The organism is Deltaproteobacteria bacterium, assembly GCA_016177765.1.
Taxonomy (GTDB): Bacteria; UBA10199; UBA10199; order JACPAL01; family JACOUP01; genus JACOUP01.
Genome location: JACOUP010000008.1, coordinates 860,649 through 916,611, shown reverse-complemented (window position 1 = coordinate 916,611; position 55,963 = coordinate 860,649). Strand labels below are relative to the sequence as shown.

Sequence of the window (55,963 nt, the reverse complement as noted above, 5' to 3'; positions counted from 1 at the left end):
TTTTTCTTCCGGCAGGCGTTCCAGCTGATCTGTCACATTCCGGGTCAGGGCGACCTCCCCCGCCACAAATTCACGCAGGAGTTGTTCCGGTGTATTGAATCCCGCTTTTTCACGGATGGTTTTTTCCGCCCCGCGCCAATTGCGATAACTCTCGCCGGCCAGGTCCTTCAGCCAGCCCCGTGTCGGGTGCGGCGCCAGCGAACCCAGGAGAAGGCCTCCCGCCTTGTTGCCCAGGTGGATCGGGATAAAACCGAAGGTCCCCGACCAGAGGGAATCGGCAATACCCCCTTCCAGGTCCGGTCCGCCCACCAGATCAAGAGAGGCCCGAACGCCGGTGTGCAGGCCGGTGCCGACCATCGCATCCACGGTCCACTGTTCCGCCTTGACCGCCTGACGATTGACCGCCGTTCTTATCCTGCCGCCGGTAGCCGGCTCCTCCCACCGGGGCAAAATCCGGCGAGAGAGCTTGAGATCCTGCCCCATCCCGAAGAAGCGGATAAAGATCCATGTCTCAAAGGCCCCCTGCCAAAACGAGGCGTCATCTCCCCCTTGGGCGAAGCGCCCTTGAATCCCTGAAACGACACCATGGACTGTAGTCGCATTGAGCGGACGGGCGAGCATTTCACGCAGGGCCAATTCTCCCCATGTCATTTGGCCGTTCGCCCCGAGCGCCGTCCCAACCCATGACGTTTGAGGCACGAGGCGTGTCAGACCGACAAAATAGCGGGCCGCCCCGACCGGAAGGGTTTTTGCGGCGGCACGAACCGCCTGCGAGCCGAGCCAGATCATATTTTGCTCCACCACCATCCCGGCGGTCCCCCCTAAAAAGAGGGAGCCTACTTCGACACCGGTGACGACAAACTCGTGATAAACCCGGTCCATCGAGGCGGGTGACAACCCCGCCCTCCACCCCTGGCTTGTCTGGTCCCAGTGCCGGCCTACAGAGATCCCCTTGTCGACAGCCAGCCCCCCGATCCCTCCCAGTATCACGTACACCGGCGCCGCCGTCCCCCCCGATCCCCAAAGGACGAGCCCTGAACCGGCGGTCACCAACCCCATCGTAAGCCACCGGCTGTTTTGTCCCGAATGAACCACGATATTTTTGGCCAATTCCCGGACAGACCCGGCATTAAAGTCCTCTTTGATCTGGCCGTTGGGTCCGATCAGGAGCGGCTGGCCTTCGGCATCAGACACCCTCCAGGCCCAAAAGGAAGGGGCCCTCGTGGTGAGGGCGGTGCGGGTCTCCCCATACCGCTTCTGGACCTGATCCCGGATATGGACAAGCCCTTCCTCCGGTTTTCCCGATTCAAAGAGGGATTCCCCAAAGACCAGATGCGCCTGGGCGACAATCTCGGCGAGGTCAGCAAACTCCCCTTGAGTAAACCACCCTTCCAGGGTATCCAGAAAACGGCGCGCCTTTTGCGAGGCCTTTTGCCAGGCTTGTTTGTCGTCATGATCCCGCAGGGCGATCACCATCTCCTGACCGGCCAATTCCGTCAGGGTCAGAAGCCCCATCGCCATCTCCTTTTTGAGGGCCAACGACTCCTCTCCTTTTTTGTTCCCCTCGTAGAAATGGAGAAGGGCCGTTATCTTGGCCTCCGCTGAATCGGGCTGATGACGTCGCATATCGAGCGCCGCCGCCACCACCCGGTTCTGGGCCAGGAGGATCTTTTTCTGAACGGGGTCCTCTAATCCCTGGATCATCTGGAAGGCGGCCTCCAGCTCGCGGCCCGCCTCCTGTTCCTCTCCCTTGGGTGAAGCACCCTTGGGTGAATCACCCTTGTTGAGCACAATTTCATGGGTGAGGAGGATCGCCTGTCCCCGTGCCTCCTCCGAATCGCGGCTCCAGAGGGACTCCCGGACACGGCGGAGAATAGCGTTCGCCTCGGCATTCTCTTCCATGACCTCATAGGTTCGGGCGAGCATCAGTTCCCTGGCCAGATCCCCCTCGGACCCTTCCACAGGGCTCTCCCCCCAGGCCAGGGCAACCAGTTCCCTTACCTCGTGACGCAGTTCTTTCCCCTTTTTCTCCAAACGGTTGAACCGATCGAGCAGTTCCCGTCTCTGCCCATAGAGCCGTTTCAATTCTGTTTCAAGTTGCCATCGCCGAATTTCTTGCGCCACCTGGGTCCCCGGAACCAGGTCCGCAGTAAAAATCACCGGAGAGAGGCTTTGCAGTTCCCGACTGTCCCTCGCAATTTTGCGATCGACTTCCCCTTGTTCCCGTTGAACGGACGCCAGTTCCTGACGATAATTCAGGCGCCCGGAGAGAAAAGAGACCTGCAGTAACTGACCGGCCCGTTCCGGCGTCGGGTTGATCTCTTGCCACATTCTGAGGTAGAGAACGGCCGTTTCGAACCGTCCCTCCGCCAACGGCCGGTTCACGAGGAAACGAAGTTTGGCCTCCAATTCGTGTGAAATAGCGCGCCGGGATTCCGGCAGTATCTCTTCCTGGCTTCTCACGAGATCGGCAACATGGAGATAATCCTCAAAGGCCTTGGCCTCCTCGTCCCTGGCAGGGACGATATTCCCCTTTCGTTCTTCGGAGAGGGCACGGAAAAAGGCCGCCTCGGCGCGGGCGTAGTGATAATGCAGTTCCTGTCCCGGAACCCCCTCAAGCACCCGGACCGCCTTGTCGAAATAAAAGAGGGCCTTTTCCGGATCCCCCTCAAGACCGAAGAGCTCGGCCGCCTGTCCATAGTAAACCGAGGCCTGGGGGAGATCTCCGGAACCGATGGCCAGACGGGCCAGCATTAAAAAAGGTTGGGCCGGGGCCGGTTCTGGCGAGGCTAGTCCAACCGGCCCGGTCTCCTGAAAATCGTCCCCGACGGGGGCGAGATAACGGTCTTGTACCGGCGCAGGATCCGGCAGACCGGTTAAAGACGGTTCACAGAGCTCCGGTGAGACCAGTTCTGGCGAGGCCAGTTCTGGTGCCTCACAAACGGAGATCTGACGGAGGGAATCGGTGTGGCAAACGGGCCAAGGGCTGTTGAAAGTCCCCATCGTGGCGGCTTATCGCGGACTAGGGGGTGAAGTTGCTTGATTTCCTGCCTCTCCTGCGTTAGAGGTTTTTTTATGGGATTCCGGATGGAAACGGACTCGATGGGGCCGGTCAAGGTCCCGGAGGAGAAACTCTACGGCGCCTCCACCCAGCGGGCGGTAGAGAATTTTCAGGTGAGCCATAAACGCTTTCCCCGCCGCTTCATCCAAGCGCTGGGTCTCATCAAGTGGGCCGCCGCCGAGGCCAATAAAGAACTTGAAAAACTGGAGGCCAAACTGGCCGATGCGATCGCCACAGAGGCGCTCTCTGTCGCCTCCGGGAAATATGACGATCATTTTATCCTGGACGTTTATCAAACCGGTTCCGGCACCTCCACCAACATGAATGCGAACGAGGTGATTGCGAATCTGGCGATTAAAAATCTTGGCGGGAAAATAGGGACAAAGTCTCCGGTCCACCCGAACGATCATGTCAATATGGGGCAGTCCTCCAACGATGTGATCCCGACCGCGATTCATGTCGCGGCGGCTGTCGGTCTCCAGGAGGAACTGTTGCCGGCGCTGGCCCTCCTCGCAAAGGAACTGGATAAGAAGGCCAAGGAATTTAAGGATATTATCAAGATCGGCCGGACCCACCTGCAAGACGCGACGCCGATTACGCTCGGCCAGGAATTTTCCGGTTATGCGGCGCAGATCAAATCAAACAGCCATAGGGTGGAGCAGGCGATCGAGGGGTTGCTGGAGCTGGCGATCGGTGGGACTGCGGTCGGCACCGGGATCAACACCCACCCGGAATTTGCCGGCAAGGTCGCCGGACGTCTGAAACAAAAAACGGGGCTTGGCTTTAAAGAAGCGGCCAATCACTTCGAGGCCCAGGCGGCCAAAGATGCCTGCGTCTTTGCGAGCGGCGCCCTGAAAACCGTTGCGGTCTCTCTCTTAAAGATTGCCAATGACCTCCGGTGGCTCGCCTCCGGTCCCCGTTGCGGGATCCACGAGATCCATCTCCCGGAGTTGCAACCCGGTTCCTCCATCATGCCGGGCAAGATCAATCCGGTGATCCCGGAGATGACGATGCAGGTCGCCGCCCAGGTAATGGGCAACGACACTGTCGTGACCCTCGGCGCCCAGCACGGCAATTTTGAATTGAACGTGATGATGCCGGTCGTCGCCGTGAATCTGCTGGAATCGATCTCACTGCTCGCCAACGGTTCCAAACTTTTGGCCGAAAAATGCATCGCCGGGTTGACTGCCAACAAGGAGCGTTGTGAAGAGTTGGTGGAAAAAAGTCTTGCGCTGGTCACCTCACTCGTCCCAGTTATCGGCTATGACAAGGCGGCGGCCATTTCCAAAGAAGCGTACAAATCCGGCCGGACGATTCGTGAACTTCTTCTGGAAAATAAAATGCTGTCCAGGGCGGAGATTGAGAAACTTCTTGATCCCAAAGGGATGTTGACCCCCCAGAAATGAAGAAATTACTTTTTATCGTGATCGTTGCCGGTTTTCCGGCCTGTGGTTCCTCTTCTTCGGGGGATACCTTAAGCGAGGCCGAAATCCTGGAAACAAAGGCGCTGGCCGGAGGGACCGTAGCCACCGCAACCTTTGTGCTGGAATCAGAGTTTTTCCTGGGAGACACGGAGATCAGCATTACTGATGCCACAGGGTCCGGGGTGAAGGTGGCAGTCCTCCAAACGGCGGAGGAGGTGCAAAATCACGGGCTTCCCGATTTGACCGGTAGCGTCGATTTTTCAAAAGAGTGGGTGATCCTGGTACAGACCGTCCAGACCGGCGGCTGTTTTACCGGTTATACCCTCTCCCGCGTAGCGGAAAGAGGGGCGATTGATGTGGAAACAGGGTCTGCCCTCAAGGTCTTTCTCAGAGGGGCCGATTCCTCTGTGGGGGAGGAAGAGACTCCTTGTACCGCGGACCTTCGGTCCGGGTACAACCGGTTTTACAAAATCACCCCGACCCAAATCGACACGGACGGTTTCACCACTGTCGCGGTGGATTACCGCTGTTCTTCGGATACCGTCTGCAAGATCCTGCCTTAACCTGACCATCGGTGGGAGGGGTTAAGGTTTGACAAAAGTACTATTATCTGGCACGGCAGGGCAGTCTGTTGCCAAGATCGGTCCATGCCCTTGCCGCGGCCCTGGAGGTGAGCCCCTCTCAAATTCTTGAAGAGGATGGTGTGAGGAGAAAAGATTCCAGGAGATTGATGCGTCAGCTTCAACAGGTCTTGAACCAGAATCCGGACCTGGAACCTGATAATGTCCGACATACCCTTCTTCTGTTACAGGAACCACCAATTGATCGTTTACGAAGGAGTCTGACACGTGCCCAAAAATTTAATTTTTACCGATAAAGAAACAGTCTTCCTCAAGGAGCTCATCAAACATAAAGAATTATTAAAAGCAAAGAGGCCGCTGACCGGGAAAAGGACCGTCTTGTTCTTCCCGTTCTCCGGCAAGTTCTGAAAACGGTAAAGGCCGTAAAATAATATTTTCGAGCCTCCTCGGTCGGGTCAGTAATGGTGGAGGCGGCGGGAATCAACAGTATAGCTGGTGCTACGCCCGCGCGCGGGGTCTTTGACCAGGATATGCCGCGTGACGAGATCGTCAATGTCACGCAATGCCGTGTCCTGTGAGCATTTGGCCAGCTTCGCCCATTTCGACGAAGTGAGTTTGCCTTCAAGCCCATCGAGTAGGCGGTTGATGACAAGGCGCTGCCGGTCGTTCAAGGATTGGCCCTCCTGTTCTTCCCAAAAGCGCGCTTTTCTCATCACACCCGCCAGGATGGTCTCCGCGCCGTCAAAGGCGCGATCAAGACAGCTTAAGAACCAATCAAGCCAGGGCGTGATGTCGAGATTGCCCTTCTGTGTCGCTTCGAGAATGTCATAATAGGCCTTTCGCTCCTCCCGGATCTCAGCCGACATGCTGTAGAAGCGTTGTACACTGTTCTCTGAGCGTGCGAGTGTAAGGTCAGCAATGGCACGTGCTATACGACCATTGCCGTCGTCGAAAGGGTGGATAGTGACAAACCACAGGTGAGCCACACCGGCCTTGAGAACCAAATCGTCGGGTTCATCTTTTTTATTAAACCAGTTTAGAAATGTCTTCATCTCCGTGCACAAGCGGCCCGTAGCGGGTGCCTCATAATGGACCCGTTCGCGGCCCACCGGACCGGAAACAACCTGCATCGGGCCGGTCTTGTCTTTACGCCATGCCCCAACCGTGATCTTGGTCATGCCGCTACGCCCGGTGGGAAACAGGGAGGCGTGCCATGCGAGCAATCGGTCGGTGGTCAGCGGGTCGGCGAATTTCTGAGTGGCATCGAGTATCATTTCGACGACCCCTTCCACGTTGCGGTCGGCGGGCGTCAGTGCCCCGATATCCAGTCCCAACCGGCGTGCTATTGAGGAGCGGACCTGGTCCTTCTTGAGGATCTCGCCTTCTATCTCGCCTGACTTGATGACCTCCTCAGTCAGGGTCTCCAAGGCGGCCTCCGCGCGTAGCTTGAAGCCAAGCGCTTCCATTCGGCCAATGAACCGTCCCTGCCGGTGTCGTACGGCGGCCAGCTTGGAGGCTAACCGTTCGTGGTTCCAACGAAACTTCGGCCACGCCTTCAGCTCATGGATATAGGTCGCCATAATCTCCGCACTTTCTGCGGTTATTATGGACCTTATTCACCGCAAAAGGCAATAACAATCTCCGCATAATTTGCGTTGATTATTCTTCCTCATCACCGCACTTCAGGAGGGTTTCATCTGTGGTCTATCTGCCACTGGCAGCGCTCACCGCCGTTCAATTCCCATCCTTCCAATAAAAAAACGACTCCCCAAAAGGGGAATCGTTTTTTTGTGGAGGCGGCGGGAATCGACCTAGCCACCTAAGTTCTTGTGATTACTTGATTTCATCTTAAGTCGTCAAGTCAGTTGCCCCCAAACTTGCCCCCATGCTTGTCTGTTAAGCCGCCTTTTTCGTGATATTGAACTCCACCGCCTTTCCCAACCGGGCAAGATAGACGACCAAGAGATCCAGACTAAACTTACCTAGCTTCCCCTTCATCAATTCTGAGATCCTTGGTGGTTTGACACCAAGCCGCTTTGCGACCTCTGCTTGAGAGAGGTTGAGTTTTTTAATCTCCCTTTCCAGAAGAATCATCAGCGCACTACGAGCCTCTAGATTGGCCGATTCCGCATCGGAAAATCCCAAGTCCTTAAAAACATTTTTGGAGCCTTTTTCAGCCTTCATCGCTATTTCCCTCTTCTAAGATTCAAAATCTCCCGATACGCCTTCCTTGCAACCTCCACGTCCCGTTTATCCGTCTTCCGGGTCTTCTTTGCAAAGGCATGGAGGACGTAAACAGTCCCCTCAAACTTGACCACAGTGACCACCCGGTGTTCATGTGGCTCATGGAGCCTGATTTCCATTGCACCGGGGCCAATGCCAGCCATCGGCTTCCAATCGCTCGGCAACAACCCCTGCTGAACCCGGCGCAACTGATACCCTGCCTGTTGCCGCGCCAGAACGTGGAAATTCCTAATCTTGCTCCTCGAACCTCCCATCCATGTAATCGACTTGTCCATTAAGTATGTTACGTTATTACGTAACTCATGTAAAGACTAAAATTGCAACGATGAAGTAAACACCTATGTTCATTGTATTATCTGCCAGTTATCGCCTCGTCAATCTTTCATCCAATGAACTTTCGAGCGGCCTCCAGATTGGCAACAAGCTGACGGACCTCATCGTTGGATTTTCCTGCAATGCGGGCGGCATTGACCGCCGCGACTTCGCTTGAGGGCCAACCAACGGCTCGCGCTCCTAAACTCACAGGCTTGGGCCACAGGCCGTCTGTAATTCGAGCGTAGAGTGAAGATCGGGAGAGCCCACTAGCGGACTTGACCACGGGGAGTCTTAAAATGGTTTGAGGTAAGAAGGCGGGCAACGGATTTTCTGGGAGATTTTTCATGATCAGTTTATTGGATTTATCTTGAGTTCAAGAAATTTATCCCCATAAAGACGCGCCATGACTTTATTATCAGCGTGATAGGCCAAGGTAGCGGTATATATTTTTCCCCAAAGTCGATTTCGCGCTCTTGAATCAAGGCGTGGCAGTTGTTGAAGATACTCGATGAGTCTACGGATCGATCGCTCAAGGTCGTGATTCTCGATTGTTGAGACAGAAATCCCTAACGTTGCGAGGAGATCAATTTTGGCCGAGTCCTTCCGCATCTTCAATTCGTAATTGTGGATCGACCCGTCGACCTCAATCACCCATCCTCTCATAATCGGCTTTCTCACAATCTTCTCTCCCTTTACGATAGGGGAATGAAGCTGGCCAACAGCTGGACAAAACAGGTCGACGTTCCGGTTCACGATCCAGAGTGATTTGAAGAATTGGAGATTTGTTACTCTCCCGATTGCGTTGGAGATGACCTGTTCCGCAGGAGTCCTCACAGCGCACTCGGGAAACCTACGATTCAACGCTCGTTGTAATGCCCCATACTCTTGTCTCAACAATTCCAGAGATGGCTTGATCAGCACACGTTTTCGCCTTTCCAACCCATCCAGGATGGCTTTCCTGCACCGGTATCGCCTAACCAGTCCCACTTCTGAGTCGAGTTCATTCCTCAATAAATTCTGAAGCATCATATTTTCTCCACACACAAATCCTCCTGATCTTATGATGTAGGAGGGAAAATCATTGTCCTTTCAGACAATTGCTTATAGATCCACTTCATCAACGCATATGCTTTTACCATGCGTGGGAAGAACCAGTCGAACCAGAAGTTAAGCCAATCTTTTTTTATTTTTTTATGGGTAATTTGCGAGAGGGCCTATGAACGAGCTAGAATTTGAAGAGTGGAAAGTAGTTTTTTATCGCTTGGCTGAAAGTGAGTTAAAATTGCTCCTTTCTCCCAAAAAGGAGCAATTGAAAGGATTGAAAAAACAAGCGAAATTGATCAGAGAGTTTGTCCGGAAAGTTGCGAAAGTTGTCCTCGATCCTCGCTACAACCCAATTGAGAAGATCACAAGGCACCTTGAACTAAACCGCCTTCTGGACATCCAAGACGAGGCAAAAAGAATTGAAACAATGATCAACAAACACCAAAAAAAAGGCCCAAAAACTTGGCCCAAAGGAATAAAGAGAATGCTGATTAACGCCTTGGAACAATCCAAAGGAGATCAAAATCCTTTGGAAAGGATCAGGCTGTTTCTGTCAGCACGTGGGGAGCTAAGAAAGTGGCTTAAGTCCTTGGATTATGAAAACTTGTTGGCTGTGACTGCAATTAATTTTGACCCAACCCTCCCCACAAAGTGGGCCAACGATCTGAAGAGAAATATGATACGTAGCTATGTTCTCGAAAACTACCCTGATGCAATGAAACACAAAAGAAAATTCAAGAAATACAAGGGTGAGCTACTGAACGAAATAAGGGTTGATATTGAAAGGCGTCGCAATTCGGCAACAACCTGACATTACAGGATGCTTCTACCGAACAAAGCCAAATTCGTCACGTTTGGGCCTCTGGAATGCCGTTTTCAGGGGATAGGAGAGAGATCGAGCACCTTCGCTGTCTTAGGGTCTGGACCTGTCGGAGTTCGTAGAGAGTATGATAAAAAGCCCGGTCCAAGGCGGACTCATAGCGACCCAAACGTGAGAAAGCATCCGAATCTTTAGCCGCTCCAATAAACGCCATTCCAAGGCCATTGCCAACCGTTGGGCTAAGATTGAACAACTCACTCTCGCCCCCTCCTTGCTGAAATATCTCTGATTCTACCTGGACCAAACGTCTCCTCCGCCAAGCCAGAGAAATGAGGCCCTCTACCAGAAGGTTCTCCAATGCCCCAACAGGCTGAAATTCTGCGAAAAGGTCCTCGCTCAGAACCTGCCATTCGTTCTTTTTTTCATGGGGAAGCAGGATAGACCGCGCACAAAGTCCATGTTTCAGGGCATTGTGGGCAACAACCGCCTTGCCCTCCGTGGTCCTGGGGCCTGTTGATTTTTGGGCATTCCGCCGGTTCGATTCTATTTTGGTTTGGGTAGCCACCCTCATTTTTTAACACGGATGGCCTGGTCGGTACAGGAGAAAAAGTTTTACCGCTAAGGATTGCCGGAAATTGCACCACCGTCCACACTTTGTCCGGTGGAACCGGCATCTGCACTATCAAAACAGCTAAGGCCGGTGATCTGAACATCGTCCACATACCAGCCAGGGTAGGTAACCGAACCGTCTGACCTAAAATGCCATCGGATAGTTACATCATTTCCGGCGAGCGATGAGAGATCAATCGAGACGGGGGTCCAAGCGAGCGCAGCGTTCCCCCGAAACTCTTGAAGCGCGATCCACGTGCGACCAGCATCGATTGATGCTTCAACAACGCCTGCGTCACAGCACGATTCAGTCTGCAACCACTGCTGGAACTGGAGCACCGGAGTCGTGCCCGCAGAGAGATGCAGTATGGGCATCGTCAGGGTGGCGTTGGCGTCATCGGGGTAATTCTGGGAGAGATTTGTGCCCCAGCATTTACTACCGTTTGCCGCACCACCAGGGCCTTGGCCACGATGGGGCGTACCCCACTGCCAAAGTGTGGGCGGATTACCTCCAGTAAGGAATCCGCCGTCGTCTGTTTCGAAATCGTAGCGGATTCTATCACACCTATTTATAACGCCGCCATCAGTTCCAGGTTGATGTGATGAGCCAGCATCGGAGACCAAACCGGCATCTAAGCCGCCGTCGGACTCTGACTGATGAACTCCACCGGCATCAGATAAAAACCCCGCATCTACATCAGGGGTAGCTGTATCTTCAAATAGGGTAGGGCCTGCACGGAGTAGGTAATCGGCGGTCGCACTATCAAGAACCACCACTTCTTGTGGGCAAATGGTAATTTGACCACAATCATTGAAAGTGGCGATAGTAATCGAGACATTGCCTATATTCTGGATGGTTTTTGTATTTACGGCATCACAGACGTGACTGTCATCATAGGTAAGGATGCATTCATCTCTGTTTCCATTGGGATGTTCATCTTGAGTAGGTCCAGCATCAGGAGAAACAGACATCCCCCCATCTGTCGTAGTGCGACCTGCATCACGTCTCATTGTAGTTGTTCCGGCATCATGCCTCATTACAGACATTCCGCCATCTGCATATCGTGGAGAAAACAAACCACCATCTCCTCCGTCAGCAGGAGACCACAGAATCCCTCCATCTGTAGGTATGGCAACCCCAGGCGTTCCACCATTATTGTCTACTGGGGAAGTATCAACTTTAGGCGGTGGACCTGCATGTAAATCCGCACAATCCTTAGCCCACAAAGCCACTGCTCCTACACCTGCTACAAGCCAAAACATAAAACCCCCTAAATTTCTCTGGCCAACTGGGTTAATGCTCTCATGCGATGTTGTGTTGTCTTCGGCACTCCTCCAAAAAAATTGCTTGTTTCATCACAGACCCCTCTATCGACACTTCTCGTGATCGTGAACGTATGGACACACGCTTGGAGAATAAGCAGAAAAAAAAGGAGGCACCTTTTGAATGGTGATTTAACGTACCTCAAGGATTGCCCCCTGATCGACCCTGTGATCCGTCAGATTCCCCCATCCTGTAAGCCTTCCCGTATAGGTGATCGTCTGGCCCTTCCTCAATTGTGAAGCCCTTGATTCCTCTTCCGGCTTGAGATCGAGATACACATCGGAAACGAGTGAATGACCACTATGCTTGACCAAGACATGAAGTCCGCCAAAGGTACCTTTATCGACCTCCACAACCCGCCCTCTCCACTTTACGAAACCGTTTTTGAATTTTGAGTCGAAAAGCTGGTCTTTCTGCATCTCGGTGAGATCGCTGTTGATGTCAAGGTAGCGATTATACTCGGCGAAGTCCGTGCTCACAAAATTGTTATTGTTCTGTGGTAACGACGGTGTAGACGAGCCCTGCATCATCGTGTACAACTTGCTGGGGCTACCATTTTTTGAAGATTCTGGGTCCGGCGGGCTAATCCATGCCCAACCAACCCAGGCTAAAAGAAAATATCCAAAAAATCTCAGACGGGGGTAACTGATGCCCCGCCTCATAAATCTATACGGGTTTATTAACCCTATCACCAGAACGACAATTAAAATCAAAGGCACGAGTTTATCCATTCGTTTATCTCCTTATGAAAACCCACTGACACTTTTTGCCTTGGCACATACAAACTCTCTCGCTGTGGATCACCTTGACCGGCCTAGGAGGCGGTATGCCACACGCAGACCAGTCAGACCCAAAGGCTTTTCGAGACGATCCGAGGGTCAATGAACTGAAGATGATGATAACCGACAAGGTTTTCAGTGTTTTCATTTAATACGCCAGTATAGTTCGTAATAAATTGTATCTAGTTGATATTTAAAGGGCTGTCAACCGACTTACGAACAGTCTGTTCGTTACCATTTCTCTTAATTTCGGCCATTGTTAGTTCATGCGATGGCAAACATTGGCACAACGAATCGGGGTGAAGGTGCGCGACCGCAGAAAGAACAAAGGACTTTCGCAGGATAAGGCATCCGAAATGGCAAAGAATTTATCCCTCCGTTATTGGCAATACATCGAAAAAGGAGAGCGGAATCTTACCCTTGATACTTTGGTCAAAATCGCGAAGTCTCTGGAGGTAGACCCTGAAGATTTGCTGAGACGCTAATTTTCGCTAGTACGCACTGACAGTTCGTTTTTAGCTCGCCCCTTCAATGAACATGTTGTAGAGGGGGCTGATGCGATTCGACAAACGTTTTGGCCCCACCGCCCTCATTCTTGTCGTTCTTCTTCCATTCTATTTTGGGTGTACCCACAACGCTACTTTCGAGAAACGAGGTTGTTTCCCGACCGTTTGCTTTACCCCCGGTGGCGACTGTACCAGCATCATTGTGGGGGAGATCGAGAAGGCCAAGAAAAGAATCCTCGTTCAGGCATACTCTTTTACTTCTGTCCCCATTGCCGATGCCCTCGTAGACGCCTTCCATCGAGGAGTGAAGGTAGAGGTCATCCTCGATAAGAGCCAAAAGGGGCAAAGGGCCTCTATGATCGACCTGCTAGTCGATACTGGTATTCCGACGTATATTGACACCCAGCACTCAATTGCTCATAACAAGATCATGGTGATCGATAGAACTACCGTTATTACAGGATCATTCAATTTCACGAAGGCGGCTCAGGAAAAGAACGCGGAAAATCTCATCTTCCTTCATGCCCCGGCCTTGATTTCACGGTACACGAAGAATTGGATGGGCCATCGGGAGCATTCACAACAAATTGCCGTGAGTGGCAGGCTCTAGTTATTGGGGAAGATCAAAAGTGAGATTGAAGGAGGTGGGTATGAGGGATTTTAAGTATGACGTGGCATTTTCATTCTTGGGTCAAGATGAAGGACTGGCCCAAAGGCTGGCCGATATAATTAATGAGCAGTATTCTGTTTTTTTGTATAACCAGAAACAGAAGGACCTAGCGGGTAAGGATGGTGAGCAAGAATTTGCCGATGTTTTTTCAAATCAAGCTCGTGTCGTTGTTGTTCTTTATCGTCAAGATTGGGGACAAACCACTTGGACTAGAATTGAGGAGACGGCCATTCGTGGCAGAGCTTATGACCATGGCTACGATTTTGTTCTTTTTATCCCTCTTGATGATCTAAAAAAGGTTCCTGTTTGGCTTCCAAAAAACAGATTATGGTGTGACCTTCAAAGATTTGGAGAAGAAAGTGCCGCTGCAATAATTATCAGCCGAATAAACGATCAATGTGGAGAACCACGACCATCATCGCCAGTTGAAGAAGCGAAAAAATTTGAAAATGATCTACGGTTCAAAGTAGAACTCGAACGCTGGAGATCCTCGTCAGAGGGTGTCCAGCAAGTTATCAAAGCCGTTGAAAGTCTTTACGAAGATTTAGAAAGCCAAATCAAACTTATTGCATCAGAACACCCAACAATTAAGTTCCAGATCGATAAAGGGAGACAACGCGATCTCGTTGTCTATTATCCACCCGTCTCAATGACATTTGACCTTAACATCACATACGGGAACAGTTTAAAGGATGTTGCATTATCCGTTATCTGCTGGAAAGGGCCGATTGTGCGAAGTCAACCGGCAATGTATTTTCATGAACCTGAGCAAATATCTGAGGAAAGATTTGTTCCTCAGCTTGGGCGTGACAAAGTGATCCGATGGCAAAACTCAAATCGGTTATTTAATCAACAAACAATAGCAGAGTATTCCCTTAAAAAGCTGATGAATAAAATCAGGGAACATTAGCGATAATGAAAGGGTCTCGGTGCCCACCAGTGAGTTGGTGAGGAATGAATAAAGTATCAAGCCACCCGACCATTCAGAGGTATCACCTTTGCCCCAGCCTTCAAATCGTCCAGATAATCCGCCCATTGTTGCATCATCTTTCGTCGTTCAGGTAAGTGACTTGTCCGATTATAAGCCCGGCCAAGTGGGCCGTGAACAGCATGGGCTAACTGGTGTTCGATGAAGTCAGGGCGGACCCCTAACACTTCATCAAGAATTGTTCGGGCCATTGCCCGGAAGCCGTGGCCAGTCATTTCATCGGTGGTGTATCCCATACGTCGTAGAGCGGCCAAAATCGCATTGTTGCTCATCGGTCTGATGTTTGTGCGTGCACTAGGGAAAAGAAAGCGACTGTTATTGGTAAGGGCGTGAAGCTCCCGCAGGATTTCTATGGCCTGACGTGATAGTGGAACAAGGTGTGGCTCTCTCATCTTCATCCGTCCGGCAGGGATATTCCACTCTGCTTTTTCAAAGTCTATTTCTGACCATTCACCCCCCCGCAGTTCTCCAGGGCGCAAAAATACTAAAGGAGCTAAACGCAAGGAACACTTGGTGACAAAGTATCCCTCGTACCCATCAATCGCCCTCAGCAGTTGACCTACCGCTTTCGGATCAGTAATCGCCGCAAGGTGACTCTTCTTTACTGGTGACAATGCGCCGTGCAGGTCGCGGGAGGGATCATGATCAGCGCGTGCGGTCTGGATTGCATAACGAAAAACCTGCCCACAGTATTGTAGTGTCCGATGTGCCGTCTCCATCGCTCCACGTTCCTCAATTCGACGCAGGACAGAAAGGAGTTGGGGGGCAGTAACTTCGGTAACAGGGCGTTCACCAATCCACGGAAAGACATCCTTCTCAAGACCCCGGATGATACGTTTGCGGTGCTCATCGGATAACGTTAGCGAGAGCTTGGCAAATCGTTCTCGTGCAATCACTTCAAAGCTATTGCCAAACCGTTCAACCCTTGCCGCCCTAACTGCCTTGCGGTTTTCGCTTGGGTCAGTATCGGCGGCCAACAACCTCCGGGCTTGGTCCCGTTTTTCTCTGGCATCCTTTAAGGTCACGTCGGGGTAAACACCGAAGGAGAGCCGCTTTTCTTTGCCGTTGAAGCGATACTTCAGCCGCCACCACTTGTTTCCAGTGGGTGAGATCTCAAGATTCAGACCACCACCGTCCCAAAGGCGGTAAGATTCTTTTTTTGGTTTGGCGTTGCGGATGGCTATGTCGGTTAGTGGCATATATCTCCAATCTGGGGGCATCTCACTAATTACAATCCAGAGTTGCCCCCAAAAATGCCCCCATTTGGGGGCATCTGTTGGTGGACAACATAATTTCTTGTTGGACGAATGTAAAGCACAAAAGCCCGTTTTTACACGGGCTTTTGTACATTACTGGACTTTACTGGACTACCTTCTGGTGGAGGCGGCGGGAATTGAACCCGCGTCCGAAAGGGATCAACCTCCCCGAACTACATGCTTAGTTCCGCGTTTTAGGACTCCCAGAAACTCCCACGGGCCGGATTTTCTGGGACATGCCCCTTTATTGTTTAACGAGTCTCAAAAGAGGCGACCAAGACTCGCGATCCCGCTGTTGGCGTCTCTCAAACCCCGCGGGAGAAGACTCGAGAGACGTGGCTGCAATTAAGCGGCCATAGGTAGAGTTGCGTCTACTTTTGTTTGCCAGTTTTTTACGAGGAACCAGCAACCTCGGCATGCCGGGTAAGGCGTCACTCCTTCCGTCGAAGCCAGTTCGCCCCCAGACCCGAAAGGATAAGCGATCCGACCCGATCTGACAAGGGGATTTCCTCTGACCCATTCACCCAAAATCCCCTCCCCATCCGGAAATAAATAAGGTAGAAGGCTCGTCATGCGTTTTGATCACCTTTTGCCCGAGGCAATTTTTCAGACGGTTGCCCTTCAGGGGTTTCGGCCAACCGGGCTCCTTTTTCCGCTGAACAGTTATGAAAACCGGGTCTACGAAGTGGGGGTTGAAACGGAAGAGACGCCCGGTGCGGTCATCGCTAAATATTACCGCCCCGGCCGCTGGTCGGCGGAGGCAATCGCCGAAGAACACCGGTTCGTAAAAACCTTGGCCGAGGCGGAGATCCCGGTCGTAGGTCCCCTGCCCCTCAAAAAACAGTTTCCTGCAATAACAACGCTGGCACAAACCGATACCGACTCCGGAAAAATATTTTATACCCTGTTCCCTAAATTTCGCGGGCGCGAACATGCCGAGATCACCAACGACGACCGCCGCTGGCTCGGCCGAACGCTCGCCCGGATGCACAATGTCGCCGAACATTTTGTCTCAAACCATCGCCTTCACTTGACGCCGCAGACCTACGGGCACGATAGCCTTTCATTCATCCTGACCCAGACCTTTCTGCCGACCGATTTAAAAGAACTGATCGAACAACACCTGCTCCAGGCGCTTGAACTAGTCGCCCCGCACTTCGGCAAAAATCTCAAAACGATCCCGCTCCACGGCGACTGTCACCCGGGCAATATTCTCTGGAGCCAGGGAACCTCACTCATGGAGGGGCCATACCTGCTCGATTTCGATGACATGGTGGTCGCCCCACCGGTGCAGGATATCTGGATGCTCTTTAACGGCAGTGATGCGGAAAAACAGGAACAACAAGAGGCGTTTTTTGAAGGGTACGAAATTTTCCGAGAGTTCGACCGCGCCACATTGACGCTCGCCGAACCGCTCCGCACCCTCCGGATGATCCGGCATGCCGCCTGGATCGGCCAACGGTACGAAGAACCAACCTTTCAACGCGCCTTCCCCTACTACACGGAGCGACGCTACTGGGAGGTTTTTTTGCAATCAATCAAGGAACAGATCAGTCTTCTTCAGGAGTTGGCATGGGGATAAAAGGCAAACTCTCGCTCCTCGATCGTTACCTGACCCTCTGGATCTTCCTCGCCATGGCTGGAGGAGTTTTCCTCGGTTCTCTGGCGCCCTGGGTCGTGCCCACCCTCAAGGGGATGAGTATCGGCACCACCTCGATCCCCATTGCCGTCGGCCTCATCCTGATGATGTATCCTCCCCTCGCTAAAGTAAAATACGAAGAGCTCGGCACGGTTTTTAAAAATAAAAAGGTCCTTGGACTATCCCTCTTCCAAAATTGGATTCTTGGCCCGGCATTGATGTTCGCGCTCGCCCTTTTGTTCCTTCGAAATCACCCGGAATACATGACCGGATTGATCCTGATCGGGCTTGCCCGATGTATCGCCATGGTTATTGTCTGGAACGAACTGGCGGGAGGGAACACTGAGTATTGTGCGGGGCTTGTCGCCTTCAATTCGATCTTTCAAATTATTTTCTTCCCCATTTACGCCTGGTTTTTCATCACCATCCTGCCGGGCTGGTTTGGACTTTCCACCATTGAGGTTCATATCACCATGGCGGAGATCGCCAAGTCGGTCGGCATTTATCTTGGCATTCCATTTTTCGCGGGGCTCGTGACAAGAATCCTTCTGAGACAATTCAAAGGGGATTCATGGTACCGCGAGACGTTTATTCCAAAAATTAGCCCCATCACTTTGATCGCGTTGCTCTTTACGATCGTTCTTATGTTCTCTCTTAAGGGGGAAAAGATTCTCGAACTTCCCTATGACGTCGCCCTGATTGCCCTTCCGCTAACGGCCTACTTTCTGATCATGTTTTTTGTTTCGTTTACCTTAAGTCGCGGAACAGGAGCCGATTACCCACAAACGGCCACCTTATCATTGACCGCAGCTTCGAATAATTTTGAACTAGCCATTGCCGTCGCTGTTGCCACCTTTGGGATTAACCACGGGGCCGCGTTTGCGGCGGTCATCGGTCCTTTGGTGGAAGTCCCCATCTTGCTGGCTTTGGTCAAGGTTTCCCTGAAGATAAAACCGAACTTTGCCAAAAACTCTTGAGTTTGAGTCAAAAATCTGTTGGGTAGCACTCTTTCATGAAACAGTTCCCTTGGGTTTATTACTTGGGATTGATCAGTTCGATCATCCTTCCTTTTTTTAACTTCCCCCTCATGATCCGGATCCTCCGGCGAAAATCGGCCGATGATTTGAGCCTGATCTGGCTCCTGGGGGTTTTCACCTGTCTCCTCCTGATGGAACCGGCGGCGCTCGCCTCTCCAGACCCGCTCTTCCGCTTGTTCGGAACGCTAAACCTTCTCTTCTTTTCCGGGGTGACTTTTTTGGTGATTTATTTTCGCTGGATCAAGAAAAAATAAGAGGCGGTCCGCCTTAAGGCGGACCGCCCCCATCAAACTGACGAAAGACCCCGGCTGGGTAAATTACCCTTACTTCTTGGTGCAGGCTGACGAACAGGAGAGCACCAACAAACCGAGAATGACCAGCACCAGCCAGCTTGTCCCCGACGTATGCCCCAAAAACTGCTTGTAGAAGTCGAGGATGCTACCGATCCAGCCCAGCTTGCCGGTCAACAGATCGAACAGAAGTCCGATCATGGCGATTGGCTTGGCCAGGCTCCAGACCTTATCTGCCGCATCATGCAACAGATCATAGAGACTACTGATCAGATCATGCACCGGCTCAAAAAGTTTTCCCATACCCCCCCCTTTCGAGGCCCATTGTAGTGATTTTTTAGGAAAAGACAAATGAAAACAATAGGTTGCCTGCGCAGTGCGTCAAAGGGATCTAGAACCTCTGGAGAAAGGCCTTCAGGCGCCGGCGGCCGCCGAAGAGGATCAGGGCGACGAGCCAGATCAGTCGGTCATCCAGGAAGGGGTATTTCTCATTCCCCACATAACAACCGCAACCCCCTCCTCCATCCCCGGTAGCCGGTTCCTCGGTCCGGTAGCTTTCCTCAATGGAGTTTTCGTTGTCACCATCGACACCGGCCCGCGTCCCATTCCCGATCAGGACAAATTCGGTTAAGTGATTCGTCTTGCCGCAGGCGAGCCTGTTTTCTTTATCCAGCGTCACACTGGTCAGGTTGATATAGGAATCAGTGGACCTGTCGCGATAGGCCATTCGGACATCGCCTGTTGTCAGGCTGAGGAGATTTAACTGCTCGTCATTGACCGGCATACAGAGGGTGATGTCAGCATTAAACTGGGTAATCGGGGCCCCCGACGCATCCTTGCAAGTAACGTCATAACCATAGAAGGAAGAGGGGCGCTTGGCCGCCTGGTACGGAAGCATTGTGGTCGGTTGCACTGTGCAGGAACAATTGGCCCCTTTGTTCCCCAGTGAGCTGGCGGGAAAGGCTACAGAGAACTTGTCGGAGAGGGTCAGGGCATTATCAGTCCCACAATCCCAAGTCTGGTTAACGGCATCCGGTATCGTAGCTGCAGCGTTCAGTTTAAAGAAGACCTCCTTCGTCTTTTCCCCGGAGTCAGCAGGAGGAACACAGGTGATCTCACCATACTCAGAAATGTAGGCATTCCCCCCCACCTGATTGAGCGCAACGCAATACCACTTGTCGCCGCTGGTGCAGGGAACCGAGGTTTCACAAGACTCGTTGGTCGTCGCCTCGGCATAACCGCCGAGATCGGAGTAACAAGAAATCATCGCATTCTTGCAGATATCGTTCGACAGACTCTCGGAGTTCAGTATCGGACTCGTCAACGCCTGGAAGGTCTGTGTGTTGGTTACCGCCTCCTTGCCGGCCGCCGCCTTTACCTTGACCTCGCTGTCCATCACCCGGAATATAAGCGTCTTGGCCTCCACCGTTTCGCCGGGGAACACCTTGACAACAACCTCCTCCGGGAGGGTTAATTTCTCGTTGTTCATCTCGCTCCAGGGGCGGAAGGCACGGAGGAAGTAGGTGGTCCCCTTGGTAGCCGCCCCGACATAGGCGGTACACTCACCGTTGCTGTTGGTATAACAGCCGTTGTTCCAGTAACACCGTTTCTCCTCATTCCCCCCCTCATCCCCGGCGGAATAAGGGTTGGCATCCACCCAGACCCACTTCATCGGTTCGTCCAGGTCGTTCTTCACCGTTACCTTGATATAACCAACCTTGTAAAAGATCAGGTCATAGGTCTTGGTCTCCGCCGAGCCGATCTGGAGGGCGGTCTTCGAACCAGGCGGCTGGGAAACCCACCCGCTGTTCCAGTCAAGCCAGAAACCGATCGCCCACTTCCCGGCAGAAACCTTGCCGGAATAACCAGAAGGGCCAGCAGTGAAGGTCCTCCAAATGTTCCCTTTGGTGCCGTAGACAGAGAGATAGTTCACACTGGGGAACATCGAGTTCCCGTCGGAATCAACATACTCCCCGGAGATCGTTGCATTAGACGGCACCATCTGAATGGGGACCCGGGTGTTCTCACCCGGCTCTCCGGTCTTGAAACAATGCTCCGTCTTCTCCGGATCATAAGAAGGAATGCCCCACGTATAGATATTGGCACAATAGTCGGTCTTTGAAGAAAGCTTCTTGGTTACCGTCCCGTTAGAGGACGAGAACCAGGAACCACACCAGTACTGGTTATTGGTCTTGTTCTTGGGACGGATATCCCCCCCACCGCCAAGACCACTGGTGATCGGCTGGTTATTTTCATCCAGCATCACAAAGGTAGCCGAACTGTCCCAGACATCAAAGGTGTGATCAATCCCCGTGGCGGGAGAGGTCACCGACACCAACGCCTCGCGACTGCAGTTGGAAATCGATTGATCGTTGCCCGACCCATCCCAGTAATAGGCTTGGACGCTATAGGTAACTCCTTTCAAGGTGTTGAGGCAGTAATTGCCGGAGGCATCTGTTTCCCGGTTCGCCCAGTCATTGACACCATTCCCGTAAGTCCAGGCGGAGACCCAGGCCTTGGGCAACCCATTACCGTTCCCAGCCCTCACCGTCCCGCAGATTTGGCTATCCTTTTTGGCCAAAACGATATTCTCAGTGGTTGTCTGATTCACCGTCAGCGTCACCGCCTTGGAGGCACTGCTATAGGTCACCGCGTTAGAGTTGTTGTTATAAGGAGGATAGACCCAGAGTGTATAGCTTCCTGACGGAAGGCTAAAAGAAAAGTTCCCGCGGTGATCCGTTTGCGCCCACCCTGAGGCGTAACAGGAATCCGCACCGCTGTAATCGTAATTGCCGGCGCTGACAGAGACCCCCGATAACGGGGCGCCATCGCTTCCGGTCACGGTCCCTGCCAGGATCGCCGAGTTCCTCTTTGCCTTGAGGGTGACCTCTTTGACCAAATCCCCCTCTTTCACCTCCACGGTCTTGTTCGAAATGCAGGAATAGCGGGAGTAACGGTAATCGGTCGGGTAGGCCCCAACCCAATACTGCCCCGGCGTTACGTAGTAATCCTTGAACTCCCCATCAATCTCCTTGTAGCTGTAGGAGGGGCCGCTGACATACCCTTGTAATCCATAGGTGACCGCTCGCCCATCATCATCCACGACCCTTAAGCGAATAATGATGTTCTTTGAGGGAAGCTGACAATCGGCTACAGTGGTACCGTCAAAATTGATCGTGACGCCCGTAGTTGTGCAACTCCCATACCTGTCGGCCATGGAAGAACTCCATGGCGGTGTTGCGGTAACCTTGTAACGTTCCGTCGCAAAGGTCTGCCCGACATACCAGCCATTGTTGTCATTCTCGATGCAGTATTTAGAGCAACTGGCATTCTTCCAACTGCAATACCGATTCGTCTTCCCACTCCAATAGTCATAATAGCTGTAGTAGCAGGAGGAGGCTGGATCGGTCTCCTTTTTAAAGGAGTAATTCCCCTGGCTGTCAGTACAGGCACACTCGTAGGCATAGTAATAACCGCTAAACCAGGTCTCCGGATTCAGGCAGACGCTGGCATCCTTGATGCCGACCCCCCCCGCCGTGATCGTCCCGGAAAGCCAGGTATTGCCGTTACCGGTTCCGGAAGACCAGCAGTAGGAATAAGCTTGAACCGTCCCCCACGAAGCCATGGATAAAAAGAGGACTGACAAGAAGAGGACGACCCTCGAAGATTTGAACGGAACAGGTTTCATGCCGACCCCCCATGAATCAACCGCACCCCTTCCCCATGGATGGGCTGCATATCGGGTGCCACCCCTTTCGAGTCTTGATTTTATTGAGGAATCAAAAAATGGAAATTAAGAAGGTGGGGTTTTTCTGACTCCCCCACAGCCCGATTAAAAGGATTTGGAGGTCCTGCAAGACTTTTAACAGACAGGTTTTTTTTGCCCCACCCGGGTTGAATGAAACCCGGTATTATGCGACTGGACCGCGTTGGAGACGACGGACCGTGATCCCCAAAAAGAGCGAAAGGCCAAAAAAGGCGACAATCACGGCGCCCGTGGGCCAGTCAGCCAGATAGGAAGTGGTGATCCCGGCAAGGCTTGTCAGTCCACCCACCAACCAGCCGAGCAAAAGTCTCCGACGCAGGTCCGGATAAAAGAGAAAGCCGATCAGGGCCGGTACGATCAAAAAGGAGAAGACGAGCAGAATCCCGCCGATCTGGACCGAACTGGTAATGACCAAACCAAAGGAGAGATAAAAGAGGAGGTCCCAGAACCAGAGCCGGAGTCCCTTTCTTTGGGCCTCCTCCGGATCGGTGGAAACCAGCAAGAAGGACCGGCGGAACCGGTAATGCAAAAATCCGAGCGCCGCGTAGATCACCGCCGTCTTCGCAATCTGGTGCCAACCAACCCAGAGGATATTCCCGGTCAGGATGAATTTTAAATGCTCTGAACCGTGGGGAAGTCGATCGGCGACCAAAAGTGCCAGTGCCGAACTGACCGCAAAGGCAACACCGATCACCGCCTCCTGCGGGATCCGTTTTTCCCGAAAAAAGGCAAAAAAGAGGGAGGCGGCAAAGGTAAAGACAAGACCGATCCCGTAGGCTATCTGACTCTCCGGGGCAAAACCGAACAGGAGGGCGACCGTCATTCCCAAAGCGGCAATCTGCGCCAGGGCGATATCAATAAAAATAACCCCCCGGCTGATTACATGGATGCCGAGGTAGGCATGGATGCCGGTCAGGATGAGGCAGGCGATAAAAGAGGGGAGCAGAAATTCAACCGCGGTCATGGGAGCCCCTCCTTGAGTTTCCGGATCAGACGGTCAAAAAGCGCCTCATAGGTCCCAACCCCCGCCTCTCCCCCCACCGAGGTAGGAAGGATGAGGACCTTCGCACCGGTCTTTTGGCCGATTTCACGGGACGGTTTCGGATCATAATAATTTTCCGTGACCAAAAGGGAAATATTTTCCTGCCGGACCTGATTGATCAGTTTCAAAAGATGGGAAGGGGGAGGCGGGATCCCCGGCTTCGGCTCCACAAGACCGGCAACCTGAAGACCGACCCAATCGACAAAATAGGAAAAACTCTTATGGTGGGTCACAATTCTCTTCCCCCGAAGAGGGGCGGTTTCCTTTTCCCATACCGCTATTCGGGCCTTCAACCTTTTTTCAAAATCGAAAAAACGCGCGGCATAATCCCCCTCCGGATCGATCTCCTTCAGGCGGGAGGCGATCTGGGAGGCGATAACCAGGCCGTTCCGGGGATCGAGCCAGTAATGGGGATTCCCCAACGGGTGGACATCCCCTTGCGAGCGATCAATCGGGCCATGCGGTATTTCCAAAATACGGACGCCGGAGGTCGGTTCCAGATAACCCGGACTGCCCGGTTGGATTTTGGGATTACGCGACTGGGTTAAAAGGACCGGCAGCCAACCGATTTCCAGATCGAGACCGACCGCAATCAGAAGGTCGGCCCTATTCAGTTTAACAGCATAACTTGGTTTTGGTTCCAGATAGTGTGGGTCTTGATCCCCTCGGGCGAGACTGATCACGGCAACCCGATCTCCCCCGACTTCTTTTGCGAGTGCCGCCAAGTCCGGCGTTGTCGTTACGATATTCAGTTTGGCGATTGCTGATAAAGGGGAAATAGTCACTAAGAATAAAATAAGTAATTTTTTCATTTATCAAAATGCATGCGCTCCATGCGGCCCCATGTTAAATTGCAGTTGTAAAAACGCCTCATGCCCCAGTTTGTCCGTGCCACCGGTCACCACAAGATTGTACTGGGCTCGGAGTCTGAAGAATTCGGAGGCCAAAAAAGTGAGATCAGTGGCATAGGCCCGTCTCCGAAAATCCTCCTTGGGAAGACCAATGAAATCAAAACGGACGCCGCTTTCCCACCGTCGGGCGAACCGTAAAACGAGAGAGGAATAAAGCCCCCCTTCAACTGTAACCTGAGGGACCTCATTTCTCCGGCGGAGGAAATACTCCGTTTGCCATTTCAAGCCGCTCTGGTTGGATGGTTTCCAGCGAAGGTAGAGGTCCGCCCCGTAGATCTGGGTCAACTTACCCTGGGCTGTGTCATTAAAACCAAAGGCCGCGGAAAACCCCGATTGCAAAGCCAGATCATCCGTCAGGTCAAAACCGTTGGTCCAGTGGCCCAAGTAGGCAAAATCCCTCTTGCGGAGGCCGTCGAAGTTCCCCTTGTTTTCCCCTTGAAGAAATTCAAAGGTCAGTTCCGAGAACCAGGGGGCCGGAAAGAGGAGTGAGATCTCAGCCCCCAATTCGCGGAACCCTTCCGTCCCGAAGAAATACCGGTTGGTAAACGACTGGTCGACAAAGTTGAGTTGTTCCAGATGTCTTGTATTTTCCCGTCCGAATTTTGCCAGTAGTTTCCCGGCACGGAGCTGAAGGTTCCAAGGAAGCGCAAGCGTTGTCACCGTCGCCTCTTCCACCTCCACCGCGTCTTCTTTGAAAAGGATAAAAATATCCCCTCTCACATAAGGGTCGATGACCGACTGCAAGGCCAGCTCCATCCCTTGCAGATTAAAACCGGTCCGTGACGGATTCTCCCCCTGATCGCCTGTGGGATCTTCCTTAAAATAAGCCCCCGCAAAGGAACCGATCAGGCTGATATCGGGCAGAAACGCCTTGGCCCCGCTGGTTGGACGACTCTCTTGGGCAAAAGAGGAAGATAGAAACAGGAAACTAAAAAATAGGAGGCACTTTTTCATGGTTTTAAGCAGTCGGTATTCCCATCCATCCAGGAAGGGGGCTTCACCCCGACTTGGGTCATGACGATGGGGAGGAGATCGACCAACCGGATCGGGCAATGACTCATGGCCGGTTGAATCCCCGGTGTATGGAGGAAAAACGGGATCCGCATCGACTTTTCCTGAAAACCGCCATGATCCCCCAAGAGGGCATAACCGGAATCGTCCGCCAGTTGAACGACAAGATCCGGCGCCTGCCCGGAGGCGGAGGTATTCAGAAGGGTGACTGGATCCAAAAAAGGAGGGAGATGGGGACCACGGTAAGGAGAACAACGTTCATAAAAGTAAGAGTCCCCTTCCCCGTTTTTTCTATAAACAGCGATAGCCGCCGGCATTTGACTGAAATGACGACATTGTGCCGGGACATCCCTCTTGGCCTCTTCATTCAACCAGATCCGGTTGGCGGTTGAAAGAAGGGCGTTCTCGACGCGGCCATCAAGCCACTTCCGGGCTAAAACAGACGGCTTGTAGTCACGACTCCGTTGAAAAGGACCGTAGTAAAAATTGTCGTGGCCATCGTGTCCTGGCCTTTGTCGTTCGCCATAAAAATGTTTGGCGGAGGAAAGACCGCCATGGTCAGCCGTCACAATGAAAATGGTCTTCTCCCAGAGCCCCCTTTTTTTCAGATCAGCCACCAGACGCCCCACCTGTTCATCCGCAATTTTCAAAACACGACGAAAATTGTAGGGGAAATCGGCCGTGGCCTTTTGTTGCGCCGGGTTATCCATCTCTCCAAAGAGATGACCGATCTTGTCGACCCCCCCCAGAGTCACCAACAGGACACGCCACTCCGGATTTTTTTCAATGACGGCAAGGGCAACATCGGTCGTCCAAAAATCCCCTCCCCAATGCTCCGGATCCTCCCCCGGAACATAGCGGTTCCCATCCAACGGGTAGAGACTCCCCTTCGTCCCATAATCATCCCGGCAATCGAGCCAGAACCGGCCCCCCACCGGTTTGGCAATATAGGATGGAACGTTCAGTCCGTCCGGCCGACGCCACCCCTTCCATTTTCCCTTCTTGATTTTACCCGAAGGGACAATGACCCGGTCGGCATCCAATCCCCCCATCGTGATCGCGGCGTAATCTTTCTGACCGATCGCAATCACCTCCCCCCCCAACTTTTCCTTCAAAAGAGACAGCGCGGTCGGACGGGGGAGATTTTTTTGATAAATTTTTCGAAACTGCTTCAGACCAAAATCGGCGGTAATCGAGCGCTCCCCCTTCGGACCGAACCACCCCTCCCGGTCCTCATACAGTTCATCGCTCCAGCCGTAATGCTTGGGAAAGAGCCCGGTCCCGATCACCGGATGGCTCATAACGGTATTCGTGGGAAAATGGCCAACGTTGGCATTTTTGAAAGAGAGAGAATTGTCTCGCAATTTTTTAAGGTTCGTCAGGTTGTAGGTCTCAATATAATCCGGCCGCATCTGGTCGAGGACGACAACCATGACCCTCTTGGGTGAATCACCCTTGGGTGAGGCAAAAACCAAAGAAGGAAGGAAAAAGAGGAGGAAAAAATTGATAAACCAACGTTTCATTGGGGTGAACCGTCCTTTAGAATGTCACCTGCATTTGTGTTCGAATGCGGTGGTCCTTGAGGTCTTGCCCGCGGTTATTGATAAGAAAAGTGTAATCGGTTTGCAACTTGATTGGATGTCCTTTGATAAAATAATTAAACCCCGAGGCATACTCATACTGGTTAGGGACGGCGCCTGAAAAAATGGTGCCGCCGGCCTTACCCACAACCTCGAACTTTTTGGGGATCACAAACCAGCCGGCCTGCCCGTTGTACCCCCAATTGGTAAAGGCGGCCGTCTCATGGGTCCGGGTCAACATCCCTGCCCCCTGAAAAGACCATCCTTTATGTTTGTACCCCAAATCGATCGTCGCATGGGAGGCCTTGGTCCCGGCGGCAATCGTCCCTCCTTGTGTCGCATTGGCCGATTTGTTGAAGGCATAGGCGAGACCGGCCCCCAGATTCGGTTTGTCAGAATCATCGCTATCCGATTCCGAATAAGAATATTTGCCAAGAATTGGGAATTCCAGACGGAGCCCTGTCAGCACCGCCTTGTTTCGGTTCAGATTGTTCACCCCTTCACCATTGACCACAAAGATGGCATAACCGAAATGATCGGAGAGGTTTCCATGCAGGGAGATCCCGATATCCCTGCCGAAGTTGAAAAAATCGGTGGCGAGGGATCGATCCACAAACTGCTGTTTGCCATCAGAGGTCAACTGCTGGATCAGGAAAGGAACATCAAACTGGCCAAACTTGATGCCAAGGGTCTCGGTCGGTACCCAATCGATAAAAAAATCCTCGAGGGTCGCCAGGCCGGTCGTACCCTCCGCAGTGACCGCATTGGCGGTCTTGGTACAGCCGGCATCCAGACAGACCGCTGTGGTGGTTGCGGCGTTCCGAGTGGCCAGGTTTATCTGGAGACCAAACTGGAGCCTTTTTTCAAAGACAAACCCAAAGACCCGAATCTTGCCCCGTTGGATCGCGAAGGTCTCCGTATCCGCCACGGCGTCCAAGGCATTGTAGGTAAACCGCCCCTGGACCCGTTCCTGAAAATTGATCTGTCGGGATCCATCGGCTGAAGTGACTTGCAAACCCTCGCCAACCTTATACTCAACCTTCGATGACACCTCTTTTGTCCCCTCCGTCTCTTCGGCATGGAGCGGGGGAACGGCCAAGAGGAGCAACCAGATCATCAAACTCCACCGGATCAGCATTGTCTTCATCGTCTGTTCCTCCTTACGTTAGGATGAATGAATCGTAAAGAAAAAAGAAGGATGATAAGCAACAGAAGAAGATCATTGACGAGGGCAGGTGCGATCATTATAGGGGTAATTCCATGTCACTCTTCCCCAAATCAACCGCCTTTTTTGACCTCTTCGAAAAGGCGGCTAACAACAGCATCCACGGGGCGCGTCTCCTGGCCGATTTTGTTTCCGATTACACCCGCCTGCCTGAAAAATTAAAGAAATTAGAAGATGCGGAGCATGCGGGGGATCAGATTACCCACGACACGATTGAAATGCTCAACAAGACCTTCATCACCCCGATTGACCGGGAAGATATCCATGCGTTGATCAGTGAGCTGGATGATATCCTCGACCTGATCTACGGCGCCGCCAACCGGATGGTCCTTTATAAGGTCTCGACACCGGGGGAGGATATGAAAAAGGTGGTCCGGATCTTGGTCAGAGCGGTTGAAGAGGTCGCCAAGGCGGTCTTGCGCCTCCGAAACATGAAGAAACCGGAGATGATCCTGGCCCAATGCATCGAGATCAACCGGTTGGAAAACGAAGCGGATGAGGCGATGCGGATTGCGATCTCCAACCTCTTTGAGAAGGAAAAAGACCCGATCAGGGTGATCAAGGAAAAGGAGGTCCTGGAAACGTTGGAAAGCGCCGCCGACTGTTGTGAGGATGTCGCGAACGTCCTTGAAGGAATCGTCCTCAAGAATGCTTGAGTCCCATTCACTCCTGATTATCATCCTTGTCATTGTTGTTGCCTTGGGCTTTGACTTCATCAACGGTTTTCACGACGCCGCCAATTCCGTGGCGACGATTGTCTCCACGCGAGTCCTTTCCCCGAGATCGGCCGTTGCCTGGGCCGCCTTTTTTAATTTTGCCGCCCTTTTCGTCTTCAAGGTCCATGTCGCCACCACGATCGGCAAGGGGATCGTCGATCCCACCGTCATGAGCATCTCGGTGATCTTTGCGGGATTGATCGGGGCGATCGTCTGGGACCTTTTGACCTGGTGGTGGGGACTGCCTACTTCCAGCTCCCACGCCCTCGTCGGCGGTTTTGTCGGCGCCGCCATCACCAAGGCCGGGATTGGTTCGCTGATCGCCAGCGGCCTGATCAAGATCTGCATCTTCATCCTTGTCTCACCGTTGATGGGACTTCTGCTCGGATTCATCGTGATGACACTGGTAAACTGGCTTTTCTACCGCTCCGCCCCCTCCCGTGTGGATAAATACTTCCGGCGCCTGCAACTCCTCTCCGCCAGCCTTTACAGCCTCGGGCATGGCGGCAACGATGCCCAGAAGACGATGGGGATTATTGCCATCCTCCTTTTTTCCACCGGGCATCTGGGGAGCGAATTTTACGTCCCACTCTGGGTGATTTTTCTGTGCCACCTTGCTATTGCGATGGGGACCATGTTCGGGGGGTGGCGGATTGTGAAAACCATGGGGATGAAGATTACCAAACTACAGCCGGTCGGCGGTTTTGCGGCGGAAACAGCGGCCGCCACAACACTCTTTATGGCGACCTTCGCCGGGATCCCGGTCAGCACCACTCACACCATCACCGGCGCTATTATGGGGGTCGGTTCGACCCGGAGGCTCTCCGCCGTCCGGTGGGGGGTGGTTAATTCGATCCTCCTCGCCTGGCTCCTCACGATCCCGGCGGCAGGAATGGTCGCCTCTCTGACTTACCTTCTTCTGAAACTTTTTTGATCCCGCAGATCTTGACCTTCATTGTTTAAAAACCATGTAGAGGAAAAATGGCCCCTTACTCCCTCGATTTTTCCAGCTTCCTTTTTCCGATCGAGCTGGCAGGAATCACCTTTGTGTTCGTATCGGAATTCAAGTAGGGATGTTTTGTCCGACAAGCCAGGTAGCTCCTCTCAATACGTTTTTCACCATAGAAATCTTTCAGGGCCTTGATTCCCTTCCAATCACTTCCGGACGGTGATTCGGCAAATTTTGCTTCAATCGCAATGAACCTCCCCCCCCGTTCAATCAACAAATCCACCTCATCCCCATAGGCAGTCCTCCAAAACCACAGCGGGTATTTCTCGCCCCGAGCGAGAAAATAGCGAACGACCTCCCCAACAATAAACGTCTCCCAGATCGCCCCGGTTAATGGGGAACGGATCAAATCTTCCCAAGAGGAAATCCCTGTCAGATAACAGGCGAGACCCGTGTCCATCAGATAGAGTTTGGGTGATTTAATCAGCCTTTTCCCATGGCTTTCGAAGTAAGGTTCCAGAAGATAAATTTGTCCTGAGGCTCTGAGGATGGAGATCCACTGTTTTGCAGTATTGGGTGCGATGCCAACGTCACGTGCCAAATCTGAATAAGAAAGAAGCTGGGCCGTTCTCGAAGCGAGGGCTCGCAACAATCTTTCAAAATCCCTCAGATCTCCAACGTTCCTGACGTTTCGGACATCCCGTTCTAAATAGGTCGCCAGATACGATCCAAACCAATCCTTCACGTTCTCAATGCCACCTTTGTAGAGCTCTGGGAAGCCTCCTTGGATAATATATTGAGCATCAGACACACTTGAGTCATGGCGACTGATTTCATCAAGGGAGAGGGAGTGCATCTCGGCAATGCCGCAACGGCCGGCTAAGCTTTCAGAGACCCCTTCCATCAGTGAAAAACTTTGCGATCCGGTCAGGAAGAATCGGCCGTTCTTTCGGTTTCGGTCAATGAGCACTTTCAGATGACGAAAAATCTCCGGCACGTACTGGACTTCATCGAGGATGACCGGTTCCTTGAGAGAGGCAAAAAACTCGTTGGGATTTGACTCGGCTTGCCGGGCCACAGCGGGATGATCAAAACTGACATAGGTAGAATGAGGGTAGTCATGTCGCAATAGGGCCGTCTTGCCCACCTGCCGCGGCCCTGTCAATAAAACGGCAGGGAATTCTCGGGCAAGCCTCTCGCAGACGGATCCATAATAGCGCTCAATCCACATGCGGATAATATGCACTTATACTGCATAAATGTCAATAACATAAAAACGCCTTAGCCCCCGGGTAAAAATCTCCAAGAAGATTGGTGATCTCATCGTTCAAAAACCATCCGGCGACTCCCAAGGGCCGCCCTCTCCGCCGCCCCCCGTTCTAAAAGGACCCCGCCGTGAACCGCCTCTGAACCGACCCTCTCGACCAAGAGTGCTTCATACAATGGTGTGTCACCCGACCCTTCCGGCAGGTTCCCAAATTGTGCCTTCTCCCCAGGAGTCAGCCCTTCCCATACTGTCCGAAGTCCTTCCGTTCGAAAAGGGGTATTTGGATCGCCAGGCACGATGGATGGTGAAGGACCAACAGGGGCGAACCCGGGGCCTCCCCGACCTCGGCCTCCCTCCGGTTCCAAAATCACATCTTCTCCCATTAAATCGACCCGAACCTGCATGGAATCGCCATCCTCCTCGACCAAACGGAAGATGATCTCGACCTCCGAAACACCCAGAACCTCCAGACGGGCAACAAGGTAGGGGTGGGCGATCTCGTAACGAATAACATTGAGTCCCAGGTCGTGGACCTGCTCAAAGACGATCGGTCGCTGGTTGGGCCCCCTGACAATGCCGGCCCATCGAGGGTAAAGCCTCTTACCCGGGTCATAATGGTAACGACGTCCATCTCTGGCAATAACCGGACTTAAACCAAAGAGTCCTCCCTTCCAATTCTGTACGGTGGCATCTTTAAAAAGTCCCGAGGGGTCCCACCGGGTGAGCATCCGGTCGTTCCCGGCACGAAAATAATCGACCCGGTCACCCTCATTATCCCCCTTAGCCCCGCACATTTCTTGCAGCCATTCATCAATGCCAAAAAAATTTCGGATCCAGGGGTCAGCATCCCTCTGCCTGCCCTGAACCCGAATAAACCGTCCCTCCGAGGAACGGGCAAAACGCCCCTCCAGTGAGAATGGATTCCCAGCCGCCGTTCTCCCGGCTAAAAAGAGGGTGTCGGTTTGCCGGTCAAAACGGAGCATCACCTCTTTCCGGGAAAAAGGAAAAATGAGAGAAGGTCTCCGTTGGTCAGAAAACCGGCTGGTCACCACATGCCCTGTCGGCCGGTGCCGGATGATCCAGGCATACGGCGCCCCCTGTCTGGAAAGAACGACTACGCTGTATCTCGGTGAGAGATAGATGCCAAACCGCGGGACTATTTCATCGGTTATGATTCGCTGGAGGGTTTCTATATCCCGACTGACAAGGTCGGCCTCCTGGGGTGTAAAAATCCTGCCCCCCTCGGGTGATCCCCTCAAGGCCTGACGAACCTGATCGAGAGACCCTTCAAAGGTCTTCTCAAAGCCGTCTGCCCGGAGCAATGGGGGAAAGGGGCTTGCAGAAAAAAGAGAGGGACTAAAAGGTTGCGTTGGCGCCGCCTTGCCAGCGGCCGGCGGACTCCCTCCCTCAACGATTCTCCTTAAAACGGTCCATGCCTCAGCAAGGAGGTTGGCAAAGCTGGCCTCCCGCGAAAAATGGAGGTACCGCCCGCCAAAAGAGAGGACCACCCGCAACGCCTCTTGGGCCTTTGCGTCCTCGGCGAGCCTGTCACTCTCTCCGGCCGCGAGCCAATCCAATGCCTGTTCGGCCCTAGTCATCTGCTCCGACGTTGGGACTTGGGAATATTGTTCCCGACGGGCGCGATTCCAAAGACTGGTCAGCGTATCCCTAAGGCCTAAAGCATCACTTTGTGTTAGCCCCATAAATCCTCGATTGACGAGACTTATCGTCTGTCCTCAAGGATCGTTGCGGGGTATTTATCAGGTTTTAAAGGGTTATTTTCAACCACTCGCCCCCAATTTCATCCAGATCGTGCCGGGGCCGCTATCGCCGGTATCGCTGTAGATGATCCAGAGGTTATCGATGGCACCGGTCGGTTCATCGATCGGTCCCTGTTCCGTCGTGTCATTCCAGTTGGTTAAAATCAATTTCCGCTTGGCTCCATAATCCGCGATGGCCCAGGTGGTCCAGTCACTGGCGACAATCGAGGCGACACACCAGGTGCCACTCGAGGAGCCGAAGGTCCAGCCACCGTCGGCATCCAGCACCACCAACGTGCTGGGAGGGGTGACCGTGGAGGGGGGAAGGCTATTCGTATAATATTTGGTCTCCGTCAAAATCCGCCAATTGCCAACCAACGCCGTCTCCACCGTGCCATCGCAACTGGTTTTTGTAGGAGTATCTGTCTTGCTCGTACTGCTGTCCCCACCGCACCCGAGCCACAAACCGAACCCGATGACGGAAACAAGAATGGCCAACGATTCTTTGGAAAACATACCCCCCCCTTTTTTTAGATTTTGCCCAATCTATCACTTTTTGGGTAGGAAGACTAGAGGGAACACTAAAAACGCTTTGAAATTCTCCACTTGAACCGTCTCTGGACATCTGTTAGGAAACCAGGTCGGCATCCTATTTTTTCCGGGGTAGCTCAGCGGCAGAGTAGGTGACTGTAGAAAGGAGGTATGGTGGCTAGACGGGAGACAAGAAGGTATCAGGACCGCCGAGAAGCGAATATTAAGGCGGTTGCTAAACGGAGAAAGAAAGTCCGTCAAATGGCAATCGACTACAAAGGCGGCCAATGTAACCTTTGCGGTTACATGAAATGCCTGGAGGCCTTGGAGTTTCACCATTTAGATCCTCTCCAAAAGGATTTTGCCATTTCGCAGTATGGTCATTCGCGAAGTTGGCAACGTGTCCAAAAGGAATTGGATAAATGTGTGATGCTCTGTGCGAATTGTCACCGTGAAACCCATGCCTCAATGCAGCTTCCACGGGTGACCGTGGTCGAAAAGTGGGTGAACTCAGGGAACCCTAAATCCCAGCTAAGGGACACGGCAATCCTGAGCCAAGCTTCCCAACCTCAAAAGTGGGAGGAAGGTGCAGAGACTAGGGAGTGACGAAAGAATAATCTCCCCTCGAGCGCCCACTACCCTCTAAAAGAGGGTAAAGAGATAGTCCAGGCCATCATGAAAGTGATGGGGAACCTGTAATCACTTGGTCGTGGGTTCGAATCCCACCCCCGGAGCATCAATAAAAAAGCCTCCCTCGTGGAGGCTTTTTTATTGAATTCTGTTGGTGGGATGAGAACGGCGCCGAACGCCGACCGATGAGGGAGGATGAGGCGGCCAATTCCGGCCGCCGGAAGTGAGGCGCTGACGCCCTGAGCGTGATTGGCCTGTCTTTAGCGAAGGGCGAATCCCACCCCCGGAGCATCAATAAAAAAAGCCTCCCTCGTGGAGGCTTTTTTATTGAATTCTGTTGGTGGGATGAGAACGGCGCCGAACGCCGGATGCCGTAAAAAAACAATTTGACCTTAGAGTCGACTCAAAGGTTTATAATGCCTCTATGCATTCGGGGTTGTTTATTGGCGAGTTGGCAAAACAGTGTGGTGTCGATCCGTGGACGGTCCGGTACTATGAAAAGGAGCGTCTCGTCCCTGTGGCTCCGAGGTCTTCCTCTCGCTACCGTCTCTATCCGCAGGAAACAATTGATATTATCCGATTCATCAAGACGGCACAGGGGCTTGGATTGACCCTTGATGAAATCAAGAAGGTGATCGAGGCAAAGAGGCTTAAAGGAAAGCCCTGCGAACATGTGGTGGAACTCCTTGAGACGAAAATCTCGACCCTGCATCAAAAGATGAAGGAGATGGGTCGGTTGAAGAAAACAATCGGGGGTCTTCTTAGAAATTGGAAAAGGGTTCGCAAGAGTAAAACGACCTGCATTTGTGAGATTATCGAGTCGGCAGGTCGTCGAAAGAGAGGGGGAAAGAACTGATGCAACTCTCACGAATCACCGCCGTTGGGGCGAGTGCGACCGCCCTTTTCGGTTCCTGTTGTGCCTTGCCGCTTCTTTTGTTGGGACTGACCGGAACTGTTGGTTTTGCCTCGGCCCTGGTCCCCTATCAGAAGTATTTTACGATCCTGACCATCCTCTTATTGGGGACCGCCTTTTACCTGGTTTATGGAAGGAAACAGGCGGTTTGCCTGCCTGCCGGCAAGGCAGGCGAGGATGCCAAGCTCTGCAACCCGACGAGTCAGAAATGGACGAAGATTCTCTTGTGGATCTCAACGGCATTGGCGGCGATCTTTTTGATCGGACCGCATTTGATTGCATCTTAAGGAGCCAACTATGGGAAACTGTTCTGACGGAGAGTGTGAAGTCAGCGACAAGGAGACAGCCCAAGCCCCGGCATCTCCTGTGAAAGAGAGGTATGATTCATCGCCGATCTGTTACTGTTTTCATATTTTTAGGCAGGATATCGAGCAGGAGATCAAAAAAACCGGAAAGACAACAATACCGGATTTTTTAAGGGCGCAAATAAAAGCCGGTAACTGTCGGTGCGAAGCTGTCAATCCAAAGAAGAGTTGCTGTTTGGGAGATATTGCAAAGGCAGTCAAAGAAATCCAAGGAGGAACAAAATGAAACAAATCATCACTGTCGTCATGGCATTACTTCTGCCGGGACTGCTGTCAGCGGCGGAACCACAGACTCTCAAGATGAAGATCGAGGGGATGACCTGCGGGATGTGCGAGGCGAAGGTCAAGAAGCAACTCTCATCACTCTGCAAGGAGATCACGATTGATCGGGAAAAGGGAGAGGGGATTTGCAAGTACGGATCACCCGCGACCGCTGACCAGATCATTCAGGAAGCGAACAAGACGGGGTTCAAGACCTCCAAGCTCAACTGACCCGAAGGTGTGTTTTTAGGTCGGCGAGTTTTCCTTCCAGCACCTCTCTTGCATGGATTCGGCAATCGAGGAAGTGGGCGAGGAATTGAGGTTGGTCTTTGAGCATCTCTCTGACCTCTGACTCCGGAACGTCGAGAAGGGCGATGGTACTGACGTATTCGTTTTCTTGATCGCTGGGATACCTTTGGAGGAGCGTCAGCGTTGGGGTCTTCTCAATGAATTTCTCCCGGACGATCTTCACGAGCAGGTCAGGAGGGATGGCGTACTGATACTGGGGGCCATTGCCTTCTGGAAGGGAGATTATTTTTCTTCCCGCGTCGAGTCCGTCAACCCTAATCAAGGCAAAACCTCCATCAAAAAATACAACCGCCTCGGCGAAGAAAAAAGTCCCTACCTTCTCCAGCACAAAGACAATCCTGTTCATTGGTTCCCGTGGGGCGATGAAGCCTTTCGAGCGGCACGGGAGGAAAACAAGATCATCTTTCTCTCCATCGGTTATTCGACCTGCTACTGGTGCCACATGATGGAGAAAGATTCGTTTGAAAGAGAGGATGTTGCGGAAATCCTCAATAAAGATTTTATCAGTATTAAAGTGGATCGGGAGGAACACCCGGATGTCGATCAAATCTACATGGATGCGGTCGTCGGGATGACCGGCCGCGGCGGCTGGCCGCTCTCTATTTTTCTGACTCCCGATTTGAAACCGTTTTTTGGCGGAACGTTCTTCTGGCGTCCACAATTCCTTCAACTTCTCTCTCAAATTCAGGACTCATGGCAAAAGAATCCGGAAAAGATTCTGGAGTCGGGGACCAAAATCACCGAGTTTCTTCAAAAAGAAAGCGAAGTCTCCGGCACGGCAAATGCGGATACCCGCACTCTCCAAAAGACGTTTCAACAGTTGGAGAAAAACTTCGACAAAACAAACGGTGGTTTCGGAGGTGCACCGAAGTTTCCACACAGCATGGAGCTTTCACTTCTCTTGAGAATCCATCGCAGGACGGGCAGCCCCAAGGCCCTTGCCATGGTGACGCAAACCCTTGATGCGATGGCCCGTGGAGGTATCTATGACGACATTGGAGGCGGGTTTCATCGCTATGCAACAGATAAAGACTGGAATGAACCCCACTATGAAAAAATGCTCTACGACAATGCGCTCCTCGTTTGGACATATCTCGAAGCATACCAAATCACCAAAAAGCAAAGGTATGCCGAGGTTGTCACACAATCCCTTGATTATGTCTTGAGGGAGATGACCCACCCCGAAGGGGGATTTTACTCTGCACAAGATGCCGGTGAGGTCGGAAAAGAGGGAGATTATTATCGTCTCAGCAAGGAAGAACGATCTAAAGCCCCGCCGTTGCACAAGGACGACAAGATCCTGACTTCCTGGAACGGGTTGATGATTGCCGCCATGGCAAAGGGATACCAGGTCTTGGGAGAGGCTCGTTATCTCGATGCCGCCCGGAAGTCGGCCGCCTTCATCCGGCAAAAGCTATATCAGGACGGAAAACTTTTACGGAGATACCGCGATGGCGAGAGCCGCTATTCCGGAACGGTCAACGACTATTCTTTTCTCATCCATGGTCTTCTCACCCTGTATGAAAGCGACTTTGACCCGCAATGGATTGGGTGGGCAGTCGATCTTCAATCCCAGCAGGATAAACTCTTTTGGGATCAAAAGAATGGCGGCTATTACCTGGCCGAGGCGGAAGAAAAATCACTTCTGGTTCGTAAGAAAGAATTTGATGATGGTGTCACCCCATCCGGAAATTCCGTTTCGGTCCTCAATCTCTTAAAACTTCATGATCTGACCCTCGATCAAGGGTATCAAAAGAGATTGGGGGAACTTTTGAACGCCGTGTCGGGCATTGCCGCCTCATACCCCGCCGGGTATTCCATGCTGATGACAGCTATTGATTATCACCTCGATCGGTCCAAAGAGGTGGCCGTCGTCGGAAGGCTGGATGATCCAACAATGCTGGAAATCAGAAAATTCTTTTTTGAATCTTTTATCCCCAACAAGGTCTTGGCAATGGGGGAGGCTGCCCCTCTCGGTGATTCAAAATACCCCGCGATCCTGCAAGGCAAAACAATGCAGAACGATCAACCAACGATCTACGTCTGCGAGAATAATATCTGCAAGCGCCCGACAACGAGCTTGGAAGAAGCCAAAAAGCTCATCAACGATTTTGAAAAATATAATCCTTAAATTTTTTCCCCTTCAATCAAGAGATAGGTATCCGCCTTCAAATAGGTCGTGCGAGTTACCTTGAGCGATGGAAACGCGCGAAGATGATCCAAGGTTTTTCGATCGAACCGTGCCCCATAGACAAACTCGACAAACGGAGCGAGGATTTTCTGGCGGAGTCGTAGGGCGCGGTCTTTGGAATAAAGGATCTCAATCAGGCGGAACCTCCCCCCCGGTTTAAGAATTCGCGCCATCTCTTTCAGGGCAATAGGTTGCAAGCGGTCGGGCATTACGCAGAACATGAAAGTCGAGACGTACCAATCAAAAATTCCATCGGTGAATCGGTTCAAGTTTGTGGCATCGGCCTCTTGGAGGTCCACTCTGCATCGGACCTGTCTTGCCCGTTTTCGCGCCTGACCAAGCATCCCCGAACTTAAGTCAATGGCAGTGAGGTTTACGGACGAAGAATAGTGACGCAGGTTGTGTCCTGTTCCGACTCCGGCCTCCAAAACCCGGCCGTTAACGTCTTTCAAGATCTCCGGCCGCCACTTTCGGTATTGCCGCTCCCACGGATAATCGAGGAGGTCATAGACCCATGAGGTCCATTGGTATTTTAATCGTAGACGGTGATTCTCATCGGTCATTCGGTTTTGACCCCGAGGACATCAGTCATCTTGCGAAGTTTTTCGACAAACTCCTGATGCCGTAACGGCGGGTTGCAAAAGGCAAAACGAACCGTGACTGCATCAGCCCCTTTTTCAAAGGTGAGTGGATCTTCCTGAAAATGACAACGATTCAAGGCTTCATGGATCGTCTCCAAGACTTTTTCATTCTCTTTTGTGACAACCTCGTAACGGAAAACCCGACACTTGCTCTTAATTTTTTCTTCGACAAATCCCAACAGCCGCAGGGCAATGAGAGTGAGAAGAACTCCTGCACCGGCCAAGACGTATTGTTGAAATCCGATGGCAACGCCAAGGCTTCCATTAACCCAGATGAGTGCCGCCGTTGTGAGTCCCCGAACATTTCCCTTCTGTTGCCAGATGACACCGGCCCCCAAGAACCCCAACCCGGTCAACACATTGGCGGCAAGTCGGATGACCTCTCCGCCAAACAACTGCCCCGAAATAATAAAGAGGGTCGTCCCCAGGCTCACAAGGACCTGGGTGCGGAGTCCGGCCGGTTTGTGCGACATCTCCCGTTCCAGTCCCAAGATCATCCCGGAGAGAAAACTGACACCGAGCGGAATCAAAATCTCTTTCATACCCTTCCTCCTGCCTTTTGAACCAGAAACTCAAAGAGACTCTCTTTGAATTCCGGATCGAGTTGCGGTTTCTCAAACATTTTCCCCAACGCGGCCGTCTTGCGATAGGCCGCGATGAACCGCTGGCAATTCTTACACGCCCTGAGGTGTCGCCCCACCGCCTTCATTGTCGATGAATCCAAAGCCTCCTCCAAAAAGTCGTAGGCGAACTGTTCCACCTCCTCACAGGTCGGGAGTCCCATGAGGCCAAACATGGCCCGGATCATTTTGTGCTTAACGGACATACTTCGCCTCAATCTTTTTTCTCAAGAATAGCCGGGCACGGTGAACCCTGTTTTTCATGGCTGGTTTGGTGAGCTCTAAAACCTTGCAGACCTCATCCTCCGGCAGTTGCTCGACATCCTTCAAGAGATAGGCGGTTTTGAGATCATCGGGCAGGAGTTCAATGGCCGACTGGACAAACTCTTGTATCTCTTTTTCGGCAAACCTCTCGTCCGGGAGTTTTGCCCAATCCGAAAACTCCTGCGTGTGGATGCCATTCTCATATTTTGGCAAGACATCCTCCCACGAAACGGTTTTCTTCCCTTTATCGGGCCGAAGCCTCATCAACGACTCGTTCACGGTGACCCGATAGAGCCAAGTATATAATGAAGAGGAACCTTCAAATGTGTCAATCTTTTCCACCACCTTCAAGCACACCTCCTGAACGATCTCCTGGGCCTCCTCCGGGCGTCTCAAGAACCGGAGTGAAAGCCGGTACAGTTTATCCGACCAGCGAGAGATCAATTCGCGAAAGGCCCAATCGGCCTTCTCGCGGAGGCCCCGAATCAAATCCTTCTCACTGGTGTTAGATGCGGCAACGGGGGAAACATCTTGGGATTTTGGAAGACTTTCCACAAGGGTTGCAAATCTAGCATAATCTCAAGGAATGGGAAGACAAAATCTCTCAAGACTTTTTCCTGTCCCCGGCATCAAAACGTATAGAAACCAAACAAAAGGGGGACTTATGAAGATCAACATTAAGAAGGGGATTCTGGCAGGGATTCTGGGGACGGTGGCAATCACCATCGTTGCCACCTTCGGCGCCCCGATGATGGGGTTACCGAAGATGGATATTGCGGGGATGTTGGCCGGGGTCATGGGGGGATCGGTGACACTCGGTTGGGTCGCCCACTTTATGATCGGGACGGTTCTCGCCTTTGGGTATACCTTTTTTAGTGACAGACTTCCCGGACCGGCAATCATCCGTGGTGCCTTGTACGGGATTGCCCCTTGGCTCATGGCCCAGATTGTCGTGATGCCGATGATGGGGATGGGATTCTTCTCCGGTGCCGTGGCTCCGGCCATGGGAAGTCTGATCGGTCACCTCGTTTATGGCGCGGTGGTGGGGGTTGTTTACGCGACACCTACAGCGGCGAGTTGTAGCTCTTGCAATTCATAAAGAATTCATGAATTGAAGAGGCTTCCATGAACCTGAGAAAATACCACTTGATTGTCATCGGCGCCGGATCGGGTGGCCTCGTGTCGGCGGCCGGTGCGGCAGGGTTGGGAGTAAAGGTCGCCTTAGTCGAGAAACAGAAGATGGGCGGCGATTGCCTCAATACCGGTTGTGTCCCATCGAAGGCGATCATCCGAACGGCGAAGCTTTTATATGATGCGAGGACGGGGAATCGGTTTGGCCTTTCCGATCTCAATCCGGAAATCAATCTTTCCCAAATCATGAAATCGGTTCGGTCGGTGCAGGAAAAATTGGAGCCGCATGATTCACCCGACCGGTTCCGTGGACTCGGTGTTGCTCTTCACTTTGGTTCCTTTCGATTCATCTCCCCCTACGAGATCACCGATGGAACCGTCACCCTGTCGGCAAAACGATTTGTCATTGCTACCGGAGCCTCCCCCTTTGTGCCACCGATCAAGGGGATTCAAGAAGTGCCGATCCTGACCAGCGATAATATCTGGGGGCTTACGGAAGTTCCAAAGCGGCTTGTCGTCCTCGGCGGAGGCCCGATTGGTGCCGAACTGACACAGGTCTTCACCCGATTGGGATCGAAGGTTACTGTCGTTGAAATGTTGGACTCCCTTCTTATCCGGGAGGATGTGGAGGTTTCTGCTCTCATCAAGGAGAGATTTGAACGTGAAGGGATTGAGGTCTTGACGGGACACAAGGCGGTTGAAATTAAATCGGGTGAATCTTTTGAGCTGACCGTACAAGAAGGCCAAAAGGAAAAACGAATCCCGTTCGACAAAATTCTAGTCGCCGTCGGTCGTGCCCCAAACGTGAACAACCTTGACTTGGAGAAGGCGGGAATAAAATTCTCAAAAAAAGGGATCGAGGTGGACGACACTCTCCGAACTTCCTCCAAACATATCTATGCCTGTGGCGATGTCGTCGGTCCTTATCAATTCACCCACACCGCCGATTTTCAGGCTCGACTGATCCTAAGAAATGCACTCTTTCCCGGAAAATCGAAGATCGACTACCGTGTTGTCCCCTGGTGCACCTTCACCGATCCGGAGGTGGCGCGAGTTGGCTTGAACGAAAAAGAAGCCAAGGAAAAGGGTCTCCACCATGACATTTATTCTTATTCCTTCAAGGATTTGGATCGCGCCGTCTGTGACCGTGAGGATGAGGGATTCATCAAGGTGTTGACCGAGAAGGGATCGGACCAGTTGTTGGGTGTAACCATCGTCGGTTCTCATGCCGGGGATCTCCTGCACGAACTTGCGTTGGCGATGCACCAAAGGATCGGACTGAAAAAAGTCGCCTCGATGATTCACATCTATCCGACACTCGCCGAAATCTCCAAACGGATCGCCGACACCTATCAGCGATCCCGACTTTCTCCTCGAACACAAAAATGGCTGAAAAGATTTTTCCAATGGAGGTTCGAATGATCAGCGTCATCATTCCTTCTTTGAACGACGGCGTTCATCTCAAGCGAAATCTTTCCGAACTTGAGAAAGATTCTCAATTGGAGGTCATCGTTATTGATGCGGAAAAGACAGGAATCGCCAATCGTGCCTATCAGATGAATGTGGGTGCGGCGAAGGCAAAAGGAGACTTGCTCGTTTTTCTTCATGCCGACACAAAAGTGAATCCGGATGATCTTATCGAACTTGCCCAAGTCATGAATCAAAGGCCGGAACTCGTAGGCGGGGCCTTTCGATTCGCGTTGGACCAAAATGGTTTCAAGAGTTGTCTGATCGAGTTTGGTGTTCGGCTTCGCGAAAGAATTTTTCAACTCCCCTACGGCGATCAGGCGATTTTCATTCGCAAGGCCCATTTTAAAAAGTTGGGGGGTTACCCGGAGGCACCACTTTTGGAGGATGTCCTGCTCATTCAAAAGATGAAGACCTTAGGCCCTCTTTGTTTCTACCCGAAGAAAGCAGTGACAAGTAGCAGGAGATGGGAACGACACGGTTATCTCAAGACAACGCTGGTCAATTGGCTCACGATGATTTTCTGGCGACTGGGGGTTTCGTTGGAAATAATTGTCAATTTTAGACGGAGGGTTTTTCATGATCCCGTTCATGGAGATATTAAAAAAGAACCGGCTCGAAATCAGACGGAAGCCGCTTGAGATTTTGCAGATCAATGTCGGCAAGCTGTGTGATCTCGCCTGTCTTCATTGCCATGTAGAGGCGGGGCCGAAGCGGACCGAGATCATGGAGCGAAAGATCGCCGAACGGCTCATGGAACTTTTGAAGAAGTCACCCACGATTCGGACGGTTGATCTGACCGGCGGGGCGCCGGAACTCAATCCGAACTTTTGTTTTCTGGTTGAGGAATCGAGAAACCTCGGACGCGAGGTGATTGATCGCTGTAATCTGACGGTTCTTTTTCAAAAGGGCCAGGAGGAGACTCCGGGTTTCCTCAAGGAACATCGTGTTCAGATCGTCGCATCACTTCCGTGTTACTCTAAAGAAAACGTCGAGGCCCAACGGGGCCACGGGGTCTTTGATAAAAGTATCCGGGCGCTTCGGCTCCTGAATGAGTTGGGATATGGAAAAGAGGGAACCGGTCTTCTCCTTGATCTTGTTTACAATCCGGTCGGTCCTTTCCTACCACCACCTCAATCGGAGTTGGAGGACGATTACAAAAAGGAACTGAAAGAACTCTTCGACATCGAATTTAATCACCTGCTCACGATCACCAACATGCCGATCAAGAGATTTCACGATTATTTGGAACGTCGAGGTGAGTTGGATCAATACACCGACCTTCTGGTGACCCATTTCAACCAAGAGGCGGCCGGTCATGTGATGTGTCGCAACCTCGTTTCCATAAGCTGGGATGGCAAAATCTACGATTGTGATTTTAATCAGATGCTTGAGATTCCACTTGGAGGAAAAAGAAGAACGATTTGGGAGATCGAGTCATTTGATGAACTGGCATCCGACCCGATTCAGTTTGCGAATCACTGTTACGGTTGTACCGCAGGTGCTGGAAGCTCCTGTTCCGGTTCACTGATTTAAGAAAGGGAGGAAATTCGCATGTCACAGATAATGAATCCAAAAGAAGAAGTTAAAAATTATTACGGGAAGGTCCTGACGGGAAAAAAAGACCTCAAGACCAACGCCTGTTGCGGCACCAATAGTTTTCCGTCCCATCTCCGTAAAATTGTGAAGATGATTCACCCGGAGATTATCGAAAAATGTTATGGCTGTGGCTCTCCGATCCCATCGGTCTTGAAAGGGCTGACGGTCCTGGACCTTGGGTGCGGCACCGGACGCGATTCCTACATCCTTTCCAAGTTGGTCGGTCCGGAAGGTCAGGTCATCGGCGTCGATATGACCGACGAACAACTGGAAGTGGCAAGACGACATCTCCCCTACCAGATGAGGCAGTTTGGCTACTCACAATCGAACATCCGTTTCTTAAAGGGATACATCGAGGATCTTGAATCGCTTGGGATCAAAAATAACTCCGTCGATCTGATTGTCTCGAACTGCGTCATCAATCTCTCATCCGATAAGCGTCGGGTCTTCTCCGAAATCTTTCGTGTCTTGAAGCCAGGCGGAGAGCTTTACTTTTCTGATATTTTTACCGGTCGCCGGATGCCGAAGGAATTGTCGGAAGATCCAGTCCTCTTGGGTGAGTGCCTCGGTGGTGCCCTTTACCTCGAAGACTTTCGCCGTCTTCTTCTTGAGGTTGGATGCCACGATTATCGTGTTGCCTCCCGTTCCCGGATTGAGTTGAAAAATCCGGGGGTGGAGGCAAAGGCGGGGATGATCGACTTCTGGTCGACGACGATCCGGGCATTCAAAATGAAACTCGAAGACCGATGTGAGGATTACGGACAGATCGCTACCTACTTGGGAACAATTCCGGAATCACCTCATGCCTTCTTTCTGGATGACCATCACCTCTTTGAAAAAGGACGACCGGTTCCGGTTTGTAGCAATACCGCCGCGATGCTTCAACAGACACGGTATGCCTCACACTTCAACGTGACCGGCGATCTCTCTACCCACTATGGGCTTTTTGATTGCGGATTGAAAGTGGTCGGAGAGATGCCTCAGAAAGGAAACTGTTGTTGAACAACCGTCTCCTCATCTTTGCGAAGTACCCAGAGGCAGGGAAAGTGAAGACCCGATTGGCCCGAACCGTGGGCGCAGTCGAGGCGGCCCTTCGCTATCGGGAAATGATCGAGACGGTCATAAAAAAGACGCTTCCATTGAATGGTGAGTATCGACGGACTCTATGTTTCGATCCTCCTCAAAAGGAAAACGATTTCAGGCAATGGTTTCCATCTTTGGAGATAAAGCCGCAAGGTGATGGAGATTTGGGACAACGAATGTCAGCGGCCTTTCAGGAATCGTTAGTGAATGGTTCAGACCGAACCGTCTTAATTGGCACCGATTGTGTCGAGATAGACCGATCACTCTTGTGCGATGCCTTTGATCATCTGGATAAAGCCGATCTTGTCCTCGGCCCGGCCAAGGACGGGGGTTATTATCTGATCGGGATGAAGAAGGCGCATCCCTTTCTTTTTGAAGGAATTCCTTGGAGTACGGAAAAGGTTCTCAATAAGACTCTTGAAAAGGCCAACAGAAGCCGCCTCAAGGTCGAACTTTTAAAAACACTCTCGGATCTCGATGAAGAATTTTAAGCCACTTCTTTTTCTGTTGATCTTGGTTGGCGGGTTCGCCGCCTACTTTTTTACACCCTTGCGGCAACTCTTGACTCCAAGCCATCTCATCGCCCTTACAAAATCAGCCCATGAACTCTGGTGGATTCCGATTGTTCTCATTCTTGTCTATGGCATCGGGGGGTTGTTTGGTCTTCCCGGTTCGGCCCTGACTTTAGCCATCGGTGCCCTGTATGGGGTCATCCCCGGATTTTTCTACAACGTGATTGCCTCGAACCTTGCCGCCGGTGCCGGTTTCTTCGGGGCACGATACTTGGGACGGGATTTTGTCTCGCGTTTTCTGAAAGGAAAATGGAAGGAGTTCGATGAACAAGCGGCGAGTCACGGTTTTCGCCTGACCTTTTATCTCAGGCTCGTCCCTCTTTTCCCTTTCAACGGAATCAACTTCGGTGCCGGTCTTTCCAAGGTCCGATTTACCGACTACGCCCTTGCCTCTTTTTTGGGGATGATCCCCGGCACCTTTGTCTATACCTACTTCGCCGCCTCCCTTCTAAGCGGGGCAACGGGAGCCAAAGAGAAGGCGACCTTCCATCTGATCCTTTCAACGATTTTGTTCGTGCTGTTGTCGCTTGTTCCGGTGATTTATAAGAGATTCAGAAAGTGAGCCGATGGGAATGCATTGGTTTAAAAAGATCGTGAACCAGAATTAAGACGCGACAAGATTTGATTCACTGTATTGCTCTGCCACCGTCCACCATTCTTGGTCGGGATCCCAGAATTCGTTAAATAGCGGGCAATCTCGTTGAGGCTAGACCCCTTCTGGCGCATTTCCCGCATCTGTTTGAGGATGAATTGCTCCAAGGGGTCTTCTATAAGGGTGCCATTGATGTTCTTGAACCCGAAGGGGGTTTGGCCGTACATAAGAGGCTGGCCTGAAATAGGGTGGCATTTTGGCCGTGGTGGACCTATGTTGACGTGAGTCTTGCGGAGCAATTGAAGGGGAATCGGTTCGTCAGGCCGGACGAGGTAGTGGGTGTAGTTCCGGAATCCGGTAAAGACGCCCCCATGGAACTCAATGGTAAACGTTTTATAACGCCGGAGTTCAGTTCGGGTTCGCACCCAATACGGGGAGCATCAATAAAAAAAGCCTCCCTCGTGGAGGCTTTTTTATTGAATTCTGTTGGTGGGATGAGAACGGCGCCGAACGCCGACCAATGAGGGAGGATGAGGCGGCCAATTCCGGCCGCCGGAAGTGAGGCGCTGACGCCCTGAGCGTGATTGGCCTGTCTTTAGCGAAGGGCGAATCCCACCCCTTTATTTTTCAGGGATTTAGGCGTGTACCCGGTACATACATACCGGTACATACAAAAACGGGAACCTCAAAGAGCCCATTTTAAACGTGGACAACCCGTTTCATATTTGGGTACCGTTCAGTGAGAAAATAATCATTGCCCCGATTGAGGGGCATCAGGAGGATTTATGGATAAGAAGAGGTGGGGACTCACAGCCGTCATCGTGGCGGTGGTCGTTACAATGCTCGAAGCAATCTTTCATGGCCTATTCTTGAAAGAAACCTATGCCACAACCGCATCAATCTGGAGGCCAATGACAGATATGAACCGGCTCATGCCTCTAGGCTGGTTTTCAACGCTCATCACATCGTTCATCGTCGTCTATATTTTCCACCGCGGCTATGAAGGGAAGAGAAGCCCGCTTGCCGAGGGGCTGCGCTTCGGTTTGACAATCGGTCTCTTGACCGCCATTCCGATGTCGGTTTGGACCTACATCATGTGGCCGGTTTCGCTCTTTCTCGCAGTCGCGTGGTTTGTCATCGCAATGATCGACATGCTGGTCGCCGGCATGATCATCGGGGTGATGTACAAGAGGTCATCAATGGAGGGATAGGATGAAACTCGGCCTTGTTCTCTATTCCAGCGATCCTGAAACCGTCTGGAACGCCTTTCGGCTTGGCAATTTTTCCTTGAAGAAGTTTGAATTTTTATTCAGAATTTAGTTCGCCGTACCCCAAACTCCCTATTGTCCTCCCAAGATGATCGGCAATCCGTCCTTTCCGCTTCCAATGACGACCAGCTTGCTGTTTTGACCGTCGGCGAGCTTTGATGTGGCCTCAATTCCCTTCCAGCGAAGAAATAAATCGGTAAGCCCGGTGGTGACGATCTTCTGAAAGTCGGCGATCCCTTGGGCCTCGATCCTCTTTCGGTCGGCTTCTTGCGTTTCTTTATTAAGAACGAACTTCATCTGTTCCGATTGTTGTTCCGCCTCCAGCTTTTTTTCGATCGCCGTCGCAAGAATAGCCGGCAATGTGGCACTCCTCAAGAGGACTTTTTCAACGGTGACCCCGCGCTCCAAGAGGGGTCCCTGCAAATGGGAAAACATCTCGTTCGCGATCGCCTCACGCTCTGAGGTATAAAGAGCTTTTGCTTCGTAGCCAGCGGTCACACCCCGGATCACTGATCGAAGTTGTGGAATAACCACGACCCGAATGTAGTCGGGCCCGACCGTCTTGTAGACTTGGGCCGCCTTCTCGGGATTGAGGCTGGATAAGAGTGAAACATCCAAATGAACACTCAAACCTTCTTTTGAGGGAACATTGGCCTGTTCTGTCACTTCTTGTGTCCGAATTGAAAGTTTATGGATTCTGAGCAATGGATTGACGAGGTGCAATCCGGCAGAAAGTGTCCTATCCGAGACATTCCCGAAGAAATCCTTTAATCCCACGTGTCCTGCGGGAATAATCGTAACTGATTTGGCTATCGCGATGAGGCCAAAAACCAGAACCACCAGGGTCAATTTTTTCCTTCCCTTGGGAATAAGCCCCTTTATGTAGTTTTGCAACTCGGCAATCTCGTCATTTCCATTCATGGTCTCCTCCCGCGTTATTTTTGTACCTCAATCACATCTTCCGGCCTCACCCAACACGAAGATGGTTTTTAGTCAATCCCGAATCTGACCTAGGTCCTGTTTTTTTGAGCCATTAATTTATTTCATTTTATAATGCGTCAGCCTTCCTTTACCGAAGCGCTTAATGAGATCCATCTCCAACAATTTTTTAAAATCGAGTGCCCGTGTGGCCTTGGCCCGTTGGGTCAATTTTGAATAATCGCGATCAGTGATGAAGTCGTTCTTTTTGATGAAATCGAGTAATTTTTTGTGATGCGATTGTAACACAAGCTCTGGCGATGCCAGTTCCGTCTCTAGTTCTTTTTTGACACGCAACAATTCATCGATAATACCACCGGTAAAATATTCCAGCCATTGCGTAAAATCGATAGTGTCTGACAGTTCATAATAATTTCCCAATATCCCAACATTTTGAAAATAGGCGGCAACGTTTTTGTTGTAATAATTTTCGAAACTAAAAAGATTGAATGTATTGAGGCCCATGTCGGCAAGCAGGGCCTTGGCTACAAGACGTGCTGTACGTCCGTTCCCATCCATAAAGGGATGAATGATGACAAGCTCCTTGTGAAAAATACCGGCCAAGATCAGAGGTTCAATGTGACCCCGTTTTTCTTTTACAAACCGGATCAGGTTATCCATCATCTTTGGAACATCTCGATGATCCGGAGACCAATAAACCGTTTTTCCGCTTCGCGGATCATTGACAAAAATTGGTTCCGTGCGTAATTTCCCACACCGGAATTTTTCGATAAGACCGGTGGTGATTTCTTGCTGAACACAACAAATGAAGGGGATGTCGATTGCGATGGAACCCCGTTTTATTTTTTCGTTCATTTCTTCCAGTATACGGTTGTAATTGAGAATTTCTCTTTCCGTATCCCGAATATTTTCAGGTCTTGATTTCAAAAGTTTTTTGACTTCCGTCAGCGGTAACGGATTCCCTTCGATGCTGGTGGAGGTATGAGTAGAGAGGACATTGGCTTTTTTTTCAAAACTGGCTAACACGGTTTTAGAAAAAGATTGGCGGTTTAGTTCTGTTGTGAAGATAGCTATCTTCTTGATATTATTTAATAATAAATCGGATACGCTGAATTTAGGTTGAAACATGTTAGACGAATAATAGACGATAACTGGACGATTGTAAAGGTTCAAATGATTTTAAAGAGGAAGCGTCTGCGTAGACAGAGGAAAAAACTGGAGGTATTCCCCATACCCCTCCTTATCCAAATCCTCCTTGGGGATGAAACGAAGCGAGGCGGAGTTGATGCAGTAACGAAGTCCTGTTGGGGCGGGGCCGGTCCCGCCGGTGGGGCCGTCGGGGAAGAGGTGACCCAGGTGCGAGCCGGCCTTGCGGCTCTTCACCTCGGTCCTTTTCACGCCAAAACTGTTATCTTCGTTCTCAACAATATTTTGAGGTTCGAGTGGGCGAGTAAAGCTGGGCCATCCGGTCCCGGAATCGAACTTGTCGAGGGAACTGAAAAGCGGCTCGCCTGAAACGACATCGACATAGATCCCCTCTTTTTTGTTATCCCAATATTCATTTTGGAAAGGGGGTTCCGTGCCGCCGCATTGGGTCACCTCATACTGCTTCGGATTGAGGGTGTTGCGGAGCAGGGACTGCTCTCGGCCGGAGTGTAAACTATAAAGGGCATAGCGGACCGGATTTTTGCGAGAATAATCCTGATGGTATTTTTCAGCCGGATAAAAGATTGTGGCTGGAAGGATCTCGGTGACAATCGGTTTGTTGTAACGCCCCGATTGACTCAGTTCTTCTTTCGATTTCTCGGCGATCCGTTTTTGTTCTTCATTTTCGTAAAAAATGGCAGTCCGGTACTGGCTCCCGCGGTCCACAAATTGCCCGCCGGCATCGGTCGGATCCACCTGTCTCCAGAAAAAATCGAGGAGCCCGAAATAGCTGACTTGAGAAGAGTCGTAGGTCACTTCAATCGCCTCCAGATGACCGGTTTTACCCGAAGAGACTTCTTCATAAGTGGGGTCGGCGGCCCGGCCGCCGATATAACCGGAGACAACCTCGGTCACCCCTTTCAACCCCCGAAAGGCATGCTCGACACACCAGAAACAGCCACCGGCAAGGATCGCTTTCATCATCCGCCCAGTAAATATCGTAGCGACCAAACGGCCGCAACACCAATCATCATTGCCAAAAGGATATTACGGGTCCGCCAAGCGACCAGAATGGTGAGAAGGGCGGAGAGTTTTTCGGCCGGTCCACCCATGATGATCGATGGAGCCACAATCGAAACCAGAATTGTTCCGGGTAACACCTTGAGCCAGGCCTCCAGACGGGGGGTGATCGCCATCCGGTTGAGACACCAAAGCCCGCCGATCCGGGAAAGATAGGTCACCAGGGCCATCCCGAGGATGGTGAAGAAAGCGGTTCTACCGATTTCCATAGCGCCAAGCCCCCACAAGACTTCCTAAAAAGGCCCCGACCAGGATGTACCCCTTGCCCGGCAAAAAATGATGGGTGACGACCGCCGCAACCGCGGCAACAAGCCAGGGCCAGAGATCTCCACGTCCCTGCCAGAGGCTGACAAGGAGCGCCAGAAAAACGGCGGTAAAGGCAAAATCGAGTCCCCAGACTCTCGGGTCGGGGATAATTTGCCCGCCGGTAAACCCGATCCACGAAGCCGTAAACCAAAAGGTGTAGATAGAAAACCCCCCGCCGGCCAGAAAGGCCAAGTCTTTTTCCCCCTTTTGAAAAGAGGCGAGGGAGAAGGCCCAGTTCTCGTCGGCACAGAAGAAGAGACTGCCGTACGCCTGGTGTGGTTTGAGCGATTTGAACCAGGGGTGTAACGCCGCCCCCATCAAGAGGTGCCTGGCATTAATGACAAAGGTGGTGACGATGATCGCCAAGACCGGGAGAGGAGACTGCCAGAGGTCGGTCGCCACCAACTGCGAGGCACCGGCGAAAACGGTCAAACACATCAGGAGCGTCTCGGCCAGCGACATCCCCGCCTTCTGGGCCAGCATCCCGAACAAAAGACCGTAGGCGCCAACACTGAAGGCCAGTGGGATCGTCTGCTGGAGACCGCGTCTAAAACCGTTCCAAGAAAAGGTCATCGGGGAACTCACTCGTTAAAAGCTTAACTGTCGACCTCCCTGAAGAGGGATTGTCAACCAAGAATTCCCTACTTTCGAAACGTGGCCGAGAGGGTATTCTTGCGAAGGCGGATGTTTTTGGGGGTGACTTCGACCTGTTCGTCATCCCGGATGAATTCAATCGCCCGTTCCAGGGTCATCGGCAGGACGGGGCTCAAGGTGATATTTTCGTCCTTGCCGGCGGCCCGCATGTTGGAGAGTTTCTTTTCCTTACAGGGGTTCACGTTCAGGTCCTGCTCCCGGTTGTTCTCCCCGATAATCATCCCTTCATAGACCGGGACACCGGCCTCAATAAAGAGAATGCCGCGCGGTTCCAGATGGAACAGACCATAGGCGACCGAATCCCCCTGCCGGTCGGAAACTAAAGAACCGGTCACCCGGCTCTTGATCTCCCCGCGGAAAGGCTCGTACCCCTGCACATAAGAATTCATCAACCCCGTTCCCTTGGTGTCGGTCAAAAATTCGCTCCGGTAACCGATCAAACCGCGGGAGGGGATCGAAAACTCCAGCCGAACGCGGCCGGTGCCATGGTTGACCATGTTGATCATCCGTCCCAGTCGTCGGGAGAGTTTCTCGGTCACAATGCCGGTAAAGTCCTCGTGGATGTCGACGAATAAATGTTCCACCGGCTCTGTTATAGGGGCTTGCGTCGCCCCCTCCACCGGCAAAGCCGTTGGAGCCTCCCCCTCAACGCCCCGTTGGGGCTGATTTCCATATTTAAGGATAACCTTGGGTCGACTCACGCTCATCTCAAACCCTTCTCGCCTCATTGTTTCGATCAGGATCGCCATCTGGAATTCGCCGCGCCCCTTTACAATGAAGCTGTCGGCATTTTCCCCCTCCTCCACCCGGAGTGCCACGTTATGGAGCGTCTCCTTCTGGAGCCGCTCCCAGATCTTTCGCGACTGCACGAAGCTCCCCTCCTTGCCGGCAAAGGGGGAGGTGTTGATCATGAACTTCATGGAGACGGTCGGTTCGTCAACGGTGATCCTCTTCAACGCCTTGGGGGCATCGCCGGTACAGATGGTATCGCCAATCTCCACATTTTCAATGCCCGAGAGGAGGATGATATCTCCGGGGTTTACCTCTTCCGTTTCAGAGAGTCGGATGCCGTCAAAAACCTGAAGGCTGGAGATTTTGAGCGGTCTCGGTTGGTTGTCCCGGGGCAGGCAGACAAGATTGTCATTCTTTTTGGCCGAGCCGTTAAAGACCCGCCCGATCGCCAGACGGCCAAGGTAATCGGAATAGGAAAGGTTAGTGACCAACATCTGGAAAGGTTCGGCTGGGTCATAACTCGGAGGCGGGATCTCCTGCAAGATCGTTTCGAAGAGCGGACCCAGATTTGTCCCCCTCCCCGCCAGGGTTTTTTGGGCAATCCCTTCGCGACCGATCGCATAAAGAACAGGGAATTCGATCTGGCTGTCATCGGCATCGAGATCGATGAACAGACTATAGACTTCGTTCAAGACCTCTTGAGGACGGGCATCCTTGCGATCAATCTTGTTGATCACCACAATAATTTTGAGGTGGGCCTCGAGCGCCTTTTTTAAAACAAACCGGGTCTGCGGCAGTGGTCCTTCCGAAGCATCCACCAGCAGGATCGCCCCATCGACCATCTTGAGGCCACGCTCCACCTCGCCGCCGAAATCGGCATGGCCGGGGGTATCGATGATGTTGATCTTGACCCCATTCCAGTGGATGGCACAGTTTTTGGAAGCAATGGTGATGCCACGCTCCCTCTCCAGATCCATGCTATCCATGACCCTCTCACTCACCGCCTGATTCTCCCGAAAGGTGCCACTGGCCCGGAGCATGAAATCGACCAGCGTCGTCTTGCCATGATCAACATGGGCAATAATGGCGATGTTGCGGACCTTGTTATTCTGAACGAGTGGTTTCATAGAGTAAAACCGACCACAATCGGATCGTGGTCGGAGAGTTTGTAGCCGTTATGGGTGAGGTTTCCGACAATCCCGGGGTTGGCCGGTCTTAGCCCCTTACCCGCAAACCAGTCCAGCTTGAACGGGCATTCCCCGTTGTGTCCCCTCAGGGACCATTCAATGAAACGAAAACACCATTGCGGGATCCAATCCTTGAGATTTTTATAAGCCCGGATATCGTCAACGTGATAGTGAATCGTCCCTCCCCCATTCTGATTGAAATCTTTATAGTTGAATCCCTCTTTCTCCAGACCCCGGAATAATTTCCGTTCAAACCAGTGGTCCGGATGCTGGTAGTGATTGCTGATCACATGACCGGTCCCCATGAAGACGCGCCGCCAGAATCCAACAATGGCATAAGTAGCCCGCCGGGAATTATAGGTGCTGGTGTTCCAGTCACCGCCGACCAATACCGGATAAGGGTTATCCCGCAAGGCCTTGAGAATCGTCTTCATCTGGCAGGCCCTCTGCCGTTGCGAGGAGTGGGCATCGAGATGGACACAAGCTACCGTCACCGTTCCTGCCGGCAATTCAACATCACAGACCGGGATTCTTTTGTGACCTAGTCGTTTCTCCTTTCCCTTGAATTTGTCCTTAGCATTTTTCAGCGCCACCGTCCGGGGATTCTTGATCGGGTAACGGGAAAGGATACTGATCCCATGCAAACCAACCGTATTCTCCCCCTCCGCCTCAGCCTCCAGGCCACTCCCCTTGCAGAGGTTGAGATAGGACGGGGCAAAGAAATAGTTGAGCCTCAGGGACTGGGCCAGATCGCGCGCAATATGCCGGTTTTGGGAACGGGCCATCCCCCAATCGGTCTCCGGGATAAAATAGAGATCCCCACCCTTAAGTAGAGGATGCTCCTTGAGAACCTTCTCGATCCCGTCGTAGCGGATCCCCCTCTCCAGATTCCAGGCCACCGCTCTGTAAGGGCCTTGAGTTTTCCCATCTTCATTTTTCGCAAACAAGCCGACGTCGACAGAGTTCAACAGTTTTTCGAGCTCCGGCCGGACCTTGGAATAAACTCTGGACCGCTTGAGTTTACGGGTGGAGGGGATCTTCTGGAGTTCCGCAAAATACGGATACAGGTTATGGGCCATAGGGGGGAGGAACCTAATAAGGAGAAGTGCCCCTTGTCAATACTAGCGAATCAGCCTCTGCCGGAGGGGGATCATGTTATAGCGATTTTCGAGAGGGACTTGACTGACCGGTGGCTGGGGTTGGATCTTCTGTTTGAGACAGGCCAGACGATTAATTAGCTCTGGAGAGAGAGATCTCGGCAAAAAAAGGACCTCCACCGGCCGGGTCGTAATGTTCATATGGAGCATCCCCGCCTCGATCGCTTCCAGATCATCCTCCACCTCCGCCAGTTCATAGAGAGGGGGGGGATTTTCCTCCTGAAGCTTTTCCAGAATATTTCTTAAGTATCGTACCCAAACGCGGGGGTAACGAAAATCTTCGAACCCGCTGGCGGCAATATGATGCAGGGCACTCGCTGCCTTTCTCTGAAGACACCGGATATTCAGATGAGGGGCCGTCTTGACGACAAACTCCCCTTCCTGTACTATTCTAAGCCGCGCCTGCATTGGTTCTCCCGCCTTTCAGTTCTCATCATATAGAAAAACAGCCATCTTGCAAACCAAAAAGAAACGAAGTGAAAATATTTGTTGATAAGAGTCGTCCAAGGCATGACTTTTGCACTTCAGTGGGCTTTTAAAAAAAAGTGGACAGGGGCTATTCTTAAGAAGTATCTTTGTGTACACTATGATATTAGGTCTTACCGGCCGCAATGGGGCCGGCAAGGGGGAGGTTGTGCACTTCCTCAAAAAGAGCGGTTTTGAGCCCCTCTCCCTTTCAGACATCCTTCGGGAAGAGTTGACGCGCCGGGGTCAACCGGTCACCCGAGAAAATCTCATCGCCACCGGCAATGAGCTTCGGCGACATCACGGGGCGGGTGTCTTGGCCGAAAAAACCTTAGAAAAGCTCTCCGCAGATAAAAACTACGTCGTTGATTCGATCCGCAATCCGGCTGAGGTTGCCGTCTTCAGGAAGCGTCCCGATTTCAAGCTAATGAACGTCACGGCCCCGGAGAAGATCCGTTTTGACAGGATCAAAAAGAGGGGGCGCGAAAATGACCCTCAAACCCTGGACAAGTTCCGTCAGTTGGAGAAGGCAGAACTTGAGGGGAAGGACGAAAACACCCAGCAACTCCTCAAGACAGCGGCACTGGCCGACGGGACCATCGAAAACGACGGCACCCTTGTTGAATTGCAGGAGCGAATCGCCAAGATCGTGCAAAATCTCTCGGCCTCGATCGCCCGTCCTGATTGGGACGAGTATTTCATGAGCATTGCCAGGGTGGTCTCGCTCCGGAGCAACTGCCTGAAGAGAAAAGTCGCCGCGATCCTGGTGAAAGACAAACGAATCATTGCGACCGGTTACAACGGCACCCCCCGCGGCGTGAAAAACTGCAACGAGGGGGGATGCCCCCGTTGCAGCAGTCTGGCACCGTCCGGTTCACAACTGGAGGAATGTCTGTGCTCCCACGCCGAAGAAAACGCGATTACCCAATCGGCCTATCACGGCGTCAACATCAAGGGAGCCACCCTTTACACCACCTTTTCCCCCTGCCTGCTCTGCAGTAAAATGATCATCAATTCCGGTCTGACCGAAGTCGTTTTTAATCATA

60 protein-coding genes, 1 other RNA gene and 1 pseudogene (2 of these 62 only partly in view) are annotated in these 55,963 nt (G+C 52.0%); 27 read left to right on the top strand and 35 right to left on the bottom strand.

Translation table 11 applies throughout. The features are described 5' to 3' along the window. Positions 1–3,003: the beginning of a hypothetical protein gene (locus tag HYS22_06915; protein MBI1909883.1), read on the bottom strand. 3,078 nt of this gene lie to the left of the window's left edge; the window shows 3,003 of its 6,081 coding nt (coding positions 1–3,003); its start codon is at positions 3,001–3,003; its stop codon lies off the left edge, out of view. A gap of 72 nt (positions 3,004–3,075) precedes the next feature. On the opposite strand from HYS22_06915, the gene HYS22_06910 reads away from it, so the two are divergent. The 3 genes from HYS22_06910 to HYS22_06900 all read left to right on the top strand — a co-directional run bounded on the left by HYS22_06910 (position 3,076) and on the right by HYS22_06900 (position 5,362). Continuing rightward, on the top strand, positions 3,076–4,467 hold the full coding sequence (locus HYS22_06910; GenBank protein MBI1909882.1) for a class II fumarate hydratase: 1,392 nt from the start codon (positions 3,076–3,078) through the stop codon (positions 4,465–4,467). Further along, positions 4,464–5,048, top strand: coding sequence for a hypothetical protein (locus HYS22_06905; protein MBI1909881.1), 585 nt, complete (start codon positions 4,464–4,466; stop codon positions 5,046–5,048). Before HYS22_06910 ends, HYS22_06905 begins: the two co-directional genes overlap by 4 nt. 68 nt (positions 5,049–5,116) lie before the next feature. Further along, positions 5,117–5,362 (top strand): hypothetical protein, encoded by a 246-nt coding sequence (locus tag HYS22_06900; GenBank protein MBI1909880.1) that lies wholly within the window; start codon positions 5,117–5,119, stop codon positions 5,360–5,362. 159 nt (positions 5,363–5,521) lie between these two features. Here HYS22_06900 and HYS22_06895 read toward each other — a convergent pair whose 3' ends face one another. The 5 genes from HYS22_06895 to HYS22_06875 all read right to left on the bottom strand — a co-directional run bounded on the left by HYS22_06895 (position 5,522) and on the right by HYS22_06875 (position 8,669). Next, positions 5,522–6,646, bottom strand: a complete 1,125-nt coding sequence (locus HYS22_06895) for a Fic family protein (GenBank protein ID MBI1909879.1) — start codon at positions 6,644–6,646, stop codon at positions 5,522–5,524. 316 nt (positions 6,647–6,962) lie between these two features. Next, the gene (locus tag HYS22_06890) at positions 6,963–7,250 is read right to left on the bottom strand and encodes an XRE family transcriptional regulator (GenBank protein ID MBI1909878.1); all 288 of its coding nucleotides are present in this window, start codon (positions 7,248–7,250) and stop codon (positions 6,963–6,965) included. 2 nt (positions 7,251–7,252) lie between these two features. After that, on the bottom strand, positions 7,253–7,564 hold the full coding sequence (locus tag HYS22_06885) for a type II toxin-antitoxin system RelE/ParE family toxin (protein MBI1909877.1): 312 nt from the start codon (positions 7,562–7,564) through the stop codon (positions 7,253–7,255). Positions 7,565–7,692: 128 nt separating this feature from the next. Next, a complete protein-coding gene (locus HYS22_06880; protein ID MBI1909876.1) occupies positions 7,693–7,971 on the bottom strand; it encodes an AlpA family phage regulatory protein in 279 nt (92 codons plus the stop codon). Positions 7,972–7,973: 2 nt separating this feature from the next. Next, a complete protein-coding gene (locus HYS22_06875; protein MBI1909875.1) occupies positions 7,974–8,669 on the bottom strand; it encodes a hypothetical protein in 696 nt (231 codons plus the stop codon). A gap of 172 nt (positions 8,670–8,841) precedes the next feature. Here HYS22_06875 and HYS22_06870 point away from each other — a divergent pair, with 172 nt between their 5' ends. Beyond that, positions 8,842–9,480: a hypothetical protein gene (locus HYS22_06870; protein ID MBI1909874.1), complete on the top strand. Its 639-nt coding sequence runs from the start codon at positions 8,842–8,844 to the stop codon at positions 9,478–9,480. 37 nt (positions 9,481–9,517) lie between these two features. Here HYS22_06870 and HYS22_06865 read toward each other — a convergent pair whose 3' ends face one another. The 3 genes from HYS22_06865 to HYS22_06855 all read right to left on the bottom strand — a co-directional run bounded on the left by HYS22_06865 (position 9,518) and on the right by HYS22_06855 (position 12,153). Then, complete coding sequence (locus HYS22_06865) at positions 9,518–10,054, bottom strand: hypothetical protein (protein MBI1909873.1); 537 nt, start codon at positions 10,052–10,054, stop codon at positions 9,518–9,520. A 53-nt stretch (positions 10,055–10,107) separates the two neighbouring features. After that, positions 10,108–11,070, bottom strand: a complete 963-nt coding sequence (locus HYS22_06860) for an immune inhibitor A (GenBank protein ID MBI1909872.1) — start codon at positions 11,068–11,070, stop codon at positions 10,108–10,110. 483 nt (positions 11,071–11,553) lie between these two features. Then, positions 11,554–12,153, bottom strand: a complete 600-nt coding sequence (locus tag HYS22_06855) for a hypothetical protein (protein MBI1909871.1) — start codon at positions 12,151–12,153, stop codon at positions 11,554–11,556. A gap of 314 nt (positions 12,154–12,467) precedes the next feature. Here HYS22_06855 and HYS22_06850 point away from each other — a divergent pair, with 314 nt between their 5' ends. The 3 genes from HYS22_06850 (at position 12,468) to HYS22_06840 (ending at position 14,287) form a co-directional block, all read left to right on the top strand. Beyond that, on the top strand, positions 12,468–12,686 hold the full coding sequence (locus tag HYS22_06850) for a helix-turn-helix transcriptional regulator (protein MBI1909870.1): 219 nt from the start codon (positions 12,468–12,470) through the stop codon (positions 12,684–12,686). Positions 12,687–12,756: 70 nt separating this feature from the next. Then, positions 12,757–13,317 carry a phospholipase D family protein gene (locus HYS22_06845; protein MBI1909869.1) on the top strand — a complete coding sequence of 187 codons (561 nt, stop codon included), beginning with the start codon at positions 12,757–12,759 and terminating at the stop codon, positions 13,315–13,317. A 40-nt stretch (positions 13,318–13,357) separates the two neighbouring features. Next, positions 13,358–14,287 carry a hypothetical protein gene (locus HYS22_06840; protein ID MBI1909868.1) on the top strand — a complete coding sequence of 310 codons (930 nt, stop codon included), beginning with the start codon at positions 13,358–13,360 and terminating at the stop codon, positions 14,285–14,287. Between the two features lie 56 nt (positions 14,288–14,343). Here HYS22_06840 and HYS22_06835 read toward each other — a convergent pair whose 3' ends face one another. Both HYS22_06835 and ssrA read right to left on the bottom strand, forming a co-directional pair. Beyond that, complete coding sequence (locus tag HYS22_06835; GenBank protein MBI1909867.1) at positions 14,344–15,564, bottom strand: integrase arm-type DNA-binding domain-containing protein; 1,221 nt, start codon at positions 15,562–15,564, stop codon at positions 14,344–14,346. Positions 15,565–15,740: 176 nt separating this feature from the next. Further along, positions 15,741–16,083, bottom strand: a transfer-messenger RNA (tmRNA) gene (gene ssrA / locus HYS22_06830). A gap of 109 nt (positions 16,084–16,192) precedes the next feature. Here ssrA and HYS22_06825 point away from each other — a divergent pair. Genes HYS22_06825 through HYS22_06815 form a run of 3 tightly spaced genes read left to right on the top strand, consistent with a single transcriptional unit; the run spans position 16,193 to position 18,551 of the window. Beyond that, positions 16,193–17,203, top strand: coding sequence for a serine/threonine protein kinase (locus HYS22_06825; GenBank protein MBI1909866.1), 1,011 nt, complete (start codon positions 16,193–16,195; stop codon positions 17,201–17,203). Further along, positions 17,194–18,237, top strand: a complete 1,044-nt coding sequence (gene arsB / locus HYS22_06820; GenBank protein MBI1909865.1) for an ACR3 family arsenite efflux transporter — start codon at positions 17,194–17,196, stop codon at positions 18,235–18,237. Before HYS22_06825 ends, arsB begins: the two co-directional genes overlap by 10 nt. Before the next feature lie 35 nt (positions 18,238–18,272). Continuing rightward, a complete protein-coding gene (locus HYS22_06815) occupies positions 18,273–18,551 on the top strand; it encodes a hypothetical protein (protein ID MBI1909864.1) in 279 nt (92 codons plus the stop codon). A gap of 69 nt (positions 18,552–18,620) precedes the next feature. Here HYS22_06815 and HYS22_06810 read toward each other — a convergent pair whose 3' ends face one another. From HYS22_06810 to HYS22_06780, 7 genes are all read right to left on the bottom strand, one after another. Beyond that, on the bottom strand, positions 18,621–18,938 hold the full coding sequence (locus HYS22_06810; GenBank protein ID MBI1909863.1) for a hypothetical protein: 318 nt from the start codon (positions 18,936–18,938) through the stop codon (positions 18,621–18,623). 40 nt (positions 18,939–18,978) lie between these two features. Then, positions 18,979–22,275, bottom strand: a complete 3,297-nt coding sequence (locus HYS22_06805; GenBank protein ID MBI1909862.1) for a carboxypeptidase regulatory-like domain-containing protein — start codon at positions 22,273–22,275, stop codon at positions 18,979–18,981. A 223-nt stretch (positions 22,276–22,498) separates the two neighbouring features. After that, positions 22,499–23,317, bottom strand: a complete 819-nt coding sequence (locus tag HYS22_06800) for a metal ABC transporter permease (GenBank protein ID MBI1909861.1) — start codon at positions 23,315–23,317, stop codon at positions 22,499–22,501. Next, on the bottom strand, positions 23,314–24,207 hold the full coding sequence (locus HYS22_06795) for a zinc ABC transporter substrate-binding protein (protein ID MBI1909860.1): 894 nt from the start codon (positions 24,205–24,207) through the stop codon (positions 23,314–23,316). Before HYS22_06795 ends, HYS22_06800 begins: the two co-directional genes overlap by 4 nt. A 3-nt stretch (positions 24,208–24,210) precedes the next feature. Then, positions 24,211–25,260 carry a hypothetical protein gene (locus HYS22_06790; protein MBI1909859.1) on the bottom strand — a complete coding sequence of 350 codons (1,050 nt, stop codon included), beginning with the start codon at positions 25,258–25,260 and terminating at the stop codon, positions 24,211–24,213. Beyond that, positions 25,257–26,840 (bottom strand): alkaline phosphatase family protein, encoded by a 1,584-nt coding sequence (locus HYS22_06785; protein MBI1909858.1) that lies wholly within the window; start codon positions 26,838–26,840, stop codon positions 25,257–25,259. Before HYS22_06785 ends, HYS22_06790 begins: the two co-directional genes overlap by 4 nt. A gap of 16 nt (positions 26,841–26,856) precedes the next feature. After that, complete coding sequence (locus tag HYS22_06780) at positions 26,857–28,044, bottom strand: hypothetical protein (protein ID MBI1909857.1); 1,188 nt, start codon at positions 28,042–28,044, stop codon at positions 26,857–26,859. A gap of 113 nt (positions 28,045–28,157) precedes the next feature. Here HYS22_06780 and HYS22_06775 point away from each other — a divergent pair, with 113 nt between their 5' ends. Continuing rightward, positions 28,158–28,778: a DUF47 domain-containing protein gene (locus HYS22_06775; GenBank protein ID MBI1909856.1), complete on the top strand. Its 621-nt coding sequence runs from the start codon at positions 28,158–28,160 to the stop codon at positions 28,776–28,778. Then, a complete protein-coding gene (locus HYS22_06770) occupies positions 28,771–29,772 on the top strand; it encodes an inorganic phosphate transporter (protein ID MBI1909855.1) in 1,002 nt (333 codons plus the stop codon). Before HYS22_06775 ends, HYS22_06770 begins: the two co-directional genes overlap by 8 nt. A 55-nt stretch (positions 29,773–29,827) precedes the next feature. On the opposite strand, the gene HYS22_06765 is transcribed toward HYS22_06770, so the two are convergent. The 3 genes from HYS22_06765 to HYS22_06755 all read right to left on the bottom strand — a co-directional run bounded on the left by HYS22_06765 (position 29,828) and on the right by HYS22_06755 (position 33,330). Next, on the bottom strand, positions 29,828–31,018 hold the full coding sequence (locus HYS22_06765) for an ATP-binding protein (GenBank protein MBI1909854.1): 1,191 nt from the start codon (positions 31,016–31,018) through the stop codon (positions 29,828–29,830). Positions 31,019–31,107: 89 nt separating this feature from the next. Next, complete coding sequence (locus HYS22_06760; protein MBI1909853.1) at positions 31,108–32,757, bottom strand: hypothetical protein; 1,650 nt, start codon at positions 32,755–32,757, stop codon at positions 31,108–31,110. 78 nt (positions 32,758–32,835) lie between these two features. Beyond that, positions 32,836–33,330 (bottom strand): hypothetical protein, encoded by a 495-nt coding sequence (locus HYS22_06755; GenBank protein ID MBI1909852.1) that lies wholly within the window; start codon positions 33,328–33,330, stop codon positions 32,836–32,838. 1,069 nt (positions 33,331–34,399) lie between these two features. Here HYS22_06755 and HYS22_06750 point away from each other — a divergent pair. Genes HYS22_06750 through HYS22_06735 form a run of 4 tightly spaced genes read left to right on the top strand, consistent with a single transcriptional unit; the run spans position 34,400 to position 35,745 of the window. Continuing rightward, positions 34,400–34,831, top strand: coding sequence for a MerR family transcriptional regulator (locus tag HYS22_06750; protein MBI1909851.1), 432 nt, complete (start codon positions 34,400–34,402; stop codon positions 34,829–34,831). After that, positions 34,831–35,175: a hypothetical protein gene (locus HYS22_06745; protein ID MBI1909850.1), complete on the top strand. Its 345-nt coding sequence runs from the start codon at positions 34,831–34,833 to the stop codon at positions 35,173–35,175. Before HYS22_06750 ends, HYS22_06745 begins: the two co-directional genes overlap by 1 nt. 10 nt (positions 35,176–35,185) lie before the next feature. Beyond that, positions 35,186–35,479, top strand: a complete 294-nt coding sequence (locus HYS22_06740) for a hypothetical protein (GenBank protein ID MBI1909849.1) — start codon at positions 35,186–35,188, stop codon at positions 35,477–35,479. Continuing rightward, entirely contained in the window at positions 35,476–35,745 is a 270-nt protein-coding gene (locus HYS22_06735) for a heavy-metal-associated domain-containing protein (protein MBI1909848.1), read from the top strand. The genes HYS22_06740 and HYS22_06735 overlap by 4 nt, the downstream gene beginning before the upstream one ends. Here HYS22_06735 and HYS22_06730 read toward each other — a convergent pair. Then, a complete protein-coding gene (locus HYS22_06730) occupies positions 35,738–36,169 on the bottom strand; it encodes a hypothetical protein (GenBank protein MBI1909847.1) in 432 nt (143 codons plus the stop codon). The genes HYS22_06735 and HYS22_06730 overlap by 8 nt on opposite strands. On the opposite strand from HYS22_06730, the gene HYS22_06725 reads away from it, so the two are divergent. Further along, positions 36,098–37,954, top strand: a complete 1,857-nt coding sequence (locus HYS22_06725; GenBank protein ID MBI1909846.1) for a thioredoxin domain-containing protein — start codon at positions 36,098–36,100, stop codon at positions 37,952–37,954. The genes HYS22_06730 and HYS22_06725 overlap by 72 nt on opposite strands. Here HYS22_06725 and HYS22_06720 read toward each other — a convergent pair. Genes HYS22_06720 through HYS22_06705 form a run of 4 tightly spaced genes read right to left on the bottom strand, consistent with a single transcriptional unit; the run spans position 37,951 to position 40,094 of the window. Next, positions 37,951–38,577 carry a class I SAM-dependent methyltransferase gene (locus HYS22_06720; GenBank protein ID MBI1909845.1) on the bottom strand — a complete coding sequence of 209 codons (627 nt, stop codon included), beginning with the start codon at positions 38,575–38,577 and terminating at the stop codon, positions 37,951–37,953. The genes HYS22_06725 and HYS22_06720 overlap by 4 nt on opposite strands. Beyond that, positions 38,574–39,197, bottom strand: a complete 624-nt coding sequence (locus HYS22_06715) for an MgtC/SapB family protein (GenBank protein ID MBI1909844.1) — start codon at positions 39,195–39,197, stop codon at positions 38,574–38,576. The genes HYS22_06720 and HYS22_06715 overlap by 4 nt, the downstream gene beginning before the upstream one ends. Beyond that, the gene (locus tag HYS22_06710) at positions 39,194–39,481 is read right to left on the bottom strand and encodes a zf-HC2 domain-containing protein (GenBank protein MBI1909843.1); all 288 of its coding nucleotides are present in this window, start codon (positions 39,479–39,481) and stop codon (positions 39,194–39,196) included. Before HYS22_06710 ends, HYS22_06715 begins: the two co-directional genes overlap by 4 nt. Beyond that, positions 39,471–40,094, bottom strand: coding sequence for a sigma-70 family RNA polymerase sigma factor (locus HYS22_06705; protein ID MBI1909842.1), 624 nt, complete (start codon positions 40,092–40,094; stop codon positions 39,471–39,473). The genes HYS22_06710 and HYS22_06705 overlap by 11 nt, the downstream gene beginning before the upstream one ends. A gap of 109 nt (positions 40,095–40,203) precedes the next feature. Between HYS22_06705 and HYS22_06700 the strand changes: the two genes are divergently transcribed. Genes HYS22_06700 through HYS22_06670 form a run of 7 tightly spaced genes read left to right on the top strand, consistent with a single transcriptional unit; the run spans position 40,204 to position 45,953 of the window. Continuing rightward, positions 40,204–40,638, top strand: coding sequence for a hypothetical protein (locus tag HYS22_06700; protein MBI1909841.1), 435 nt, complete (start codon positions 40,204–40,206; stop codon positions 40,636–40,638). 26 nt (positions 40,639–40,664) lie between these two features. Beyond that, complete coding sequence (locus HYS22_06695) at positions 40,665–42,092, top strand: mercuric reductase (protein ID MBI1909840.1); 1,428 nt, start codon at positions 40,665–40,667, stop codon at positions 42,090–42,092. Further along, positions 42,089–42,778, top strand: a complete 690-nt coding sequence (locus tag HYS22_06690) for a glycosyltransferase family 2 protein (protein ID MBI1909839.1) — start codon at positions 42,089–42,091, stop codon at positions 42,776–42,778. The genes HYS22_06695 and HYS22_06690 overlap by 4 nt, the downstream gene beginning before the upstream one ends. Continuing rightward, entirely contained in the window at positions 42,717–43,673 is a 957-nt protein-coding gene (arsS, locus tag HYS22_06685) for an arsenosugar biosynthesis radical SAM protein ArsS (GenBank protein ID MBI1909838.1), read from the top strand. Before HYS22_06690 ends, arsS begins: the two co-directional genes overlap by 62 nt. 18 nt (positions 43,674–43,691) lie before the next feature. Beyond that, positions 43,692–44,738 (top strand): methyltransferase domain-containing protein, encoded by a 1,047-nt coding sequence (locus HYS22_06680; protein ID MBI1909837.1) that lies wholly within the window; start codon positions 43,692–43,694, stop codon positions 44,736–44,738. A 44-nt stretch (positions 44,739–44,782) separates the two neighbouring features. Then, complete coding sequence (locus HYS22_06675; GenBank protein ID MBI1909836.1) at positions 44,783–45,310, top strand: TIGR04282 family arsenosugar biosynthesis glycosyltransferase; 528 nt, start codon at positions 44,783–44,785, stop codon at positions 45,308–45,310. Further along, complete coding sequence (locus HYS22_06670) at positions 45,297–45,953, top strand: TVP38/TMEM64 family protein (GenBank protein MBI1909835.1); 657 nt, start codon at positions 45,297–45,299, stop codon at positions 45,951–45,953. Before HYS22_06675 ends, HYS22_06670 begins: the two co-directional genes overlap by 14 nt. Positions 45,954–45,973: 20 nt before the next feature. Here the strand turns inward: HYS22_06670 and HYS22_06665 are convergent, their stop codons facing one another. Continuing rightward, entirely contained in the window at positions 45,974–46,408 is a 435-nt protein-coding gene (locus HYS22_06665) for a recombinase family protein (protein ID MBI1909834.1), read from the bottom strand. A gap of 360 nt (positions 46,409–46,768) precedes the next feature. On the opposite strand from HYS22_06665, the gene HYS22_06660 reads away from it, so the two are divergent. Together HYS22_06660 and HYS22_06655 are read left to right on the top strand one after the other, a co-directional pair. Further along, positions 46,769–47,194 (top strand): hypothetical protein, encoded by a 426-nt coding sequence (locus tag HYS22_06660; protein MBI1909833.1) that lies wholly within the window; start codon positions 46,769–46,771, stop codon positions 47,192–47,194. Between the two features lies 1 nt (position 47,195). Then, positions 47,196–47,279, top strand: a pseudogene (locus HYS22_06655) (sulfur reduction protein DsrE). 44 nt (positions 47,280–47,323) lie between these two features. Here HYS22_06655 and HYS22_06650 read toward each other — a convergent pair. From HYS22_06650 to HYS22_06615, 8 genes are all read right to left on the bottom strand, one after another. Then, the gene (locus tag HYS22_06650) at positions 47,324–48,172 is read right to left on the bottom strand and encodes a prohibitin family protein (GenBank protein ID MBI1909832.1); all 849 of its coding nucleotides are present in this window, start codon (positions 48,170–48,172) and stop codon (positions 47,324–47,326) included. 117 nt (positions 48,173–48,289) lie between these two features. Continuing rightward, positions 48,290–49,318 (bottom strand): Fic family protein, encoded by a 1,029-nt coding sequence (locus HYS22_06645; GenBank protein ID MBI1909831.1) that lies wholly within the window; start codon positions 49,316–49,318, stop codon positions 48,290–48,292. Positions 49,319–49,369: 51 nt separating this feature from the next. Next, entirely contained in the window at positions 49,370–50,317 is a 948-nt protein-coding gene (gene msrA, locus HYS22_06640; protein MBI1909830.1) for a peptide-methionine (S)-S-oxide reductase MsrA, read from the bottom strand. Then, on the bottom strand, positions 50,317–50,625 hold the full coding sequence (locus tag HYS22_06635) for an AzlD domain-containing protein (protein MBI1909829.1): 309 nt from the start codon (positions 50,623–50,625) through the stop codon (positions 50,317–50,319). The genes msrA and HYS22_06635 overlap by 1 nt, the downstream gene beginning before the upstream one ends. Continuing rightward, positions 50,612–51,295 carry an AzlC family ABC transporter permease gene (locus HYS22_06630; GenBank protein ID MBI1909828.1) on the bottom strand — a complete coding sequence of 228 codons (684 nt, stop codon included), beginning with the start codon at positions 51,293–51,295 and terminating at the stop codon, positions 50,612–50,614. Before HYS22_06630 ends, HYS22_06635 begins: the two co-directional genes overlap by 14 nt. 68 nt (positions 51,296–51,363) lie before the next feature. Continuing rightward, on the bottom strand, positions 51,364–53,235 hold the full coding sequence (gene typA / locus HYS22_06625; protein ID MBI1909827.1) for a translational GTPase TypA: 1,872 nt from the start codon (positions 53,233–53,235) through the stop codon (positions 51,364–51,366). After that, positions 53,232–54,374 carry a hypothetical protein gene (locus HYS22_06620; GenBank protein MBI1909826.1) on the bottom strand — a complete coding sequence of 381 codons (1,143 nt, stop codon included), beginning with the start codon at positions 54,372–54,374 and terminating at the stop codon, positions 53,232–53,234. Before HYS22_06620 ends, typA begins: the two co-directional genes overlap by 4 nt. Positions 54,375–54,416: 42 nt before the next feature. Continuing rightward, a complete protein-coding gene (locus HYS22_06615) occupies positions 54,417–54,860 on the bottom strand; it encodes a hypothetical protein (GenBank protein MBI1909825.1) in 444 nt (147 codons plus the stop codon). A 484-nt stretch (positions 54,861–55,344) separates the two neighbouring features. Here HYS22_06615 and HYS22_06610 point away from each other — a divergent pair, with 484 nt between their 5' ends. Then, on the top strand, positions 55,345–55,963 hold the 5' portion of the coding sequence (locus HYS22_06610) for a hypothetical protein (GenBank protein ID MBI1909824.1). Its footprint extends 68 nt past the window's final position; only the first 619 of its 687 coding nucleotides appear in the window; its start codon is at positions 55,345–55,347; its stop codon lies off the right edge, out of view.

Excerpts from the sequence above, each read along its gene's own strand:
- HYS22_06910 (MBI1909882.1), top strand. The coding sequence starts at position 3,076 with ATGGGATTCCGGATGGAAACGGACTCGATGGGGCCGGTCAAGGTCCCG.
- HYS22_06905 (MBI1909881.1), top strand. The coding sequence starts at position 4,464 with ATGAAGAAATTACTTTTTATCGTGATCGTTGCCGGTTTTCCGGCCTGT.
- HYS22_06895 (MBI1909879.1), bottom strand. The coding sequence starts at position 6,646 with ATGGCGACCTATATCCATGAGCTGAAGGCGTGGCCGAAGTTTCGTTGG.
- HYS22_06890 (MBI1909878.1), bottom strand. The coding sequence starts at position 7,250 with ATGAAGGCTGAAAAAGGCTCCAAAAATGTTTTTAAGGACTTGGGATTT.
- HYS22_06885 (MBI1909877.1), bottom strand. The coding sequence starts at position 7,564 with ATGGGAGGTTCGAGGAGCAAGATTAGGAATTTCCACGTTCTGGCGCGG.
- HYS22_06880 (MBI1909876.1), bottom strand. The coding sequence starts at position 7,971 with ATGAAAAATCTCCCAGAAAATCCGTTGCCCGCCTTCTTACCTCAAACC.
- HYS22_06870 (MBI1909874.1), top strand. The coding sequence starts at position 8,842 with ATGAACGAGCTAGAATTTGAAGAGTGGAAAGTAGTTTTTTATCGCTTG.
- HYS22_06860 (MBI1909872.1), bottom strand. The coding sequence starts at position 11,070 with ATGTCTGTTTCTCCTGATGCTGGACCTACTCAAGATGAACATCCCAAT.
- HYS22_06855 (MBI1909871.1), bottom strand. The coding sequence starts at position 12,153 with ATGGATAAACTCGTGCCTTTGATTTTAATTGTCGTTCTGGTGATAGGG.
- HYS22_06850 (MBI1909870.1), top strand. The coding sequence starts at position 12,468 with ATGCGATGGCAAACATTGGCACAACGAATCGGGGTGAAGGTGCGCGAC.
- HYS22_06845 (MBI1909869.1), top strand. The coding sequence starts at position 12,757 with ATGCGATTCGACAAACGTTTTGGCCCCACCGCCCTCATTCTTGTCGTT.
- HYS22_06840 (MBI1909868.1), top strand. The coding sequence starts at position 13,358 with ATGAGGGATTTTAAGTATGACGTGGCATTTTCATTCTTGGGTCAAGAT.
- HYS22_06835 (MBI1909867.1), bottom strand. The coding sequence starts at position 15,564 with ATGCCACTAACCGACATAGCCATCCGCAACGCCAAACCAAAAAAAGAA.
- HYS22_06825 (MBI1909866.1), top strand. The coding sequence starts at position 16,193 with ATGCGTTTTGATCACCTTTTGCCCGAGGCAATTTTTCAGACGGTTGCC.
- arsB (MBI1909865.1), top strand. The coding sequence starts at position 17,194 with ATGGGGATAAAAGGCAAACTCTCGCTCCTCGATCGTTACCTGACCCTC.
- HYS22_06815 (MBI1909864.1), top strand. The coding sequence starts at position 18,273 with ATGAAACAGTTCCCTTGGGTTTATTACTTGGGATTGATCAGTTCGATC.
- HYS22_06805 (MBI1909862.1), bottom strand. The coding sequence starts at position 22,275 with ATGAAACCTGTTCCGTTCAAATCTTCGAGGGTCGTCCTCTTCTTGTCA.
- HYS22_06800 (MBI1909861.1), bottom strand. The coding sequence starts at position 23,317 with ATGACCGCGGTTGAATTTCTGCTCCCCTCTTTTATCGCCTGCCTCATC.
- HYS22_06795 (MBI1909860.1), bottom strand. The coding sequence starts at position 24,207 with ATGAAAAAATTACTTATTTTATTCTTAGTGACTATTTCCCCTTTATCA.
- HYS22_06790 (MBI1909859.1), bottom strand. The coding sequence starts at position 25,260 with ATGAAAAAGTGCCTCCTATTTTTTAGTTTCCTGTTTCTATCTTCCTCT.
- HYS22_06785 (MBI1909858.1), bottom strand. The coding sequence starts at position 26,840 with ATGAAACGTTGGTTTATCAATTTTTTCCTCCTCTTTTTCCTTCCTTCT.
- HYS22_06780 (MBI1909857.1), bottom strand. The coding sequence starts at position 28,044 with ATGAAGACAATGCTGATCCGGTGGAGTTTGATGATCTGGTTGCTCCTC.
- HYS22_06775 (MBI1909856.1), top strand. The coding sequence starts at position 28,158 with ATGTCACTCTTCCCCAAATCAACCGCCTTTTTTGACCTCTTCGAAAAG.
- HYS22_06770 (MBI1909855.1), top strand. The coding sequence starts at position 28,771 with ATGCTTGAGTCCCATTCACTCCTGATTATCATCCTTGTCATTGTTGTT.
- HYS22_06765 (MBI1909854.1), bottom strand. The coding sequence starts at position 31,018 with ATGTGGATTGAGCGCTATTATGGATCCGTCTGCGAGAGGCTTGCCCGA.
- HYS22_06760 (MBI1909853.1), bottom strand. The coding sequence starts at position 32,757 with ATGGGGCTAACACAAAGTGATGCTTTAGGCCTTAGGGATACGCTGACC.
- HYS22_06755 (MBI1909852.1), bottom strand. The coding sequence starts at position 33,330 with ATGTTTTCCAAAGAATCGTTGGCCATTCTTGTTTCCGTCATCGGGTTC.
- HYS22_06750 (MBI1909851.1), top strand. The coding sequence starts at position 34,400 with ATGCATTCGGGGTTGTTTATTGGCGAGTTGGCAAAACAGTGTGGTGTC.
- HYS22_06745 (MBI1909850.1), top strand. The coding sequence starts at position 34,831 with ATGCAACTCTCACGAATCACCGCCGTTGGGGCGAGTGCGACCGCCCTT.
- HYS22_06740 (MBI1909849.1), top strand. The coding sequence starts at position 35,186 with ATGGGAAACTGTTCTGACGGAGAGTGTGAAGTCAGCGACAAGGAGACA.
- HYS22_06735 (MBI1909848.1), top strand. The coding sequence starts at position 35,476 with ATGAAACAAATCATCACTGTCGTCATGGCATTACTTCTGCCGGGACTG.
- HYS22_06730 (MBI1909847.1), bottom strand. The coding sequence starts at position 36,169 with ATGAACAGGATTGTCTTTGTGCTGGAGAAGGTAGGGACTTTTTTCTTC.
- HYS22_06720 (MBI1909845.1), bottom strand. The coding sequence starts at position 38,577 with ATGACCGATGAGAATCACCGTCTACGATTAAAATACCAATGGACCTCA.
- HYS22_06715 (MBI1909844.1), bottom strand. The coding sequence starts at position 39,197 with ATGAAAGAGATTTTGATTCCGCTCGGTGTCAGTTTTCTCTCCGGGATG.
- HYS22_06710 (MBI1909843.1), bottom strand. The coding sequence starts at position 39,481 with ATGTCCGTTAAGCACAAAATGATCCGGGCCATGTTTGGCCTCATGGGA.
- HYS22_06700 (MBI1909841.1), top strand. The coding sequence starts at position 40,204 with ATGAAGATCAACATTAAGAAGGGGATTCTGGCAGGGATTCTGGGGACG.
- HYS22_06695 (MBI1909840.1), top strand. The coding sequence starts at position 40,665 with ATGAACCTGAGAAAATACCACTTGATTGTCATCGGCGCCGGATCGGGT.
- HYS22_06690 (MBI1909839.1), top strand. The coding sequence starts at position 42,089 with ATGATCAGCGTCATCATTCCTTCTTTGAACGACGGCGTTCATCTCAAG.
- arsS (MBI1909838.1), top strand. The coding sequence starts at position 42,717 with ATGATCCCGTTCATGGAGATATTAAAAAAGAACCGGCTCGAAATCAGA.
- HYS22_06680 (MBI1909837.1), top strand. The coding sequence starts at position 43,692 with ATGTCACAGATAATGAATCCAAAAGAAGAAGTTAAAAATTATTACGGG.
- HYS22_06670 (MBI1909835.1), top strand. The coding sequence starts at position 45,297 with ATGAAGAATTTTAAGCCACTTCTTTTTCTGTTGATCTTGGTTGGCGGG.
- HYS22_06660 (MBI1909833.1), top strand. The coding sequence starts at position 46,769 with ATGGATAAGAAGAGGTGGGGACTCACAGCCGTCATCGTGGCGGTGGTC.
- HYS22_06650 (MBI1909832.1), bottom strand. The coding sequence starts at position 48,172 with ATGAATGGAAATGACGAGATTGCCGAGTTGCAAAACTACATAAAGGGG.
- HYS22_06645 (MBI1909831.1), bottom strand. The coding sequence starts at position 49,318 with ATGTTTCAACCTAAATTCAGCGTATCCGATTTATTATTAAATAATATC.
- msrA (MBI1909830.1), bottom strand. The coding sequence starts at position 50,317 with ATGAAAGCGATCCTTGCCGGTGGCTGTTTCTGGTGTGTCGAGCATGCC.
- HYS22_06635 (MBI1909829.1), bottom strand. The coding sequence starts at position 50,625 with ATGGAAATCGGTAGAACCGCTTTCTTCACCATCCTCGGGATGGCCCTG.
- HYS22_06630 (MBI1909828.1), bottom strand. The coding sequence starts at position 51,295 with ATGACCTTTTCTTGGAACGGTTTTAGACGCGGTCTCCAGCAGACGATC.
- typA (MBI1909827.1), bottom strand. The coding sequence starts at position 53,235 with ATGAAACCACTCGTTCAGAATAACAAGGTCCGCAACATCGCCATTATT.
- HYS22_06620 (MBI1909826.1), bottom strand. The coding sequence starts at position 54,374 with ATGGCCCATAACCTGTATCCGTATTTTGCGGAACTCCAGAAGATCCCC.
- HYS22_06615 (MBI1909825.1), bottom strand. The coding sequence starts at position 54,860 with ATGCAGGCGCGGCTTAGAATAGTACAGGAAGGGGAGTTTGTCGTCAAG.